Annotated in this window: 47 protein-coding genes (1 of these 47 running past the window's edge); 24 read left to right on the forward strand and 23 right to left on the reverse strand. The window is 66.5% G+C overall.

All coding sequences use genetic code 11. The annotated features are described in order from the left end of the window. The 7 genes from ilvC to apbC form a co-directional block, all read right to left on the reverse strand. Positions 1 to 869, reverse strand: partial view of a ketol-acid reductoisomerase gene (gene ilvC / locus C935_RS0112175; protein WP_018862774.1) — the 5' portion only. The gene continues 148 nt to the left of window position 1, outside the view; 869 of the gene's 1,017 nt are visible here — the first part of the coding sequence; it begins with the start codon at positions 867 to 869; its stop codon lies off the left edge, out of view. 92 nt (positions 870 to 961) lie between these two features. Then, complete coding sequence (gene ilvN / locus C935_RS0112180; protein WP_012983148.1) at positions 962 to 1,456, reverse strand: acetolactate synthase small subunit; 495 nt, start codon at positions 1,454 to 1,456, stop codon at positions 962 to 964. A 22-nt stretch (positions 1,457 to 1,478) separates the two neighbouring features. Continuing rightward, positions 1,479 to 3,197 carry a biosynthetic-type acetolactate synthase large subunit gene (ilvB, locus tag C935_RS0112185; protein WP_018862775.1) on the reverse strand — a complete coding sequence of 573 codons (1,719 nt, stop codon included), beginning with the start codon at positions 3,195 to 3,197 and terminating at the stop codon, positions 1,479 to 1,481. Between the two features lie 155 nt (positions 3,198 to 3,352). Further along, the gene (locus C935_RS0112190; RefSeq protein ID WP_018862776.1) at positions 3,353 to 3,562 is read right to left on the reverse strand and encodes a hypothetical protein; all 210 of its coding nucleotides are present in this window, start codon (positions 3,560 to 3,562) and stop codon (positions 3,353 to 3,355) included. A gap of 110 nt (positions 3,563 to 3,672) precedes the next feature. Beyond that, complete coding sequence (locus C935_RS0112195) at positions 3,673 to 4,578, reverse strand: carbamate kinase (protein WP_018862777.1); 906 nt, start codon at positions 4,576 to 4,578, stop codon at positions 3,673 to 3,675. A 39-nt stretch (positions 4,579 to 4,617) separates the two neighbouring features. Further along, positions 4,618 to 5,184 (reverse strand): dCTP deaminase, encoded by a 567-nt coding sequence (dcd, locus tag C935_RS0112200; RefSeq protein WP_012983152.1) that lies wholly within the window; start codon positions 5,182 to 5,184, stop codon positions 4,618 to 4,620. 28 nt (positions 5,185 to 5,212) lie between these two features. Then, positions 5,213 to 6,304, reverse strand: coding sequence for an iron-sulfur cluster carrier protein ApbC (gene apbC, locus C935_RS0112205; protein ID WP_018862778.1), 1,092 nt, complete (start codon positions 6,302 to 6,304; stop codon positions 5,213 to 5,215). Positions 6,305 to 6,765: 461 nt separating this feature from the next. Between apbC and metG the strand changes: the two genes are divergently transcribed. The 9 genes from metG (at position 6,766) to C935_RS0112250 (ending at position 15,663) form a co-directional block, all read left to right on the forward strand. Beyond that, complete coding sequence (metG, locus tag C935_RS0112210; protein ID WP_018862779.1) at positions 6,766 to 8,802, forward strand: methionine--tRNA ligase; 2,037 nt, start codon at positions 6,766 to 6,768, stop codon at positions 8,800 to 8,802. 69 nt (positions 8,803 to 8,871) lie between these two features. After that, positions 8,872 to 9,492 (forward strand): methylthioribulose 1-phosphate dehydratase, encoded by a 621-nt coding sequence (gene mtnB / locus C935_RS0112215; RefSeq protein ID WP_018862780.1) that lies wholly within the window; start codon positions 8,872 to 8,874, stop codon positions 9,490 to 9,492. Continuing rightward, positions 9,489 to 10,184 (forward strand): hypothetical protein, encoded by a 696-nt coding sequence (locus C935_RS0112220; RefSeq protein WP_018862781.1) that lies wholly within the window; start codon positions 9,489 to 9,491, stop codon positions 10,182 to 10,184. The genes mtnB and C935_RS0112220 overlap by 4 nt, the downstream gene beginning before the upstream one ends. A gap of 220 nt (positions 10,185 to 10,404) precedes the next feature. Further along, complete coding sequence (gene rsxA / locus C935_RS0112225) at positions 10,405 to 10,983, forward strand: electron transport complex subunit RsxA (RefSeq protein WP_018862782.1); 579 nt, start codon at positions 10,405 to 10,407, stop codon at positions 10,981 to 10,983. Continuing rightward, positions 10,980 to 11,564: an electron transport complex subunit RsxB gene (gene rsxB / locus C935_RS0112230; RefSeq protein WP_018862783.1), complete on the forward strand. Its 585-nt coding sequence runs from the start codon at positions 10,980 to 10,982 to the stop codon at positions 11,562 to 11,564. The genes rsxA and rsxB overlap by 4 nt, the downstream gene beginning before the upstream one ends. 32 nt (positions 11,565 to 11,596) lie before the next feature. After that, the gene (rsxC, locus tag C935_RS0112235; protein ID WP_018862784.1) at positions 11,597 to 13,222 is read left to right on the forward strand and encodes an electron transport complex subunit RsxC; all 1,626 of its coding nucleotides are present in this window, start codon (positions 11,597 to 11,599) and stop codon (positions 13,220 to 13,222) included. After that, positions 13,222 to 14,283 (forward strand): electron transport complex subunit RsxD, encoded by a 1,062-nt coding sequence (gene rsxD, locus C935_RS0112240; protein ID WP_018862785.1) that lies wholly within the window; start codon positions 13,222 to 13,224, stop codon positions 14,281 to 14,283. Before rsxC ends, rsxD begins: the two co-directional genes overlap by 1 nt. Beyond that, positions 14,276 to 14,974, forward strand: coding sequence for an electron transport complex subunit RsxG (gene rsxG, locus C935_RS0112245; protein WP_018862786.1), 699 nt, complete (start codon positions 14,276 to 14,278; stop codon positions 14,972 to 14,974). The genes rsxD and rsxG overlap by 8 nt, the downstream gene beginning before the upstream one ends. Next, on the forward strand, positions 14,971 to 15,663 hold the full coding sequence (locus C935_RS0112250) for an electron transport complex subunit E (protein WP_018862787.1): 693 nt from the start codon (positions 14,971 to 14,973) through the stop codon (positions 15,661 to 15,663). Before rsxG ends, C935_RS0112250 begins: the two co-directional genes overlap by 4 nt. 106 nt (positions 15,664 to 15,769) lie before the next feature. On the opposite strand, the gene C935_RS0112255 is transcribed toward C935_RS0112250, so the two are convergent. The 5 genes from C935_RS0112255 to C935_RS0112275 all read right to left on the reverse strand — a co-directional run bounded on the left by C935_RS0112255 (position 15,770) and on the right by C935_RS0112275 (position 19,170). Next, positions 15,770 to 15,982, reverse strand: coding sequence for a YjfB family protein (locus tag C935_RS0112255; protein WP_018862788.1), 213 nt, complete (start codon positions 15,980 to 15,982; stop codon positions 15,770 to 15,772). A gap of 92 nt (positions 15,983 to 16,074) precedes the next feature. Then, complete coding sequence (locus tag C935_RS0112260; protein WP_018862789.1) at positions 16,075 to 16,683, reverse strand: class I SAM-dependent methyltransferase; 609 nt, start codon at positions 16,681 to 16,683, stop codon at positions 16,075 to 16,077. Positions 16,684 to 16,956: 273 nt separating this feature from the next. Next, complete coding sequence (gene folE, locus C935_RS0112265) at positions 16,957 to 17,610, reverse strand: GTP cyclohydrolase I FolE (RefSeq protein ID WP_018862790.1); 654 nt, start codon at positions 17,608 to 17,610, stop codon at positions 16,957 to 16,959. Between the two features lie 283 nt (positions 17,611 to 17,893). Continuing rightward, the gene (locus C935_RS0112270) at positions 17,894 to 18,694 is read right to left on the reverse strand and encodes a DUF3429 domain-containing protein (RefSeq protein WP_196799775.1); all 801 of its coding nucleotides are present in this window, start codon (positions 18,692 to 18,694) and stop codon (positions 17,894 to 17,896) included. A gap of 17 nt (positions 18,695 to 18,711) precedes the next feature. Next, the gene (locus C935_RS0112275) at positions 18,712 to 19,170 is read right to left on the reverse strand and encodes a glutathione peroxidase (RefSeq protein WP_018868741.1); all 459 of its coding nucleotides are present in this window, start codon (positions 19,168 to 19,170) and stop codon (positions 18,712 to 18,714) included. 244 nt (positions 19,171 to 19,414) lie between these two features. On the opposite strand from C935_RS0112275, the gene C935_RS0112280 reads away from it, so the two are divergent. From C935_RS0112280 to C935_RS0112315, 7 genes are all read left to right on the forward strand, one after another. Next, the gene (locus tag C935_RS0112280) at positions 19,415 to 20,800 is read left to right on the forward strand and encodes an NAD(P)/FAD-dependent oxidoreductase (protein WP_018862793.1); all 1,386 of its coding nucleotides are present in this window, start codon (positions 19,415 to 19,417) and stop codon (positions 20,798 to 20,800) included. Positions 20,801 to 20,809: 9 nt separating this feature from the next. Continuing rightward, entirely contained in the window at positions 20,810 to 21,580 is a 771-nt protein-coding gene (locus tag C935_RS0112285) for a DUF1365 domain-containing protein (protein WP_018862794.1), read from the forward strand. Next, the gene (locus tag C935_RS0112290; RefSeq protein WP_018862795.1) at positions 21,580 to 22,803 is read left to right on the forward strand and encodes a cyclopropane-fatty-acyl-phospholipid synthase family protein; all 1,224 of its coding nucleotides are present in this window, start codon (positions 21,580 to 21,582) and stop codon (positions 22,801 to 22,803) included. The genes C935_RS0112285 and C935_RS0112290 overlap by 1 nt, the downstream gene beginning before the upstream one ends. 207 nt (positions 22,804 to 23,010) lie before the next feature. After that, positions 23,011 to 23,463, forward strand: coding sequence for a GNAT family N-acetyltransferase (locus C935_RS0112295; protein ID WP_018862796.1), 453 nt, complete (start codon positions 23,011 to 23,013; stop codon positions 23,461 to 23,463). 94 nt (positions 23,464 to 23,557) lie between these two features. Then, complete coding sequence (locus C935_RS0112300) at positions 23,558 to 23,860, forward strand: nucleotidyltransferase domain-containing protein (protein ID WP_018862797.1); 303 nt, start codon at positions 23,558 to 23,560, stop codon at positions 23,858 to 23,860. A gap of 860 nt (positions 23,861 to 24,720) precedes the next feature. Further along, on the forward strand, positions 24,721 to 25,203 hold the full coding sequence (locus C935_RS0112310; RefSeq protein ID WP_018862798.1) for a hypothetical protein: 483 nt from the start codon (positions 24,721 to 24,723) through the stop codon (positions 25,201 to 25,203). A 61-nt stretch (positions 25,204 to 25,264) separates the two neighbouring features. Next, positions 25,265 to 26,005 (forward strand): secretin N-terminal domain-containing protein, encoded by a 741-nt coding sequence (locus C935_RS0112315; RefSeq protein ID WP_026278792.1) that lies wholly within the window; start codon positions 25,265 to 25,267, stop codon positions 26,003 to 26,005. 340 nt (positions 26,006 to 26,345) lie between these two features. Here the strand turns inward: C935_RS0112315 and C935_RS0112320 are convergent, their stop codons facing one another. The 6 genes from C935_RS0112320 to C935_RS0112345 form a co-directional block, all read right to left on the reverse strand. Continuing rightward, positions 26,346 to 27,434 carry a porin gene (locus C935_RS0112320; RefSeq protein ID WP_018862800.1) on the reverse strand — a complete coding sequence of 363 codons (1,089 nt, stop codon included), beginning with the start codon at positions 27,432 to 27,434 and terminating at the stop codon, positions 26,346 to 26,348. A 556-nt stretch (positions 27,435 to 27,990) separates the two neighbouring features. Continuing rightward, positions 27,991 to 29,187, reverse strand: coding sequence for an FAD-dependent monooxygenase (locus C935_RS0112325; protein WP_018862801.1), 1,197 nt, complete (start codon positions 29,185 to 29,187; stop codon positions 27,991 to 27,993). Beyond that, positions 29,184 to 30,443, reverse strand: coding sequence for an FAD-dependent oxidoreductase (locus C935_RS0112330; RefSeq protein WP_018862802.1), 1,260 nt, complete (start codon positions 30,441 to 30,443; stop codon positions 29,184 to 29,186). Before C935_RS0112330 ends, C935_RS0112325 begins: the two co-directional genes overlap by 4 nt. Before the next feature lie 204 nt (positions 30,444 to 30,647). Next, positions 30,648 to 32,012: a Xaa-Pro aminopeptidase gene (gene pepP, locus C935_RS0112335; protein ID WP_018862803.1), complete on the reverse strand. Its 1,365-nt coding sequence runs from the start codon at positions 32,010 to 32,012 to the stop codon at positions 30,648 to 30,650. Continuing rightward, positions 32,009 to 32,611 carry a UPF0149 family protein gene (locus C935_RS0112340; protein WP_018138364.1) on the reverse strand — a complete coding sequence of 201 codons (603 nt, stop codon included), beginning with the start codon at positions 32,609 to 32,611 and terminating at the stop codon, positions 32,009 to 32,011. Before C935_RS0112340 ends, pepP begins: the two co-directional genes overlap by 4 nt. Next, positions 32,611 to 32,898 carry a hypothetical protein gene (locus C935_RS0112345; protein ID WP_018175511.1) on the reverse strand — a complete coding sequence of 96 codons (288 nt, stop codon included), beginning with the start codon at positions 32,896 to 32,898 and terminating at the stop codon, positions 32,611 to 32,613. Before C935_RS0112345 ends, C935_RS0112340 begins: the two co-directional genes overlap by 1 nt. Before the next feature lie 247 nt (positions 32,899 to 33,145). Between C935_RS0112345 and zapB the strand changes: the two genes are divergently transcribed. Together zapB and C935_RS0112355 are read left to right on the forward strand one after the other, a co-directional pair. Next, positions 33,146 to 33,370, forward strand: a complete 225-nt coding sequence (gene zapB / locus C935_RS0112350) for a cell division protein ZapB (protein WP_018862804.1) — start codon at positions 33,146 to 33,148, stop codon at positions 33,368 to 33,370. After that, the gene (locus tag C935_RS0112355) at positions 33,367 to 33,669 is read left to right on the forward strand and encodes a cell division protein ZapA (protein ID WP_012983191.1); all 303 of its coding nucleotides are present in this window, start codon (positions 33,367 to 33,369) and stop codon (positions 33,667 to 33,669) included. Before zapB ends, C935_RS0112355 begins: the two co-directional genes overlap by 4 nt. Positions 33,670 to 33,752: 83 nt before the next feature. Here the strand turns inward: C935_RS0112355 and lolA are convergent, their stop codons facing one another. The 3 genes from lolA to C935_RS0112370 form a co-directional block, all read right to left on the reverse strand. Further along, complete coding sequence (gene lolA, locus C935_RS0112360) at positions 33,753 to 34,412, reverse strand: outer membrane lipoprotein chaperone LolA (protein WP_018862805.1); 660 nt, start codon at positions 34,410 to 34,412, stop codon at positions 33,753 to 33,755. A 118-nt stretch (positions 34,413 to 34,530) separates the two neighbouring features. After that, a complete protein-coding gene (locus C935_RS0112365; protein WP_018862806.1) occupies positions 34,531 to 36,900 on the reverse strand; it encodes a DNA translocase FtsK in 2,370 nt (789 codons plus the stop codon). 147 nt (positions 36,901 to 37,047) lie between these two features. Continuing rightward, positions 37,048 to 38,286 (reverse strand): methyltransferase domain-containing protein, encoded by a 1,239-nt coding sequence (locus C935_RS0112370; protein WP_018862807.1) that lies wholly within the window; start codon positions 38,284 to 38,286, stop codon positions 37,048 to 37,050. Positions 38,287 to 38,349: 63 nt separating this feature from the next. Here C935_RS0112370 and C935_RS0112375 point away from each other — a divergent pair, with 63 nt between their 5' ends. Genes C935_RS0112375 through C935_RS0112385 form a run of 3 tightly spaced genes read left to right on the forward strand, consistent with a single transcriptional unit; the run spans position 38,350 to position 40,201 of the window. Next, positions 38,350 to 39,477, forward strand: coding sequence for a transporter substrate-binding domain-containing protein (locus tag C935_RS0112375; protein WP_018862808.1), 1,128 nt, complete (start codon positions 38,350 to 38,352; stop codon positions 39,475 to 39,477). Positions 39,478 to 39,503: 26 nt separating this feature from the next. Continuing rightward, positions 39,504 to 39,830 carry a hypothetical protein gene (locus tag C935_RS0112380; protein WP_018862809.1) on the forward strand — a complete coding sequence of 109 codons (327 nt, stop codon included), beginning with the start codon at positions 39,504 to 39,506 and terminating at the stop codon, positions 39,828 to 39,830. Between the two features lie 20 nt (positions 39,831 to 39,850). Then, positions 39,851 to 40,201 (forward strand): hypothetical protein, encoded by a 351-nt coding sequence (locus tag C935_RS0112385; RefSeq protein WP_018862810.1) that lies wholly within the window; start codon positions 39,851 to 39,853, stop codon positions 40,199 to 40,201. Between the two features lie 35 nt (positions 40,202 to 40,236). Here C935_RS0112385 and C935_RS0112390 read toward each other — a convergent pair whose 3' ends face one another. Beyond that, positions 40,237 to 42,030, reverse strand: coding sequence for a potassium/proton antiporter (locus C935_RS0112390; protein WP_018862811.1), 1,794 nt, complete (start codon positions 42,028 to 42,030; stop codon positions 40,237 to 40,239). 188 nt (positions 42,031 to 42,218) lie between these two features. On the opposite strand from C935_RS0112390, the gene lexA reads away from it, so the two are divergent. The 3 genes from lexA to C935_RS0112405 all read left to right on the forward strand — a co-directional run bounded on the left by lexA (position 42,219) and on the right by C935_RS0112405 (position 45,088). Continuing rightward, complete coding sequence (lexA, locus tag C935_RS0112395) at positions 42,219 to 42,836, forward strand: transcriptional repressor LexA (protein ID WP_018862812.1); 618 nt, start codon at positions 42,219 to 42,221, stop codon at positions 42,834 to 42,836. 4 nt (positions 42,837 to 42,840) lie between these two features. After that, entirely contained in the window at positions 42,841 to 43,464 is a 624-nt protein-coding gene (imuA, locus tag C935_RS0112400; protein WP_018862813.1) for a translesion DNA synthesis-associated protein ImuA, read from the forward strand. 157 nt (positions 43,465 to 43,621) lie between these two features. Further along, positions 43,622 to 45,088, forward strand: coding sequence for a DNA polymerase Y family protein (locus C935_RS0112405; protein WP_018862814.1), 1,467 nt, complete (start codon positions 43,622 to 43,624; stop codon positions 45,086 to 45,088). Positions 45,089 to 45,092: 4 nt separating this feature from the next. Here the strand turns inward: C935_RS0112405 and C935_RS0112410 are convergent. Continuing rightward, a partial coding sequence (locus C935_RS0112410) for an NAD-dependent epimerase/dehydratase family protein (RefSeq protein WP_018862815.1) occupies positions 45,093 to 45,908 on the reverse strand: 816 nt, incomplete at its 5' end.

Raw genomic sequence — 45,908 nt, forward strand, 5'->3', positions numbered from 1 at the left:
AACTGCTTGGCGTACTCGCCATTCTGGATATTCTTCAGCGCCTCGCGCATCGCCCAGCGCGACTCTTCGTTGATCACCTGCGGGCCGGTCACGTACTCGCCGTACTCGGCGTTGTTGGAGATCGAGTAGTTCATGTTGGCGATGCCGCCCTCGTACATCAGGTCGACGATCAGCTTGAGTTCGTGCAGGCACTCGAAGTAGGCCATCTCCGGGGCATAGCCGGCCTCGGTCAGGGTCTCGAAACCGGCCTTGACCAGTTCCACCGCCCCGCCACACAGCACGGCCTGCTCGCCAAACAGGTCGGTCTCGGTCTCGTCCTTGAAGGTCGTCTCGATGATGCCGGTGCGGCCGCCGCCGATCGCGGAGGCGTAGGACATTGCGATGTCGCGGGCCTTGCCGGAGGCGTCCTGCTGGATTGCGATCAGGTCGGGGATGCCGCCGCCACGCACGAACTCGGAGCGCACGGTGTGACCCGGGGCCTTGGGCGCGATCATGATCACGTCCAGGTCCTTGCGCGGCTCGATCTGGTTGTAGTGGATCGCGAAGCCGTGGGCGAAGGCCAGGGTCGCGCCCTGCTTCAGGTTGGGCTCCAGCACGTCACGGTACAGGGCCGCCTGGTACTCGTCCGGGGCCAACACCATGATCAGATCGGCACCGGCGGTCGCGGCATCGACATCGGCAACCTTCAGACCGGCCTCCTCGGCCTTGGCGCGCGAGCCGGAGCCCTCGCGCAGGCCCACGGTCACGTCCACACCGGAGTCCTTCAGGTTGTTCGCATGGGCGTGGCCCTGCGAGCCATAGCCGATGATCGCGACCTTCATGCCCTGGATGATGGAGAGGTCGGCGTCTTTGTCGTAGTACAGATTCATGGCAGTCATTTCCTTGGCAACAGGCCCCGCCAGGGGGCCGATGACGAATCAAAAAGCCCGTGCCTGGCCGGCACGAACAAAAGCGAAGGCGATTACAGTTGCAGCGCGACGTCGCCGCGGGCGATGCCCATCACACCCGAGCGCACGACCTCCAGCACCGGGAACGGCGAGACCGCCTCGAGGAAGGCATCCAGCTTGGAGCCTTCGCCGGTGATCTCGATCACGTAGGTCTGCTGGGTCACGTCGATGATGCGACCGCGGAAGATATCGGTCAGGCGCTTGACCTCTTCCCGATCGGCCGCCTCGCCGACACGCACCTTGATCAGGGCCATCTCGCGCTCGATGTGCGGGTGAGCGGTCATGTCCAGCAGCTTGATCACGTCGACCAGCTTGTTCAGCTGCTTGGTGATCTGCTCGACGATCTCGTCGGAACCACTGGTCACGATGGTCATGCGCGACAGCGACGGGTCGTCGGTCGGCGCGACGGTCAGCGATTCGATGTTGTAGCCACGCGCGGAGAACAGGCCGGCCACCCGCGAGAGGGCACCGGATTCGTTTTCCAGCAGGACACTGATGATATGACGCATACGGCTCTTCCCTGTACCCGGTTCAGACCAGGATCATTTCGTTCTGGCCGGCGCCGGCCGGGATCATCGGATAGACGTTCTCGGACTGGTCGGTGATGAAGTCCAAAAACACCAGGCGCTCCTTCTGCGCGAGGGCCTCCTTGATTGCGCCCTCGACATCGCCCGGCTGGTCGATGCGCATGCCCACATGGCCATACGCCTCGGCCAGCTTCACGAAATCGGGCAGCGCATCCATGTAGGACATCGCGTAGCGCCCCTGGTAGAAGAACTCCTGCCACTGCCGGACCATGCCCAGATAGCGGTTGTTCAGGTTCAGGATCTTGATCGGCAACTGGTACTGGTAGCAGGTCGACAGCTCCTGGATGCACATCTGGATGCTGGCCTCGCCGGTGATGCAGCCGACCGTCGCATCCGGATGGGCGAACTGCACGCCCATCGCGAACGGCAGGCCTACGCCCATCGTCCCCAGACCGCCCGAATTGATCCAGCGGTTGGGCTTGTCGAAGCCGTAGAACTGGGCGGCCCACATCTGGTGCTGGCCGACGTCCGAGGTCACAAAGGCTTCGCCCTGGGTCAGCTCCCAGAACTTCTGTACCACGTACTGCGGCTTGATCAGCTCGGAATCGCGGTCGTACTTCAGGCAGTCCTGCGACTGCCACTCGCGGATCTGCTTCCACCAGGCGTCCAGCGCCTCCGGGTCCGGCTTCGCGTTGGCGGCGTCCAGCGCCTTGATCAGCGCACGCAGCACCGGCTCCACCTCGCCGACGATGGGCACGTCGACCTTCACGTTCTTGGAGATCGAGGACGGGTCTACATCGACATGAACGATCTTCGCGTGCGGGCAGAACTTCTCGATGTTGCCGGTCACGCGGTCGTCAAAGCGCGCGCCGATCGCGATCAGCACGTCGGCGTGGTGCATGGCCATGTTGGCCTCGTAGGTCCCGTGCATGCCCAGCATGCCGAGGAACTGCTTGTCCGACGACGGATAGCCGCCAAGCCCCATCAACGTGTTGGTGATCGGGTAGCCGAGCTTGCGGGTAAATTCGGTCAGCGCCTCGGAGCCCTTGCCCAGGATCACGCCCCCGCCGGTGTAGATCATCGGCTGCTTCGCCGACAGGATCAGGTCCACCGCCTTGTCGATCTGGCCGGTATAGCCGCCAGAGGTCGGGTTGTACGAGCGCATGTGGATGGACTCGGGATACTCGAACTCGCAGCTCGCCGCCGTCACATCCTTCGGGATATCCACGACCACCGGTCCGGGGCGGCCGGTGGTCGCCACGTAGAAGGCCTTCTTGATCGTGGTCGCCAGGTCCTTCACGTCCTTGACCAGGAAGTTGTGCTTCACGCAGGGTCGGGTAATCCCCACGGTATCCACTTCCTGGAAAGCATCGTTGCCGATCAGGCTGGTCGGCACCTGGCCGGTGAAGACGACCAGCGGCACCGAGTCCATGTAGGCATCGGCGATCCCGGTAATCGCATTGGTCGCGCCGGGACCGGATGTGACCAGCGCGACACCCGGCTTGTCGGAGGACTTGGCATAGCCCTCGGCCGCGTGCACCGCGCCCTGCTCGTGTCGCACCAGTACGTGCGAAACCTTGTCCTGGCGATACAGCGCATCATAGATGTGCAGTACCGCCCCGCCGGGATACCCGAATACGACGTCGACACCCTCGGCCTGCAGGCTGCGGCAGAAGATTTCGGCGCCGGTGATGGCGGTGGAGGAGCTTGCGGTCTCGGACATGGTGGTCGACTTCCTTACCTTAAGGGCTCGCGCGTGATCGTCGCGGGATCACGCATCAGGAATCAAAATAGCCCAACATCCTAATATGAAATGACGATTTTTCCCAGCACGCAGCGAGCAGGAAATCGTCCAGGAGCAGGCGCAGACAGCCGGTTTCAGTCGTCCGACTTCTTCACGTCCGCCGCGGGCAGGCCGGGGTTGGTCGGGCGGCGGGCATCGTCACTGGACATGTCCTGCGGCGCCATCTGCTGTTCCAGACCCTGCGGCGGGTTCATCTCCTCTTCCTCGCCTCCGCAACCCACCAGCACAAACGTGGCGGCCATGGACAGAACGAGGAATCCAGTGATGCGGGTATGGCGATACATAGCATTCTTCCTTGCGAGACAGGGGCGTGAACGGGCGAGCTTGCCGCGAGACCAGTGGCTTGGCAACAATCCACCACGGCGAGACGCTGATTCCCGCGCGGGTCCGGACTCTACGACGCCCCCACCGGCAGGATCCGTGTCCCGGCCTGCCCCGCAACGATCGCGGCGGCGTCCTCGAGCGCCCCGATGCCGGCCCGGGCGCCCTGTCCGGCCACACGCCGGGCGGCCTCCATCTTCGGACCCATCGACCCGGCCGGAAACGTCGCGGGGTCGACCGCGCTCACCAGCAACGCCTTGAGTCGCGTAGCGTCGGGCTCGCCCCAATTCCAGTAGACACCATCAACATCCGTCAACATCAGGAGCCAGTCCGCCTCCAGCTCTACCGCCAGTCGCGCGGCGGTCAGGTCCTTGTCCACCACTGCCTCGATACCGTACAGGCGACCTTTGTCGTCACGCGCGACCGGCACGCCGCCGCCGCCCGCGCAGATCGCGAGGGATCCGCCGTCGACCAGGGTCCGCACCGCCTCGACGCCCAGCACCTTCTGCGGCTCCGGCGAAGCCACCACGCGCCGCCAGCCGTTACTGTCGCGGGCGATATCCCAACCGCGCTCCTCGGCCAGCGCATGCGCCCGGGATTCTTCCCAGGTCGGGCCGATGAACTTCTCGGGGCGGGCAAACGCCGGATCCTCCGGGTCGACTTCGGTCTGCGTCAGGAGGCTGGCGATCCGGTCATGGCCCAGGGCGTTGTGCAGTTCCTGCGCGAGGATGTAGCCGATCATCCCGTGGCTCTCGGCGCCGACCACATCCAGCGGCCAGTGGATGGAATCGGCCTCCGCCTGGCTGGCCAGCAACCCGACCTGCGGACCATTGCCGTGCGTTACCACGACCTCGTGCTCATTGGCTACATCGGCGATGGCCCGCGCCGCGGCACGGGCGTTGCGCCGCTGGCCCTCGGCCGACGGCGTCTCGCCGCGTTGCAGCAGGGCGTTTCCGCCCAGCGCGATCACGATGCGCATGGCGGCCTCCTCAGTAATGTCCTGGTGGAACGGTGGACGTCAGGTCCGGGGCAGGGTGACGCCACGCTGGCCCTGGTACTTGCCACCGCGGTCCTTGTATGAGGTCTCGCAGACCTCGTCGGACTGCAGGAACAGCATCTGCGCCACACCCTCATTGGCGTAGATCTTGGCTGGCAGCGGCGTGGTGTTGGAGAACTCCAGGGTCACGTGGCCTTCCCACTCGGGTTCCAGCGGGGTCACGTTCACGATGATGCCGCAGCGCGCGTAGGTCGATTTGCCGAGGCAGATGGTCAGCACGTCGCGCGGGATGCGGAAGTACTCGACGGTATGCGCCAGCGCAAAGGAGTTGGGCGGGATGATGCAGACATCGGAGTGCACGTCTACAAAGCTGCCCTCATCGAAGCCCTTGGGGTCGACGATGCTCGAGTTGATGTTGGTGAAGATCTTGAAATGGTCCGAGCAGCGCACGTCGTAGCCGTAGCTGGACGTGCCGTAGGAGACGATACGCTGCTCGTCGTGATAGCGGACCTGACCGGGCTCGAAGGGCTCGATCATGCCCTTCGTTTCGGCCATCTCCCGGATCCAGCGGTCCGACTTGATGCTCATCTGCCTGCCCCTGGTTGTGATCGCCGGATCAGTTGTTCTGGATGACGATGTTGGGGAACTTGCTGCTGTAGTCCTTCGCCTGCTCCGCGAGTTTGGCGCCCGTGCGACGCGCGATCTCGCGGTAAATCTCGGCAATCCGGCCGTCCGGATCCGCGATCACGGTCGGCTCGCCGCCATCAGCCTGCTCACGGATGTGAATGTCCAGCGGCAGGGCGCCGAGCATGTCCACGCCGTATTCCTCGGCCATGCCCTCGGCACCGCCCTGGCCGAAGATGTGCTCCTCGTGGCCACACTTCGAGCAGATGTGGATGCTCATGTTCTCGATGATGCCCAGTACCGGTACCTCGACCTTTTCGAACATGAGCAGGCCCTTGCGTGCATCCAGCAGGGCAATGTCCTGCGGGGTGGTGACAATCACCGCGCCGGAAACCGGGATCTTCTGCGACAGCGTCAGTTGCACGTCGCCGGTACCCGGCGGCAGGTCGATCACCAGATAGTCGAGGTCCTTCCAGTTGGTCTCGTTCAGCAGTTGTTCCAAGGCCTGGGTGACCATCGGGCCACGCCAGATCATCGGCGTGTCCTCGTCGATCAGGAAGCCAATGGACATCGCCTGCACGCCGTGGCGCTCCAGCGGCTCCATGGACTTGCCGTCCTTCGACTCGGGACGATCCTTGATGCCCAGCATGCGCGGCTGGCTGGGGCCATAGATGTCCGCATCCAGGATGCCGACCTGCGCCCCTTCGGCGGCCAGGCCCAAGGCCAGATTGACCGCGGTGGTGGACTTGCCCACCCCGCCCTTGCCGGAGGCCACGGCGATGATGTTCTTGATGCCGGGCATCGGCTTCAGGCTCTTCTGCACCGCGTGGGCGGTCACCTTCGTGCCGATGGTCACCTCGGACGATTCGAGACCGGGGACGCCCGCCAGCGCGCCCTGGATCGCAGCACGCAGTTCGTCGTGATAGCCATTGGCGGAGTAACCCATCTCGATGCTGATGACCGCACGCGCGCCCTCCACGCGGATATCCTTGACCGCTCCGGCGGCCACCAGGTCCTGCTCCAGGTACTTGTCCTGAACGGTCTTCAGGGCGTTTTCGATCTGCTCGCGCGAGAGTTCGGCCATGGCGTTCGTTCCATCCAGCGGTTGGGAGTAATCGCGCGATTCTACTGGGCGCAAATCGACACGCCAATGGCACCACCCGTCGCCAGTCCTTTGCTCAATGCCGGGGGAGGGGTCCTCACCGTCCTGTCAACCCCTTGCGGCGATCTTTATGCACATGAATTCAGATCGCCTTGAAAAAGGCCACAGATAGCAACCAAACGGCCGAAACCACTGGACAAAGAACTCTTATCTATATGTTTTATAATAATAAAAATGAATTGAACGTTTTTTGACCAATCTGTACAGGGTCCTTGCGTGACAAGGCCTGGCGATGAATTCCACCCTGTTGCCCACAGAGTTATCCACAGCTTCTGTGGAAAACGCCGTGGCGGATGCAATGTGCCTCGACAACCTGGCTGGCAGCCCCGACAATAGCGCCCCTGCATTCCGCCGCCCGCCGCTACCGAGGCACGAGCCCGACGATGACTGACACGCCGCGCAAGATCCTGGTCACCAGCGCCCTGCCCTACGCCAACGGGCCGATCCATCTGGGGCACCTCGTCGAGTACATCCAGACCGATATCTGGGTGCGCTTCCAGCGTGCGCGCGGTCACGAGGTCGTCTACGTCTGCGCCGATGATGCGCACGGCACCCCGATCATGCTGAAGGCCCGCGCGGAAGGCATCGAACCCGAGGAGCTGATTGCGCGCGTGCGTCAGGAGCACGAGGCCGACTTCAGCGAGTTTCTGGTCGATTTCGACCACTACCACTCGACCCACTCGGACGAGAACCGCGAGCTGGCCGGGCGCATCTACACCGCGCTGCGCGACGCCGGCCACATCGAAACCCGCACCATCGACCAGGCCTACGATCCCGAGGCCGGGATGTTCCTGCCCGATCGCTTCATCAAGGGCACCTGCCCGAACTGCGGCGCGGAGGAACAGTACGGCGACTCCTGCGAGGCCTGCGGCGCGACCTACAGCCCGCTGGACCTGAAAGACTCGGTCTCCGCGATCAGTGGTGCCCGCCCGGAATCGCGTCAGTCCGAGCATTACTTCTTCAAGCTCGGCGACTTCGAGACCTTCCTGCGCGAATGGACCGGCTCCGGCCGCCTGCAGGATGCGATCCGCAACAAGCTGGACGAGTGGTTCGACGCGGGCCTGACCGACTGGGACATCTCGCGCGACGCCCCCTACTTCGGCTTCGAGATCCCCAATGCCCCGGGCAAGTACTTCTACGTCTGGCTCGATGCGCCGATCGGCTACATGGCGAGCTTTCGTGCGCATGCCGACCAGCAGGGCCTGGATTTCGACGCCTGGTGGGGCGCGGACTCCGAGGCCGAGCTGTATCACTTCATCGGCAAGGATATCGCATACTTCCATACGCTCTTCTGGCCGGCCATGCTGCACGGCGCAGGCTTTCGTACGCCCAGCGCGGTCTTCTGCCACGGCTTTCTGACCGTCAACGGACAGAAGATGTCCAAGTCACGCGGCACGTTCATCCGCGCCCGCGACTACCTGGACCACCTGAACCCGGAATCCCTGCGCTACTACCTGGCCGCCAAGCTGGGCGCCGGGGTCGACGATCTCGACCTCAACCTGGACGACTTCGTCCAGCGCGTGAACTCCGATCTGGTCGGCAAGCTGGTGAACATCGCCAGCCGCTGCGCCGGCTTCATCACCAAGCGCTCGAACGGCGAGCTGGCGGCCGAGCTGCCGCGCCCGGACCTGCACGAGGCCTTCGTGGCCGAGGGCGAGGCCATCGCGGCCGCGTTCGAGAACCGCGAATACGCCCAGGCCATCCGCCGCATCATGGCGCTGGCCGACCAGGCGAACCAGTACATCGACGAGGCCCAGCCCTGGGTGCTGGCGAAGCAGGAAGGCCGCGAGGCCGAGGTGCAGGCCATCTCCACCCAGGGGCTGGACCTGTTCCGCATCCTGATCGTCTACCTCGCCCCGGTGCTGCCGCGACTGGCGGCCGACGCCGCGGCCTTTCTCCGGCTGGACAGCCTGGCCTGGGACACGCGCGAGCCGCTGGTCGGGCGCGCGATCGAGAAGTTCAAGCCGCTGATGACGCGCATCGAGGGCGAGACCGTCGACAAGCTGCTGGAGGCCTCGAAGGCCACCCTGGCCGCTGCCGAGCCCGAACCGGCCGCCAGCACCGAAGCAGAACCCGACGCGGACCCCATCGCCGAAACCATCGACTTCGACACCTTCGCAAAGGTCGACCTGCGCATCGCGCGCATCACCAGTGCCGAGCATGTTGAAGGCGCAGACAAGCTATTGAAGCTCACCCTCGATATCGGCTCGGAGACGCGCCAGGTGTTTGCCGGGATCAAGTCGGCTTATTCCCCGGAGGACCTCGTCGGCCGCCACACCGTGATGGTGGCCAACCTCGCGCCGCGCAAGATGCGCTTTGGCGTATCCGAGGGCATGGTCCTGGCGGCCGGCCCCGGCGGCTCGGAACTGTACATCCTGAACCCGGACGACGGCGCTCGACCCGGAATGCGGGTCAAATAGGCCGCCCGCGTCATGGATTTGCACCCACGGCTCGCGTAAGCTGCCGCTCTTTTGTCGATACCCGGACGCATGGACCAAAGCCCCGAATTCCTGGCACAGGTACGCCTGCTGGCCGAAGCAGGACGTGATCTCTCGGCGCGCGGCTGGCTGCCCGCGCGCACCGGCCACTTCTCGGCGCGCCTGGACGACCGGCATATCGCCGTCACCGCGCCCAATCGCGAGAAGAGCTTTCTCGACCGCCATGACTTCCTGGTGGTCGATCTCGACGGCCACGTGGTCGCCGGCAGCGAGGAGCCGGCCCCGGAGACCTTCCTGCACATCATCATGTACCGCCACGATGCCCAGCTGGGCGCCGTGCTGCATACGCATTCCGTGCACGCGACCGTCCTGTCGCGCCAGTTCCCCGGCGCGCTCGCCCTGCGCGACTACGAGGTCCTGCGCGAACTGCCCGGCGTCGAGAACCCTGCCCGGGGCCTGGACCTCCCCGTGTTCGCGAACGAACCCGACGTTCAGCAACTGGCCGCGCGGGTCGACGCCGCGATGACCCGCGAGCCGAACCTCGCCGGGTTCCTGATCGGCGGGCACGGCCTGTATACCTGGGGTGCGAGCGTGGAGCTGGCGCTGCACCGCGTCGAGGCCTTCGAATTCATGTTCCAGTGCGAGACGCTCGCACACCAGATGAGCCGATGAACATGTCACCGAATCCCGCGCCCCAGGCCCTGATCCTCGCGTTCGAGGGGGTCCTGGCACCGCCCGGCGTGCTGCGAGACACACTTGAGCCCTATTCGCTGGAGGCCTTGGCGGGCTTTCTCGAGCGCCATGCAGAGAGCACCGCCGTGCAGCGCGTGCTCGCGGACATCCTCGCCTATTCCGGGCGCGAACTGGACGTTGACGGGCTACTTGCGCAGATCCGTGCCTGGATCCGCGGTGGGCAGGACATCACCCCCCTGCGCCAGCTCCAGGGGCTGATCTGGGCCGATGCCCTGGAGGCATCGATGCTGCGCCCGGAGCTGTCGGACGAAACGGCCAATGCCCTGATCGCGCTGGACGATGCCGGCGTGGCCCTGTACAGCTTTGGCGCGAGCCCGGCCCCGGTCCAGCGCGACTGGCTGCGCCACGGCCCGTATCCGGAGGTGGAACAACGCCTGACCGGGCTGTTCGATACCCGCATCGGTGGGCGGCGCGATGCCGGCAGCTACCGCCGTCTGGCGGACGAAATCGGCATCGCGCCGGAGGCGATCATGCTGCTGTCGGTGCGCGGCGAGGAGCTGGACGCCGCGCACCAGGCCTGGCTGCAGACCGCCCGTCCGTTCGACGACCCGGCTGCCGCAGACAATCACCCGCGATACAGCCTGGACACGCTCGTCCCGGCAAGCGACTAGACTCGGACCTGGTAAGGGGCGGTCAGTGTCGGCCTGGCAGGGCCCCTTCCGGGAGCGGGCCTTGTGGGAGAGGGCCTGCCCGCGAATGATTCCACCAAGGTCCAACAGCTGAAGGGACCCGGGCCGGCCCGCTCCCACGCAAAACCCGCGCCCCGCAAGGGTTGAGTCGGGATAAGCGGTCCCTGATACTATTTTGTTGACCTGAAGACTCGGAATTAACGTGGAATACGTCCTGATCCTCATCAGTACGATCCTCGTGAACAACTTCGTACTGGTGAAGTTTCTGGGCCTGTGCCCGTTCATGGGGGTCTCGCGCAAGGTCGAGACGGCCACCGGCATGGGCCTGGCCACGACGTTCGTGCTGACGTTGTCCGCGGTCAGTTCCTACGTAATCAACGAGTACCTGCTGACCCCGCTGGGGCTCGAGTACCTGCGCACCATCGCGTTCATCCTGGTGATCGCGGCCGTGGTGCAGTTCACCGAGCTGGTCGTACGCAAGACCAGCCCCCTGCTCTATAACGTGCTGGGCATCTTCCTGCCGCTGATCACCACCAACTGCGCGGTGCTGGGCGTGGCCCTGCTGAACGTCCAGGAGGCGCACAACTTCGTCGAGTCCGCACTCTACGGCTTCGGCGCCGCGGTCGGCTTCTCCATCGTCCTGATCCTGTTCTCCGCCATTCGCGAACGCATCGCCGTCGCTGACGTGCCCGTGGTCTTTCGCGGAAGTGCGGTGGCCATGGTCACCGCAGGGCTGATGTCGCTGGCGTTCATGGGCTTCTCCGGGCTGGTGCGGCTGTGAGCGTCGTCTATGCCATCCTCGCGATCGGCGGCCTTGCCGCCGCGTTTGGCCTGATCCTGGGCTTTGCCGCGCAGCGTTTTCGCGTCGAGCAAGACCCGGTCGTCGACCAGATCGACGCCCTGCTACCCCAGACGCAGTGCGGCCAGTGCTCCTATCCCGGCTGCCGCCCTTACGCCGAAGCGATCGCCGCGGGCGAGGCCGACATCAACCGTTGCCCCCCCGGGGGCCAGGCCACGGTACAGGCCCTGGCGGACCTGCTGGACCGCGAGCCGACACCGCTGGAAGAAGAGGAGCAGGAAAAGGCTGTCGCGGTAATCGACGAGAACATCTGCATCGGCTGCACGCTGTGCATCCAGGCCTGTCCGGTGGATGCGATCCTCGGCGCGGCCAAACAGATGCACACCGTGATCGAGGAGGAGTGCACCGGCTGCGAACTATGCGTCGAACCCTGTCCGGTCGACTGCATCAGCATGGTCCCGGTGCAAACCGACATCACCGAATGGCGCTGGTCGGAACCGGAACCCTCGCCCATCGAACGGCCCATACACGCCCTCGCAGAAGGCTCGCGGAGCTCCCGCTAAGCCGGGATTCCGCGAAACGTTAGAATACGCCGATGCAGCTGCACCGCTTCCATGGAGGCCTGAAACTGGCCGACGAGACCGACGCCAGTACCGCCGAGCCGGTGCTGGTGATGGGCGTGCCCGCGAAACTGACCGTTCCGCTCGGCCAGCATATCGGCGAGGCGACCGAGGCCTGTGTCCAGGTCGGCGATCACGTGACCAAAGGCCAGCGTATCGGCCAGTCCAAGGGCTACATCGCCGCGCACGTGCACGCCCCCACCTCGGGCGAAGTGGTGGACATCGACCTCCACCCCGTACCCCACCCCTCGGGCCTCAATGCCCCCTGCGTGGTGATCGAGCCCGACGGGCACGACGAGTGGGGCGATGCCCGCATGGAGCCCTGGCTGGACTGGGATACCCGCGATCTGCGCGCCCTGCGCCAGCGCCTGCGTGCCGGGGGGATCGTCGGGCTGGGTGGCGCGGCCTTCCCCACGGCAGTCAAGCTGAACCCGCGCACCGGCCAGCGCATCCACACACTGATCGTCAACGGGGCAGAATGCGAGCCCTACATCAGCGCCGATGACATGCTGCTGCGCACCGCCCCCGAGGCGGTATTCGAAGGCATCCGCATCACCGCCCGCCTGCTGGGGGTGGAGCGGGTCCTGTTCGCGGTCGAGGACAACATGCCCGAGGCCATGCGCTCCCTGACCGAGACCCTGCCACCCGAGCTGCGCGACCTGATCGAGCTGGTGTCGGTCCCCTCGCTCTATCCCACCGGAGGCGAGCGCCAGCTGATCAAGGTGCTGACCGGCCTGGAGGTGCCTAGCGGCGGACTGCCCGCGGACATCGGGATGGTCTGCCACAACCCGGGCACCTTCAAGGCGATCTGCGACACGGTCATCCAGGGCCGCCCGCTGCTGTCGCGCATCGTCACGGTCACCGGCCCCGGCGTAAAACACCCGCGCAACGTGGAGGCCCTGCTCGGCACCCCGTTCGCCGACGTGATCGAGGCGGCCGGGGGCTATGCCGAAGGCGTGGACCGGCTGGTGATGGGCGGACCGATGATGGGCTTCGCCGTCCACGACGACTCCATCCCGGTGATCAAGGCCACCAACTGCCTGCTCGCCACGCGGCCCCAGGACACGCCCTCGCCCGGCCCGCTCATGCCCTGCATCCGCTGCGCCGAGTGCGCAGCCGTGTGTCCGGCCCAGTTGCTGCCACAGCAGCTCTACTGGCAGGCGAAGGCAAAAGACTTCGACGCGATCCAGGACTACGGGCTGTTCGACTGCATCGAATGCGGCTGCTGCGCCTATGTCTGCCCCAGCAACATCCCGCTGGTGCAGTACTACCGCTATGCCAAGAACGAGATCTGGGCGCGGGAAAAGGAGCGCCACAAGTCGGATATCGCGCGCGAGCGCTACGAGTTCCGCCAGGAACGCATCGAGCGCGAGGAGCGCGAGAAGGCCGAACGCCTGGCGAAAAAGAAGGCCGCGGTGAAGAACAAGGAAAACGACGGCGACAAGCAGGCCGCGATCCAGGCGGCACTGGAACGCGCGCAGAAGAAAAAGGCCGCTCGCGCGGACGAATCCGCGAAGGGTCCGGACGAGGCGTCCGATTCGGACCAATCCGGCGAGGAAACCTCCTCGACCAGCGACAGCCGCGACGGAGACGATCGCTAATGCGCTTTCGCACGGAATCGTCCCCGCATGTAATCCCCGCTCACTCGGTGGGCGGCGTGATGCAGCAGGTCCTGATGGCGCTGGTGCCCGGCACCCTGGCGATGACCTGGTTCTTCGGCTGGGGGGTGCTGGTCAACGTGCTGCTGGGCGTACTGTTCGCGGTGGCCTTCGAAGCGGCGATGGTTGCCGCCCGCAAGCGGCCGGTCATGGCCACGCTGGCGGACAACTCCGCGATCGTTACCGGCTGGCTGTTCGCGCTGGCGATCCCGCCACTGGCCCCGTTCTGGGTCACGCTGATCGGTATCGCTTTCGCGATCATCGTCGCCAAGCACCTCTACGGCGGGCTGGGCTACAACCCGTTCAATCCCGCCATGGTCGGCTATGTCGTGGTGCTGGTCTCGTTCCCGCGCGAGATGGCGCTCTGGCCAGCCGCCACCACGCTGCCGGAATCCCCGCTCACCCTGCTGCAGAGCCTGCAGACGGTCCTGACCGGCAGCCTGCCCGGCACCCAGGAGTGGGACGCGGTCACGCGCGCCACACCACTCGACGCCATGCGCGAGGGACTGGTTTCCGGGCGCACCGTGGGCGAGATCACCGCCAGCCCGCTGTTTGGCACCTTCACGGAGACCGGCTGGGAGTGGGTGGGCAACTTCTTCCTGCTCGGCGGTCTGTATCTGCTGTTCCGTCGCGTCATCCACTGGCACATCCCGGTCGCGGTGATCCTGGGGGTGGCCATCCCGGCCGGCTTCTTCTGGTTGCTGGACCCGGACTCGTTCGCCTCCCCGGCCTTCCACGTGTTCTCCGGGGCGGTGATCATCGGGGCCTTCTTCATCGCCACCGATCCGGTCTCCGCGTCCACCACTCCACTTGGCCGTATCCTCTACGGGGCTGGGATCGGCGTGCTGATCTTCGTAATCCGTACCTGGGGCGGCTATCCGGACGCGGTGGCCTTCGCCGTACTGTTGATGAACATGGTCGCCCCCACGCTCGACCATCTGACGCGACCGCGTATCTTCGGCCGCACCCGCGGCGGACCACCGCCTGGGGACGGTCATGCTTGACCTGAAACCCCGCGACATCCTGATCGCCACTGTCCTGCTGGCCGGCTTCGCTGCCGCGGGCGCGGGGCTGGTTGCGCTGGTACAGGAAGGCACGGAGGCGCGCATCGCGGACAACCGCATGGAGGTCAACCGCAGCCGCATCGCGGAGCTGACCGGCGACCTCGATTATGCAAACGACCCGGTGCACGACACGATGGCGCTAAGCAGCGATCGACTGGGGGGAACCGACCTGCCCGCCTGGTTTGCTCGCGACGCCGACGACAATGTCATGGGTATCGTGTTTTCGGCCGTGGCACGCGACGGCTACAGCGGTGACATCCATCTGCTGATCGGCGTGAACCGCGACGGCGAGCTACTGGGCGTGCGCATCTCCAGCCACCGCGAGACGCCGGGTCTGGGCGATGCGATCGAGGCGGAGCGCTCCGACTGGATTCACGGCTTCGAGGGCCGCTCCCTGGGCGACCCCGAGCCCGGCGACTGGGCGGTGCGGCGTGATGGCGGCGTCTTCGACCAGTTCACCGGCGCCACCATTACCCCGCGTGCGGTGGTTCGCGCCGTGCGCCGCACACTGGAATACTTCGACGACTACCGCGACGATCTGCTCGCGAGCGCGCCGGGGGAAGATGAAGGCGCCATGGTCGAACCGATCGGGAAAGACTCATCTATGGATACGGAACAGGAAGCCCGATGAATCCGACCCTGACCGATATCATTCGCGACGGCCTGTGGAACAACAACCCGGGCCTGGTCCAGTTGCTCGGCCTGTGCCCGCTCCTGGCGATCTCCGGGACGATGGTCAACGCCATCGGCCTGGGCATCGCGACCACGCTGACACTGCTACTGTCGAACGTGCTGGTCTCGATGATCCGCCGCCACGCGCGCCCGGAGATCCGCATCCCGGTCTACGTGCTGATCATCGCCTCCATCGTGACCGCGATCGAACTGGCGATGAATGCCTGGTTCCACGGCCTGTTCCTGATCCTCGGCATCTTCATCCCGCTGATCGTGACCAACTGCGCGATCATCGGCCGCGCCGAGGCCTTCGCCTCGCGCAACTCCGTCCCGCGCGCCGCGCTGGACGGGCTGATGATGGGCCTGGGCTTTACCGGTGTACTGATCGCGCTGGGCGCGCTGCGCGAGATCCTCGGCCAGGGTACGCTGATGGACAACGCCCACCTGCTGTTCGGCGAGTGGGGCCATAACCTGACCATCCAGATCTACCCGTCCGAGCACGGCTTCCTGCTTGCCCTGCTACCGCCGGGCGCGTTCATGGCCATGGGCCTGCTGATCGCCGCCAAGAACTGGATCGACCAGCACACGGCGACCGAGCCGGAGCCCACCGCGGAGGAATCCCGCGCCGAGGCCTCCGAAACCTCCTGATCCCAGGTATTACACAGAACCCATAACGAAAAACGCCCCACCGGGGCGCTCCGGCGGGGCGTAACGGGAAGCACTGATCAGTGCTTCCCCAAGACCGTATGGGCAATCAGGCGGTCGTATCGACGTTATTGCCCACGTGGTCGGGCAGGCCCTGGGAGGTCGCCTGCATCTCGCTGATGTTCGGCATGGCCTGCAACAGGCCCTGTGCCGCCATCTCTTCCGATTCCATCGCCTTTTTCTGCACCGCCACATCCTTTTGTACGGCGATATTCTGCTGACTCATCTGCGTGGCCTGGCTGGCAATCGCACTGGCATCCATCGTTCGCTCCTGATTCGAATGTATAGCCGGCCCGCCGGGCGTCTCAAACGCGGATTCGGGCCCGGCTCATATCCGGTGACGGCCGCGCATGCTCAGACTTTAGGGCTCGCATCAAGATTTTTTTGACGGGCGGCGAAGCGCCGCATGACCCCGCGCGCCTCACGGTCCTCCGCCTCGATCACGAAGCCGGCGCGTTCCACCGCAGTCTCGGTGTCTCGGTTCGGGTGGCAGCCCCCGGTCACACAGGTCCAGGCCGGCTGCACCTGATCCTGCACCCAGGCCAGGCTCGGGCGTCTGTGCCGCACGTGCTCGAGCATGCGCAACTGCCCCCCGGCGCGCAGCACGCGGCGGATCTCCCCCAGGCCTCGGTCCGGATCCTGCACCGAGCAAAACACCAGTCCCGACACCACGGTGTCGAACTGCGTATCCGCGAATGGCAGGGCCTCGGCCCGCGCGACCACAAACAGCGCCCCCGGGGCGCGCTTACGTGCCCGGCTCAGGGCTTCACGATCCGGGTCCAGCGCGACGACCTGCGCCGCGTCCGGATAAAGCGGGAGGTTGCGTCCAGTACCGCAGCCGATCTCAAGCACACATCCGCGTGCACCTTCGACGAGACGACGGCGCCAGCCACGAAATCCAAGCCCGTCCGCCAGCCCCATCAGGGCGTCATAAAGCCAGGGAATCTGTTCCACTCCGCGCATAAGAACCATTGTACGCGGCACAAAATGTGAACGCGTTGGCGCGATACTCCGAGCGGAATGGAACCTGCGCGCCATACCTGTGTCCACGGGGGCAAGAGCGGAAAAAATCGGCTCTGGCAACGGCAGCTGTAGTTCCGCCGTTCAGACTCTTAGACTCCATCACACGGTTGTCTGAACGTTCGGCCCGGACTCCCACCGGGCCTTTTTTTTGCCCGCCATCCGCTGCCCTGAGGGCCTCGGCCACCTGGCTAGCCAGCAAAACCGCCAGCGAACTCAGTCGCGGCTGCCGTGGATCAGGTTCAGGAACTCGCGGCGGGTGCGCGCATCCTGGCGAAAGGCACCCAGCATCACCGAGGTGGCCATCGAAGAATGCTGCTTCTCCACCCCACGCATGGTCATGCACATGTGCTTGGCATCCACGACCACGCCCACCCCCTTGGCCTGGGTGACATCCCTCAGCGCCTCGGCGATCTGCCGGGTCAGGTTCTCCTGGATCTGCAGGCGGGCGGCGAACATGTCGACAATGCGCGCAATCTTGGAGAGGCCAATCACCTTGCCATTCGGCAGGTAGGCGACATGCACCTTGCCAATGATCGGCAGCAGATGGTGCTCGCACAGCGAGTACAGCTCGATATCGCGCAGCAACACCATCTCGTCGTTGTCGGAGCTGAACAATGCCCCGTTGACGATGGTGTCGAGATCCTGGTGATAGCCACGGGTCAGGTACTGCATCGCCTTGGCCGCCCGCATCGGCGTATCCAGCAGACCTTCACGGTTGGGATCTTCATTCAGGCCGGCGAGAATCTCGCGATAATGGCGGGCCAGGGCCTCGGGGGCCGGCAACGGCCGCCCATCGGCTGCGCTGGTCACGGGCTCGTCCGCGGTACGGGCATCTGCTTGCATCGATAGGTCCTTGTTCCGTGCCATGTTGGGCATTCCTTGGGGCATCAGCGCGCCATGGGAAGCACTGATTGATGTACGCGCTCGCACTCGAGTCGCTTTTGCGTGCGAACAAGGCGCGGTGACCGCCGTGCAGTCATTCTGCACAAGGGAGGCGCAACGCCGTTCCCACGCAAAAGCGGCCGAGCCCCTTGGGGTTGGTACCCCAGGTCCCCCGATCCTGCGTTGCGGTCCTTGCCGGTAGAACCACTACCGGCTGCGCACCGCGCCTTGTCTCGGAAAACCTGGGGTACCAACGCGAGCGTGTACATCAATCAGTGCTTCCCATGATAACGGCCAGCCCGGAAGCCAGCGACACAATCGCTCCCGCGGTCAGCACCAGACGCAGGCTCATATAGCCGCGCGGCAGTGGCCGTTCCCGCAGGCTGAAGCGATCCACCCAGAGCACGCCCAGGAACAGTGCCGCGAGCGTCATCAGCGCCTCGGGCAGGGGCTGCAACAGTGCTAGCCACGCCAGGATCGCCGGGACAACCGCCCAGACCGGGGCCGCCAGCGGGCCTACGCGATGGCTGCGATCGGCCAGATACAGCCCCCAGTGGATCGCGCCGAGAAACGACAGTATCACCGCACCATAGAACGCCAGGGCCTCGAGTGCGAAAGCCTGCCATTCGGGCTGGGCCATCCAGGCACCCACCCCCAGTACGAGGAAGGGGACCAGGCCGGCATATCCGAGCACCTGCAGGATCGGGGCCGAGCCATCCGGGACCGGACGCGACAGGGAGGACGACTCGACATCGCCACGCGATCCCCGGTGGGCGCCAGCCGCCACGGCGCGCGCACCGAGATACTCGCGCAACTCCGGGAGACCACCGATGGCCCGATCCCGGGCGACAAAGAACGGCAACACATCGGCCCCGGTCGCCTCCCTCAGCGCATGAAACTGCGCACGGTTGTGCGCGGATGCCATCCCCCATTCCAGGCACACCCACCGCCCCGGGACCATCGCATCGAGCAAGGCTCGGGCATCGCGCATGTCGGACAGCCCGGAGGTAACCGCCACGATCTCGTGTTCCACGAGCGCATCGCGCACGTCCTGGGGCCAGTCTTCCATGTTGGTCACGTTGTCGTTCACAGCGCGGCCTCAATCGCCGCACGCAGGCGCCGATCATCTGGCGGGACCCGCGTACCAAAAGAGCCACGCACCTCGCCGTCGCGACCAATCAGGTACTTGTGAAAGTTCCAGGACGGGAACTCGCCGGTTGCCGTGCCAAGGTGGTGATAAAGCGTCCCGGAGGCCGCATGGCGTCGGGATGCGTGCACCTTCTCGTACATCGGGAACTGGATGCCGTAATTGGAGCGGCAGAACTCGGCGATGTCGGTCTCGTCTTCGTATTCCTGCCCCGCAAAATCACCCGAGGGGAAGCCCAGCACATGGAATCCCCGGTCCTGAAACTCCGCGTTCAGTGCCTCCAGTCCTTCGTACTGGGGAGTAAAGCCACATTGACTGGCCGTATTGACTACCAGCAGTACCTGCCCGGCATGCCGGTCGCACAGGCGCACAGGCTCGGAAGCCGCCAGCGGACGCATTTCAAAATCGAGACTCGCGGGGCACGACGCACCAGCCTCCCCCGCCGCCACGTCAAACACCAGACCTGCCCAGGCCAGCAACACCACACCCAGGAACCGATTACCTGACCGCATCGCACACCCTCCACGCCCGGACTCGTTGGAACCCACCTTACGCCGTGTCCTGGTCGGTCACCATTTACAGACATTGTACAGGTGCTGTATAAGATGTACATCACCCTGTGACCGAGCCGGAGTCGCCGCCATGAGTACCTCTCGTATCGCCGTAATCGGCGGCGGTATTGCCGGGCTGGCAAGCAGCTGGATCCTGCAGTCGCGGCACCAGGTACGCCTGTTCGAGGCGGCGCCCGAGCTGGGAGGGCATGCCCACACCATCGAGGTAACGGACCCGGAGGGCCCGACTCACCTCGACACCGGATTCGTGGTGTACAACGAGCGCAACTATCGGCTGCTGACCCGGCTCTTCCGCGAACTGGACGTGCCAACCCAGCCCACCGACATGTCGTTTTCCTGTTCCCGCCAGCCCCATGGGGTGGAATACGCCGGGAGCGATCTGAACACCCTGTTCGCGCAGCGACGCAACCTGCTCAGCCCGCGCTTTCTGCGCATGAGCGCCGACATCCTTCGTTTCAACCACTTGGGCCACCGGCTGTTCGAGCGCGACGAGATCCCACAGGACACGCTGGGGTCCTTTCTCTCGCGGCACCGTTTTGGCCGCGGTTTCACCGAGGATTATCTGCTGCCAATGGCCGGCGCGATCTGGTCATCGCCCACGGATTCCATCCGCGAATTTCCAACGGCGAGCTTCCTGCGGTTTTTCCGCAACCATGGCCTGCTCGACCTGCGCGACCGCCCGCAGTGGCGCACGGTACGCGGTGGCAGCCGGGAGTACGTGCAACGCCTGGCGGCAAGGCTTGAACCGGGCAGCGTGATCCACCAGGCGGTGCGCGCCGTGATCCCCGAAGAAGGCCAGTGGCGCGTACTGACCGCCGACTGTTCCGAGGGCTTCGACCAGATCGTGTTCGCCTGTCATGCCAACGAAGCCCGCCGACTTCTGGGGCGGGCCATGCCCACCCTCGACCATCTGCTGGCCGACTTCCGGTTTCAGGAGAACCGTGCTGTCGTCCACACCGACCCGGCCCTGATGCCACGGTCACGCCGCGTCTGGTCCTCCTGGAACTACCTGAGCGGATGCACCACAGAGCCTGGTGCACGGGTCTCGGTCTCCTACTGGATGAACCGCCTGCATGGCCTGAAGCGACACCGCAACTACGTCACCAGCCTGAACCCCTGGCGCGAACCGCAGCCGGCCACCGTGCTTGGCGAACATCTCTGGGAGCACCCGGTCATGGATGGGCCCGCCGAAAAGGCGCGGCAGCGACTGATGGGCCTCCAGGGCCAGGACGGGCTGTATTTCGCCGGGGCCTGGACGGGCGACGGCTTTCACGAGGACGGCCTGCGCTCCGCCGTCTCCATCGGCGAGGCGATGGGCATCGTTCCCCCATGGCATTCCGTGCCGAGCACCCCGCCAACTGCTGCACCCGAACCCGTGTCTGAAGAACCAGAACCGGTTAACGGTGGCGGCGCGACACCCGCTGCGGCGCCGGCTGCCCGATCGGAGGATGCCTGAGGCACCACCATGGACGCGGCTCTGGCCTACACGTCGGTCATGCACCAACGCATCGCGGCGCCGGCGTACCGCTTTCGCTATCCGGTGATCGCCGCGCTCTTCGACATCGACCACCTTGAGACCACTGCGGCGCACTGCCGCACCTTCTCCCTGAACCGCTTCAATCTGTTCAGCCTGCATACCCGCGACCACGGCCCGCGCGACGGACGGCCCTGGCGGCCCTGGGTCGAGTCCCGACTGGCCGAATGCGGCATCGATCTCGCTGGGGGACCGATTCACCTGCTCGCCATGCCGCGCGTACTTGGACACGCCTTCAATCCGCTCAGTGTCTGGTTTGCCTATCACGCGGATGGCCGGCTGCGTGGCGTACTGCTGGAAGTCCGCAACACGTTCGGCGAGCACCACCACTACCTGCTGCACGATCGTGGTCGTGCACTGCCCGTTCCGGTGCGCCAGGAAAAGGACAAGGCCTTTCACGTGTCGCCGTTTATCGACATGAACGCACGCTATCGCTTCACGGTCGTGCCCGCACCAATGGAAGAAGGAGCGACCCTTCACATCGCGGTTCACGAGTCCCGGGAAGGTGCGCCGCTAATGGTGGCCACCCAGCACGGGCGCCTGCATGCCTTTACCGACCGCAGCCTGCTGGCCGCACTGCTGCGCCAGCCCTGGATGACCCTCAAGGTCCTGCCACTGATCCACTGGCAGGCACTGAAGATCTGGCTGCGCGGCGGGCGCTACCACCCGCGCCCCGCTCCGCCGCAAAAGGAGATGCACTGATGTCCGTCGAACAAGGAAGCGCGACCACCGGGTTCGCGACCCGCCGGCACTGGGCCCTGCAACTGATCGCCCGGACCCTGCGCGGGCTCGAACAGGGACAATTGACGCTGGTCGGCCCTCGCGGTGAACGGGAGGTCGTACAGGGCATACAACCCGGACGCGAAGTGATCTGGCACCTCAAGCGGCCCTGGCGGACGCTGCTGCGCATCCTGCGCCACGGAGATCTCGGCTTTGCCGAGGGCTATGTCGCGGGGGACTGGAACACCCCGGACCTGAAAGCCTTGCTGCATCTGGCCACCGACAACGAGGCAGCACTGGCCGATCTCGCGGCCCGGCCCATGGTCCAGCGCCAGTTCGACGCCCTGCGGCACTGGTGGCACCGCAACAGCCGACGCGGCAGCCGAGCCAACATCCGCTTCCACTACGATCTCGGCAATGACTTCTACCGGCTCTGGCTGGATCCGGGCATGAGCTACTCCGCGGCCCTGTTCACTCGCGGGGACGAGGCACTGGAGAGCGCTCAGCAGCGCAAGTACGAGCGGCTACTCGAGCAACTCGACGGCGCCCCGGACGCCCACATCCTCGAGATCGGCTGCGGCTGGGGCGGTTTTGCCGAGCTGGCCGCACGACGCGGCCACCGGGTCACGGCCATCACCCTCTCGCAGGAACAGCTCGACTACGCGCGCGAGCGGATCGAGCGCGCCGGCCTGTCCGACCGTGTCGAACTGCGCCTGCAGGACTACCGCGAGCTGCAAGGGCAGTTCGACCACGTGGTCTCCATCGAAATGTTCGAGGCGGTCGGGAAGCAGTGGTGGCCCACCTTCTTCGAAACCGTCCGCAACTGCCTGCGCCCCGGCGGGCGTGCCGCACTACAGGTCATCACCATCGACGAGGGCGCTTTCGACTACTACCGGCAGAACGCCGATTTCATCCAGCTGTATGTCTTCCCGGGCGGGATGCTGCCCTCCGTCCCCCGCTTCAACGAGGCTGCCCGGAAGGCGGGCCTCGCGATCGGCGACCAGCGCTTCTTCGGCCTGGACTATGCCGAAACCCTGCGCCACTGGGAACGCGAGGTACGCCAGGCGGAACCGGTCATCGAGGCCCTAGGGCACTCTCCCACATTCCTGCGCATGTGGCGCTACTACCTCGCCTACTGTGAAGTGGGTTTCGAGCACCGTCGAGTCGACCTGATGCAGGTGGTACTCGAGCATGACAGCCACTGAAGACCCGCATCCCACTCAAGCCTCCAATGATCCAAGAATCTCAGGATTTATTCCCACTGATGAGCGGAATCTAGTACCCAATCACCAGTTTATTGGGACGCCATTCACAGGACGATCCTGCAACCGTCGTCTAGAATGCAAATTTCCGGTTTCGTGGAAAACGGGACGCGTTCACAGATGGTCCCGAATGGTCGAGGAGGTCCCCCCATGCAACATCGCATCCAGTTCCGCGAGGCCAGCTGGCCCGCCGACGCCGAAGCCATCTCCGCGGTTCGTCGCGAGGTCTTCATTGAAGAACAAGGCGTCCCCGAATCCATGGAATTCGACGGTCTGGATGCGACTGCCCTGCACTGGCTGGCCATCGGCCCCGGCGGGGAACCGATCGGCACCCTGCGCATGCTGCCCTCCGGTCAGATCGGGCGTATGGCCGTGCGCGAACCCTGGCGCGGCCACGGCATCGGCTCGCGCCTGCTCGACTACGCCGTCGAGGCCGCCATCCGCCACGGCTGGCGCGAGGTCTGGCTGAACGCCCAGAACACCCGTCTGGGCTTCTACGCCCAGCACGACTTCTTCATCATCTCCGACACCTTCGAGGACGCCGGCATCCCCCACCGTCGCATGCTCCGCCGCATCCGCCAGCCCCTCGCGCAGGCCGGTTGAGGAAACATTGATTTAGTCGCGCGCACACTCCTTACGCAAGCACATCCATGAATTAGCACCGCCGGCGGCCTACAATGGTCCTGGAGGTGCCCTCATGCGACTTAGCGAACATCAGCGCCATACGATCGAGACCATCGCCCACGAGCTTTTTGGCGACTGTACCGTTTATCTGTTCGGCTCACGCGTAGATGATTCAGCGCGCGGTGGTGACATCGACCTGCTCGTTGAGACGCCGCATCGCGTGTCAAACCGGGCTGCGATGGCCGCTCGCTTCTCGGCGCGCTTGCAGATGGCTCTGGCCGATCAGCGCATCGACGTCCTGATTCTCGACCCCGATACCCGGCACCAGCCCATTCATGACAAGGCGCGCGAACAGGGAGTCGCACTGTGGCATTGAACCCCGGCAAGGACCGCCTCCAGTTCCTGCTTGAAGCCACGCGAAAAGAAGCACGCCATCTGAGACAGACCGTTGATCGGCTTTCAGAGGAGCCGATATCGGCCCAGTGGGTTAGCCAACTCGAACACGAACCCGAACTGTCCGAAAGGCTCGATGCATTCGTCGCTCGCTTCGGCCGCCTTCAGGACACACTCGCGGACAAACTGATCCCCGAATTACTCGGAATCTCCTGGAAGACGTCGGCGCCACCCTCGATAACCTCGCCCGGATGGAACGGCTCGGCTACCTTCCTTCGGTAACCGACTGGGTTGAAGCACGGAATCTGCGTGATCGCCTGATCCATGAATACATGCGGGACCCCGAAGAGTTTGCGCAGGCGCTTCGTAGAGCGATGGACCTCACTCCAATGCTAGGGAAACACTGGTCAATGTACACACTCGCGTTGGCACCCCAGGTTTCCCGAGACAAGGCGCGGTGTGCAGCCGGTAGTGGTTCTACCGGCAAGGACCGCAACGCAGGATCGGGGAACCTGGGGTACCAACCCCACAAACCATTCAATGCAGGGGCTCGGCCGCCCGTTGTTATCAAAAACGGGCGCGCGCACGGCGTTGCGGCTCCCTTGTGCAGAATGACTGCACGGCGGTCACCGCGCCTTGTTCGCACGCAAAAGCGACTCGAGCGCGAGCGTGTACATTGATCAGTGTTTCCCTATAGCAGACCCGAGAGAAACTGGACAAAGCCGCGAAGCGTTTCACCAACGGCTGATCCCTGAGTGTGCTCGATGGCTGCCCCCTCAAAGCAGGTGCGCAATACGCGCTAGTTGCCTATGCTGAGTAGAGACCCTGCCCGGAGGCGACTGCATGGCCGACCCGACCACCGACCCCGTGATAGAAGATGCGGCCGCCCTGCTCGGGGAACTGCTCGAGGAGACGCGCAGGCGTTTCTGGCTGCATGCGCGGGTGGAACTGCTGGCGGAATTTCGCGGGCTGGAGCTGGGGTCGCAACTGGCGAACATCGCCCGGCGCCACCGCCATACCGATATCCGTATTCTGGTGGATGACGACCTGGCGCTGCGGGAGCGCATCCCGGGTCTGGTGGAAAGCATCAAGCGCCTGCCCACCGCCGTGACCGTGCGACGGCTCGATGCCGCCGAGGAAAGCCCCCTAACGCTGACTGCAATCGCCGATCACAGTGGATGGATGCAGCTTACACAGGCCGGCGGGCAACGGGTTCTGCGCGGGGATGTCGAAGATCGGGGGGGAACCCAGCGGGCCGCCCTCGATTTCGAGGCAAACTGGAGTCTAAGCGATGAAGCGATCGAACTACGCCGCCTCATGGTCTAGGCGCCACGCCCTGCGCATCCTTGCGGGGTCCCTCCTGTTTGGCGGGACCACGGCGGTCGGCATCGCCCGCGATCCGCAAACGGAGGTCGCCGTTCTCCCTCTCCAGAATCGCCCGGCCGCCGAGATCCTCCCCGAGCTACAGGGCCTTTTTGGCGATGCGGCCACGCTACGGGCCGACGGCTTCCGCCTCCTGGTGCGCGCCGACGCCCAGACCCTCGAACAGATCCGCGACGTCATAACCGAGCTCGACCACGCCTCCCAAGACCTGATCCTCTCGGTACGCCGCAGCAGCGAGCGCCCCCGCCGGGAGACCGGGACGGGTATCGACATCGAATCCGGCCCGGATGGAACCCGCGCCCGGGGTACTGCGCGGCGCTGGACCACCACCCGCCACGACGACCAGACCCAACAGGTCCGCCTGCGCGAAGGCACCGAGGCCGTCATCCTGGTCGGCGAGACCGAGGCCCACGGCTTCCGCGTATTCGCCGGACGCGCCGGCTTCGGCATGGAACCGCTCTTTCGCGACACCGCCCGCGGGTTCCGCGTACAGCCCCATGCCCAGCCCGACGGCCGCATACGCGTGGACATCTCCCAGCTCCACGAACAACCACCCGCCGCCACCATGGGCCGCGTGGAACGTCAGTCCGTCGAATCGTCTATCACCATCGAGCCCGGCGCGTGGAACGATCTCGCCGCAGTGGGCCGCACTATCGACCTCGACGAACGCGGCATTGCCTCCCGTCGCACCACCCGCGAACGCAACGCCCTGCACCTCGAAATTCGCGTCGACCACGTCGAGTAAACCCAACGACCACTGACTACCCATCCGAGGCGGCTTTACCAATCTGGTTCGCCACCTTGACGCACTATCCACGCAACGAAGCCGTCCAGCACGCCTGCGCCAACGGCGGGTACACCCTCAAACATATCGGCCACCAGTTCGGCCGGCACCCCTCCCGCATCAGCCGCTCGTAGCGGAAAGGCAAAAACAAGGTCTGCCCCCTTTGCACAAGACCCAAGAACGGCGGGCACAAAAAAGCCCCAAACGGGGCCGGATTTCGTGCATAAAAAACGGGGCCCCTGGGGGCCCCGTAAAACAAGCTAGTGCTTGTTGTTATACCGCTTTTAAGCAGTGCTCGGGCTTAGAAGGACACCCGCATGCCGGCACCCACACCCGTGAAGGAAGTGGAGCTGCCCATCCCGCCGGAGAAGTTATCAGAATCAACGCTGCGGCTGACCGCCGGGGTGTCATTGTCGTAATCGGAATACGACACGCCCGCGAAAGCCATCACACGGTTGCTGAAGTTGTGCTTAACAGCGATGGCGGCGTAGTCCACATTGCCGCTGTCACCATCGTTCTTGTTGCGGGTGTGCCCCAGGTTCAGCACGAAGTCGTTACGACCCATGGTGTAAGTACCGGACAGGAAGTAGGTATTGCCGTCCGCATAGTTGTTTCCGTCGACATCATCAGCCTTGAAGTCACTCACTTCGCCGACCAGGCGGAACGGACCGGCACGCCAGTCGACCCCGATCTTGGTGGCCCGGAAATCGCCACCTTCCAACTCGTTGCCTTGACCACCATAGTCATTCGCGTGGTTATGAGCGATGTAAAGTTCGACCGGATCCAAATCAAAGTTCAGGCGACCAGCAAAGGCGCTGTCGCTGTCGTCGGCGTTATCGACAAATGCAGCAACGTTCAGGCTGACAATGCCGAAGCTGTTGCTGTAGGAAAGACCTTGGTCCAGGTAGGAACCTTCACCCAAGCCACCGAAGGTCTGCGGGTTCAGACGACCACCGTTGGTACGAGCCTGCATAAAGGTCCCGTTCAGCGGGTCCTTGCCGGCGGTCACGTACGGGGAGGCCATGCGACCAGCCTGAATGCGACCGAAGTTGCCTTCGAGGCCAACGAATTGGTCACGGGCGCCACGGTTCAGGCCCTGTCGGGTATCGACATCCTGCTCGACCTTCAGGAAGGCCTTCAGGCCGTTACCCAGGTCATGGTTGGCCATGATGCCAATGCGGTTCGGGTTGCCGCCGTACAGGCGACCGTCCGTCGATCCGCCGGCGAAACCGCCGTCGTGCATACGGAAGCCGCTGTCGAGATCACCACCACTGTGGTGGACGATCTGCGTCTGCAGCTGACCGAACAGGGTCACGTTGGAGTCCGCGGCGGCGAAGGCCGGGACCGCGAAGGCGCCGGCAACGGCGACTGCGAGAATCTGTTTTTTCATGTTGCGTATCTCCCAGGAGAATTGGTGTGTTTCTACGCCTGCATTCGCTGGGCGTATCCCGCGAATGACAGGTGTTTTATATACACCACGGTGTCGCATTTCAACCCCTTGTGGCGAAAAAATGTCGATTGCGTTGGAAGTTTGCCCTGCCGCAACCGGGAAAAGGTGGTGGATACCGGCTGAAGGCAAAGCAAGAGGTGCTCCCAACCTATTGAATAACGTAGGGAATGGATGGCCTTGGCAACGCCGATAAATTGTTACGCAAGGCGCATATAAGGGCTTAGTTATATTGCAGAAATATAGGCCGTCAGGCGGTCTCGAGCATGACATTGGCCACCCGAAACGCTGTTGCATATGCGCGACAAGGGGTTGGCACGGATGCATCTCGGCAAGTTTGTTGCGGAAAGCCGACAGCTGAGGGAGAGCCGACGCCTGGGTTCACGAGGTCGGTGGCGTTGGCCGTAGGAGGCCAGCCCTCTGGCCGATATAGGGCGTCAGGTCAGGCCCAATCGGCCAGAGGGCTGGCCTCCTACGGGGGTCCGGCCAGCGCCGGGGGCTAATCGAGGCCGAAGGCGCGCAGGGCGAGGCGGCGCTTGATGGGGGTGGCCTGGTCGACCAGGCGCAGGCCGAGGCCGCGCAGCTCGGGAAGGCCGGCGGCCTGGGTGCCGAACAGGAGCTTGAAGCCGTCCATGGCGCGTTGCATGAAGGCGTTTTCCGGGCGGCGGGCGCGGGTGTAGGCGCGCAGGACGGTCTCCGCGCCCGGGTCGTGGCGGGCGGGGCCGCGCAACCCGTCGACCAGTGTGCGGGCGTCGGCCAGGCCCAGGTTCAAGCCCTGCCCCGCCAGCGGGTGGATGGTGTGGGCGGCGTCGCCAGCCAGTACCACGCGGCCCGCATGGTAGGTCTTGGCGTGGCGCGCGGTGAGCGGGAAGCTGGCGCGCGGGGACGTTGCGGTAATCGCGCCCAGGCAGCCATCGGTCTCCTGCTCCAGCGCCGCACAAAAGGCAGCGTCGTCCAGTGCCAGGGTGTCCTCGGCCGCCGGCCATTCGGGCTGCGACCAGACGATGGAGCAGCGCCCGTCCGCCAGTGGCAGGAGCGCGATGATCCGGTCCTCGACGAAGCGCTGCCAGGCGGTGTCCTGGTGCGGGTGCTCGGTGGTGATGGTCGCGACAACGCCGCTCGCGTCGTAGTCATGTCCGGTAAACGGGATACCGACGTAGTCTCGAACATGGGAACGCGCCCCGTCGGCCGCGACCAGCAGACGGGCCGAGGCGATCGGCTGTCGGTGGTCACCGTACACATCGACCCGGTCCGGGCGGCGGTCGAGGGTTTTCCATTCGGTCTGCGGGTACAGGGCAACGCCCGCGGCCTCGAGTTCGCCCCATAGCACGGATTCAAGCGCGGCGAGCTCGACCGTCCAGCCAAGAGCCGGGACACCCAGCGCGTCCGCCTCGAAGCGGATATGGCCGGGGCCGTTCGCATCCCAGACATACATCCCCGAAAAGGCATGGGCGCGGCGCTGCTCCAGCGCCTCGCGCACGCCCAGTTCGGCGAGAAAGGCCATGGACGCGGAGTTGAGTGTGGCAACCCGCGTAACTGGCGTCGTCTCGGGATCGAACTGGGGCGCAGCGTTGCGTTCCAGTACGCCGACCCGCAGGCCCTGCCGTGCGGCGCCCAGGGCAATCGCCCCGCCGACGGCGCCCGCGCCCACGACCAGCACGTCCAGCGTTTCGTTGTGGGCGTCTTTTTTCGTCATGGCGTGCCCTGCCCGGCTGCGGGTAGATGGGCGAGCGTATGGCGCGGCAGCGGACCCAACCCCATTGCGGATCGGGCCAGCATATCGCGCGCCGGGCGCAGGCGATCGACCGCCATCATGCCGGCCCCCAGCCCGTGGCCGCGCAAGCCGGCGGCGTGCAACAGGCCCCGGGCGAGGAAATCGGTGGCGGCGACGACGCTACCCACATCCTGTCGCCGCGCTTTCGCATAGGCCTCCAGCACGGCCGCCGCACCCGGGTCGGCGGCAAACGTCGGGGTTCCATCCGCCTGCCGCCCCGTGCGCAGCGACCCAAGCAGGCCCGCCACGTCGCGCAGCGACAGGTTAAGCCCCTGCCCCGCAACCGGGTGCACAGAGTGCGCGGCATTGCCGAGCAGCAACGCACGCTCGGCGACCGGCTCCGGGGCGTGGACGCGCTCCAGCGGGAAGCGCACGACCGGCCCCGCCGGACGCAGACGCCCGAGCGTCCAGCCAAAGCGGGCCTGCAGCTCGCGCAGACGGTCGGCCTCGACCTGCTCCAGGCGCTGTTCGCAGGTCTGCGGCGGTGCCACCCAGACGACATTCATGCGGCCATCGGCCTGCGGCAGCAGGGCCAGCGGCCCCTCGTCGGTGAAGCGCTCGAAGGCCTGGCCGTTGTGCGGGCGGTCCGGGCGCACGTCGAACACCAAAGCATCGGCGTCGTAGCGCAGACGCTGCACCGGCAGGCCCAGGGCCTTGCGGGTCGGGGAGCTCACGCCGTCCGCCGCGAGGATCAGACGGGCAGACCAGGCCGCCTCGCCCTTTGCTCCCTGGATGTGCAGCGTCCGTCGGTCGCCCTCGGCCGGATCGAGGCCGGCCAGGGTCGAGTCGTAGTGCAGGTCCACGCCGGCCGCGCGGCAGGCCTCGTTCAGCATCGGGTCCAGGGCGGCGGCCGGAACGACCTGGCCGAGCGCGGCGCGGTCATGGTCGCGCGCGTTCAGGTGGACCCGCCCCAGCCCGCCGCGGCGGCTGACGACGATGGAACGGATGGGGGTGGCCTGTTCGGCCACGGAGGACCAGTAGCCGAGATCGTCCAGCAGCTGAACGGAGCCGGCGGCCAGGGCGTAGCCGCGGGTGTCGGGGCGCGTGGTACCGGCGTTCGGTGCGGAACCCCGTTCGAACAGGGCCACAGAGTAGCCAGCCCGCGAGAGCATAGCGGCAGCCAGGCTGCCGACCGGGCCGCCGCCGATGATGGCGATGTCGCAGGCTTGGGTGCTCATGTCAGACCGGCAAGCCGTCTTGGGCGGGAGTTCGCGGGCAAGCCCGCTCCCACAAGGGCCGTTCCCGCAGCGCCTTCGTAGGATGCCGATGAGCGCAGCGAATCGCATCAAAGGTGTGGCCACGCCCCAGCGATCGGTGCGTTTCGCGGAGCTCAACGCACCCTACGGTTTTGGGGTTGGCCGGGTTTGGGCGGGAGCGCATGGTCAGGTCCAGCCCGGGAGGTCACCGGCCATGCAGGCTTCGATGTCGTCGGGGGTTTTGGGGCAGGCGGCGGTGAGGACTTCGTGTCCGTCGCGGGTGACGGCGACGTCGTCCTCGATGCGGACTCCGATGCCGCGCAGGGCCTTCGGGGCCTCGGAGTACGGGCCGAAGTAGAGGCCCGGCTCCACGGTGGTCACCATGCCCGGCTCCAGCAGGCGCCAGGCGTCGCCGACGCGGTAGTCGCCGACGTCGTGCACGTCCAGCCCCAGCCAGTGGCCAGTGCGGTGCATATAGAAGGGCCGATAGGCGTGGTCCTTGAGCAGCTTGTCGAGCCGGCCCTTGAGCACGCCCAGGTCCTTGAGCCCGCGGGTCAGCTCGCGCACGGCGGCGTCGTGCGGGTCGTTCCAGTGGTTGCCGGGGCGGGTCTGCCCGATGGCCGCGCGCTGGGCAGCCATCACGCACTCGTAGACCTCGCGCTGGGTGTCGCTGAAGCGCCCGGAGATCGGGAAGGTGCGGGTGATGTCGGAGGCGTAGCCCTGCACCTCGCAGCCGGCGTCGATCAGCAGCAGGTCGCCGTCGTTCAGGACATCGCGGTTCTCGATGTAGTGCAGGATGCAGCCGTTCTCGCCACCGCCGACGATGGAGGGATACGCCGGTTCGGTGCCATGGCGGTAGAACTCGTGCAGCAGTTCGGCCTCGACCATGAATTCGGTCACGCCCGGGCGGGCCGCCTGCATCGCGCGGATATGGGCCTGGCAGGAGATCGCCGCCGCGTGGCGCATCATGCGCAGTTCCGGTGCCTTCTTGAACAGGCGCTGCTCGTGCACGTAGTGCTCGATCGCGACGTATTCATGCGGGGCCCGCACGCCGTTGCGCGCCTTCGCGCGGACCCGATTGACCCAGCCGAACAGCCGCTGGTCCAGCGCCTCGTCGCGCCCGAACGGGGCACACAGCACGCGCCGGTTCTCCATCAGGCCAGGCAGGATCTCGTCGATGTCCTCGATCGGGAACGCACATTCGGCGCCGTATTGCTCCATCGCCCCGTCCGGTCCGGCGCGCCGCCCCTGCCAGGTCTCCTGCGTGGGGTCGCGGTCGCGGCAGAACAGGATGTACTCCCCGGCCTCACGACCGGGGACCAACACAGCAACCGCATCCGGCTCGGGAAAGCCCGTTAGATAGAGAAAGTCGCTGTTCTGGCGAAACGGGTAGTCGACATCGCGATTGCGCACCTGCTCGTGCGCCGCGGGCACCACGATGATCGAGTCGCCCCCCACGCCGCGCATCAGGCGCTGGCGCCGCCGGGCGAACTCGGCCAGGGTGATGGTCGGGGTCTTGCCGGGCAGCGGGGGGCGCGTGGGGGCATTCATTGCATCGGGATCCGTTTCGGGTCGTCCGGGGCGAGCTCGTCGGCGATCAGCAGTACACCGACGCGTACATATTCGTTGAGTTCCTCGAAGGCGGCGGCGTTGTCTTCGTCGTCCTCCGGCTCCAGCTCGATGCGCGCGATCTCGGCGAAGTCGCGCAGGATCTCGCTGGCCTCGGCCGAGGGCTTCATCTGCTGCAGCCGGGGCATCTGCCCGAAGCCGGAGATAAAGCCGTCGACCCACTCCGACAGCGCCTGGGCGCGCGCCTCGATCGGCTCGTCCTCCGGCAGCAGGGGCCCGAAGCCGAGCTCGACGTCGTACAGCTGCGCCAGCAGTGCCCGGCGGATCGCCTCCACCGTCGCGCGGAAGTCGTCCGGCGCGGCATCGGTCAGCGGCAGCGCCTCGCCCAGGCTTTGTTCCAGCGCCTCGACATCCGCGCCGGGGTCCGCGACCACACAGCCGGTGAACAGCCCGTGGGCGGAGGCCGGCGTTTGCGCGAAGCCCATGCGGCGCAGGCCATGCGCGAGCTGCTCGGCCAGCGCGGTCGGGTCGGATTCAAGGCCGCCGCGCGCCTTGGTCGATTCGCCGGTCGGAGCAGCCATCAGAAGGACTCCAGACGGGCTTCGTACGGAAACAGCAGGAAGCGGTAGAGGTCGTCACCGACCTGCAGATGGGTGAACTGCGGCTCGCCCAGCTTGATCGCGCTGGACCCGGTGGCCGACAGCGCATTCAGACCAAAGCGCTTCTCCGCGATCAGGTCCGCCAGCAGCTGCTCCAGATCCGCGCGCGGGATCGCCCCGGTATTGTCCACGATGCGGCAGGGCTTGCCGTTGTGGGCGGTGCCCTCGATTACGGTGGCCTGCGGGTCGGGTTCGGGGGGCTGGGTCATGGGCGCGGCAGTTCCTGAGAAATGATATGCCGCCTATTGTGACCAGCCCGCCATAGGAGTCGCAACAAAGCGCCGTGTCCGCGCGCGTTTGGCCCTGTCGCCGCCGGCAGTCGCAGATAGCAAAAGTGAAGGCGCTCTCGCAAAAAGGTCACACAAGTTGACGATTTGCGGGGGGGACTCCTAGACTCCATGAATTGCCAGCCGCGCGCCGTGTGCGGCCGCCTTCACCGAACCGGGGCCTGTCGCCATGTCGTCCGAGGATTCCAGCCACGATCCCGTCGAGCGCCTTGAGGCCGCGATTACGCGACTGCTCGATGAACATGCCGCCCTGCGCGAGGAGAACGATCTGCTGCACGAGCAGATTCGTCAGCTCAAAAGCGAGCGCGCGGCCTTCAAGGAACGCAACGAACAGGCCCGCCACCGGGTCGAGACGATGATCGCCCGCCTGCGGTCGATGGAGCACAGCGAATGAGCCAGTCCGAACCCGTACGCGTGTCGATCCTGGGCAAGGAATACCAGATCGCCTGCCCGCCCGAGGAACGCGCCGACCTGTTCGCCTCCGCCTCCCTGGTCGACGAACGCATGCGCGAACTGCGCGACACCGGCCGCGTGGTCGGCGCCGAGCGCATCGCCGTGATGGTGGCGCTGAACCTCGCCCACGAGATGCTCGAATGCCAGGAGCAGCTCAAGCGCGCCGAGCAGACCGGCCCGGCCCGCATCACCGCCATCGCCGACCGCATCGAACAGTCGCTGGGCACGCCCCGCTCCTGAAGTTCGCGGCCAAGGCCGCTCCCACAGGGGGCAGCTTGCCCGCTATGCGCAAAGGGCCCGATCTGTGCCCCCCCGAAGGCACATTACGGCCGGTAGATATCCACCCCGGATGGCGGATCAAAGGTGAACACGGACTCGTCGACCGGCGCGTTGCGCTCGCTTCGCTCGAAGTGAATCTCGGTCTCCTGACCAAAGATGTCGCGGAAGGCCATGCGGGTCAGGTCGCCATCCGGCGTCAGATCCAGCTCGAGGTGCGTAAAGTCCGCCTGCTCGTTGCGCGGGATCAGCAGCAAGCGCAGGGCCGAGGCATCCCGTACCGGCAGCACATCCATGCGGAAGTGCTCGTCCAGCCGCTCGGGCTGGGTGATCGCCGCGATCGGTGTCGCATCGAACGCATCCCCCAGCGGGCGCACAGTCGCCTGCGACAGGTCCGGGTCATAGGTCCACAGATCCTCGCCATCGGAGACAATCGTCTGCGGGAAGGGCTCGGTCACCTCCCAGCGCAGGCGGTTGGGCATGCCCAGTTGCATCGAACCATCGGACTCCTGCAGCACGTACCCAGTCTCGTCGCGCACCGTCTGCGTGAATTCGGCGGTAAAGGTCTCCAGTCCCTCGACAAAACGGTCCAGCGCCGCGCGCGCATCCGGTGCCGGGCCACGCTCGGCCGCCAGCGGTCCGGCGAACAGGAACATCGTCGTCGCGGCCAGGGCGAGCAGCAGACGGGAAACAAGTCGGACAGTCATGCGGGCTCCAGTTGCATGTTTACGATGATCCTGCGCCCGGTCGCTTAACCGGGCGTGAATGCCACAACAGAAAGGGCGAGCAGGATCACAGGATCCGGTACATGGACCAGTCCGGGCGTCAGTCGTTCGGCCCCGGGACCAGGACCTCGCGATTGCCATTGGACTGCACCGGGCTGACCAGTCCGGCGGCCTCCATGTCCTCGACCATGCGAGCGGCGCGGTTGTAGCCGATCTTCAAGCGGCGCTGGATGAACGAGATCGAGGCCTTGCGCGTCTCGATCACGATCTGCACGGCCTGATCGTAAAGCGGATCGGCCTCCGCCTCGCCATCGCCCGGCGCCTCCAGCCCCGGGATCGCGGCAGCCCCGGCCTCCGGCTCGTCGAGGATCGCCTCGTTGTAGTCCGGCTCGCCGGTGGATTTCAGGTACTCCACCACCTGGTGGACCTCGTTGTCCCCGACGAAGGCACCATGCACGCGCTCCGGCATCGCCTTGCCCGGCGGCAGGTAGAGCATGTCGCCGTGGCCCAGCAGGTGCTCGGCCCCCATCTGGTCGAGGATGGTGCGCGAGTCCACGCGCGAGGAGACCTGGAACGCGATACGGCTGGGGATGTTCGCCTTGATCAGGCCGGTGATCACGTCCACCGACGGGCGCTGGGTGGCCAGGATCAGGTGGATGCCGGCGGCGCGCGCCTTCTGCGCCAGGCGTGCGATCAGCTCCTCCACCTTCTTGCCCACCACCATCATCATGTCGGCGAACTCGTCGACCACGATCACGATGAACGGCAACGGCTCCAGATCCGGCGCCTCGGTCTCGGTCAGCGCCTCTTCCGGCTTGAACAGCGGGTCCTTCAGCGGCTCGCCGGCGGCCTCGGCATCGCGCACCTTCTTGTTGAAGCCGCCGATGTTGCGCACGCCCATCGCGGACATCAGCTTGTAGCGCCGCTCCATCTCCGCCACCGCCCAGCGCAGGGCGTTGGAGGCATCCTTCATGTCGGTGACCACCGGGCACAGCAGGTGCGGGATGCCCTCGTACACCGACAGTTCCAGCATCTTCGGGTCGATCAGGATCAGGCGCACGTCGTCCGGCGTGGACTTGTACAGCAGCGACAGCAGCATCGCGTTCACGCCGACCGACTTCCCCGAGCCGGTCGTCCCGGCCACCAGCAGGTGCGGCATCTTCGCCAGATCCGCCATCACCGGGCCGCCGCCGATGTCCTTGCCGAGCGCCATGGTCAACGGCGACTTGTTCGTATCGAACAGTTCCGAGCGCAGGATCTCGGAGAGCGCCACGATCTCGCGGTTCTCGTTGGGGATCTCCAGGCCCACGGTGGACTTGCCCGGGATCACCTCGACGATGCGCACCGCCATCACCGACAGCGAGCGCGCCAGATCGGTGGACAGCCCGGAGATACGCGAGGCCTTGACCCCGGCCGCCGGCTGCAGCTCGAAGCGCGTGATCACCGGCCCCGGCTGCACCGCGACCACCTCGACCTCGACGCCAAAGTCCTTCAGCTTCAGTTCGACCAGGCGCGAGAGTGCCTGTAGCGACTCGTCCGAGAAACCATCCGGCGGGGGCGGCGCCTCGTCCAGCAGGGACAGCGGCGGACGCGGGTCAGCGCCGGACCCTTCGGTAAACAGCGGGACCTGTTTTTCCTTCTGCACGCGCGGGCTGGGCGCGGGCGCCTCGATGCGCGGCTCCACACGCGAGGGGGGGCGCTTCTCGGTGCGCTTGCGCTCCTTTTCCACCCGCGTCTCGCGCTCGGCGCGTTCGCGCGCGCCGATGCGGCGATCCCGGGCCGAATCCAGCTGGGCGCGCAGCCGCTCGAAACCACGAATGGTCAACTGACCCAGTCGGTCCATCAGCAGGAACCAGGACAGCCCGGTGAACAGCGTCACCCCGGCCAGAAACAGCGCCAGCAGCACCAGCGTCGCCCCGACCAGACTCAGCCCGGCCACGGCCCAGCCGCCGAACAGGTCCCCGAGGATGCCACCCGCGTGCACCGGCATCCCGCCCGGGAGCAGGTGCAGCGCGGCCAGCGCCGCACCCGAGATCAACGCCACGATCAGCGCGACCCCGCGCACGGTCAGCTCCATCGGGCTGGCGATCCGCGCCTCGCGGCGATGCCGGAACAGCCACCAGCCGATGCCGCCGACCGCCAGCGGAATGAGGTAGGCCAGATAGCCCAGCAGGTGAAACGCGATGTCCGCAAACCAGGCGCCGGTGGTGCCACCCAGGTTGCGCAGGCTCTCGCCGTCGCCGGTAGTGGACCAAGCGGCATCGCCCGGGTGATAGCTCACCAGGGCGACCAGCAGATAAAGCGCCAGCATGCCGAAGATCAGCAGCGCACCCTCGCGCAGCCCGCGCAGCAACTGCCCGCTCAGGCTCGGTGCCGCGGCCGGCTCCGCCGTCTTCCTGCCCTTGCCCCCGGATTTGGCCTTGCTTGCGGCCATGCGCTCCCCATCGTGTTCGGCCCGCGACGCGGGCATTGCGAATCATCGCGCAGTTTACCGGTTAAAACAGCGTTCGTGGTGCCAGGCCAGCCAAGCCTGAGAACCGAGTCCGGTCCAGTTGCCTGTTTGCCCCCACACAGTGAGCCCTGCCATTGTGGGAGCGGGCTTGCCCGCGAAGCTCCCTCAGTCCCGCCGCCACCCCCAGACCGCGAACACCGGATCGGCATGCTCCAGCCGCCCGGCATACGGGTCATCCGGCGGGCGCGGCAGGCCGCGCAGTGAGAGCGTGGAAAGATCGTCGAATCCTGCACGCAGAAACAAATCGAGTACCAGCCCCATACGCTCGAAGTCGTACAACGGCTCCCAGACCGCGATCGCCTTGGTCGGAAAGCAGCGATCAGAGAAGGTCACCACGAACACCCCACCCGGGCGCAGAAGCTCGCGCACCGAGGCGAATACCGCCTGTGGGCGCGTCAGGTATTCCACCGAGGCGGTGCACACCACCGCATCGAAGCTCGCGGACGGCAGCGGAATCGCCGGCTGCCGGTTCAGGTCGTGCACCAGGCCCTGATCCAGGGCTTCGTTAGCGGCCAACTCGTCGTGGTTCATACCCAGTCCAGTGACCAAGTCGGGCTCTCGAACTTGATCGAGGTGCGATGCCCAGCTGCTCATCAGGTCCAGCACCCGCGCGCCCTGCGGGATCAGCGTGGCGTACAGCGCCGCGATCCGGGCACGGGCCGTGGCATCCAGGTGATGCACCATGCGCGGCCCGGCGTAGAAGTCGCGATCGGGCGCGGAATCCTCGCGCTCGCAGGCATCTCCCGACCAGAAGTCCGTCGGCCGCCCGTGCCAGCGCGCCTGCATCCCCGGCCCACGCGCCGTCAGAAGCCGTGCCACGTCCACCGCCCGATCGTCGTCGCGTCCCTGCTCGTGAAACGCAATTACTCGGGCGCGCAGTTGCAGGTCCACGCCCGCCAGCGGATGGTTCAGGTCCGCGACGAGCCGCGCGTCCTCCAGCGCACCGATGCGGAACAGTTCGCGGTCACCGGCCTCGACGCCGGCGTGGCCGGCGATGAACGCGCGCGGATAAAAACGCCCGGCACGGGGTTCCAGCACCCGATGCCGCCGCAGACGTCTGTTGAACGCTGTCGACGGCAGTTCGACTTCCCCTGCCAGGTCCCGCCCTGGGGCCAAAGGTGCCCCCGGAACGTCTACTGCCTCGCCGACATCCGCGCCGGCCAGCTGCGACCCGATGGCGCCCGGCCAGACGTCGTGCGCCGGCATTAGCCACGGCAGGAAGAGACACTCGCGGTGCCGCGCCTCGGCACTGCTCCAGTCCAGGGTAAAGCCGACATCCAGCGCCGGGCGCGGCGTACCCATGGCCGCTGGCGCGCGTTCCGGGCAGGCAAAGGGGTCGTACATCCGTTGGTGTTTACCTGTGAGCATTCCCGGTATGGTACGGCGAATCACCTTGAGGATATGCCCATGCCCCGTAGCGGTCGGCCCGTTGGCGCCCTGTTGTACCTGATCGTTCTGACTGTGCTCGCAGGGCTGCTGGCTGCCCCTGCCGCGGCCCAAGTCCCCGGGGCCGCGGCCGACTCCGATCTCAATGGGACTGAAACGCTGCGAGTCGGCACCCGCTTCGTACCGCCGTTCGTGATCCCGCCGGACAATGCCGAGGGCCACCCCACCGGCATCGCGATCGAACTGTGGGAGCGGGTCGCGGAACGCCTGGAACTGAACTACGAGTACCGCGAGACCAGCCTCAAGGGGCTGATCGACGGGCTGGGGGACGGACGTATCGATGTCTCGGTCGCCGCCCTGACCGCCACCGCGGACCGCGCCGAGCGGGTCGACTTCACCCATCCCTACTACACCACCGGGCTGTCCATTGCCGTGCCCCAGCAGGGCAACCCGGTGGCCGGGGCGGTGCGGGCCTTCATCTCCGTCCCCTTCCTGATGGTGGTGCTGGCCCTGGCCGGACTGCTCCTGCTGGTGGGCGCGCTGCTGTGGCTGTTCGAGCGCCGGCGCAACGCCGACGAGTTCGGCGGCAACGCCGCCCAGGGGCTCGGCTCCGCGTTCTGGTGGGCTGCGGTCACCATGACCACGGTCGGCTATGGCGACAAGGCCCCGCGCACCCTGCCGGGGCGCATGATCGCGCTGGTCTGGATGTTCGCCGCGCTGATCCTCGTGTCCACCTTTACCGCCGCGATCGCGACCACGCTGACGGTCAGCTCGCTGGATACCGGCATCCAGAACGTCTCCGACCTGGAGGGCCAGCGCATCGCCACCATCGGCGGCTCCAGCGCCGCCGCCTGGCTGAATGAACAGGGCTTTGCCTACCGGGACCACCAGGACCTGACGTCCGCCCTCACGGCGGTGGCCGAGGGACGCGCCGACGCGATGGTCTACGACGCCCCACTGCTGCGCTACCAGACACGCGAACACTTCGCCGGCGAACTGGAGGTCCTGCCGGTGGAGTTCCTGCGCCAGGACTACGCCCTCGCCCTGCCCCAGGGCTCGCCCCTGCGCGCCCCGATGAACGTCGCTATCCTCGAGATTCTGGAATCCGACGACTGGCAGCGCGTGCTGCGCCGCTATCTGGGCAACTGACCGGTCTGGCAGGGAGTTAATACATCATGGCCGAAACATTTCTGGTAGCCATCGTTGACCAGGACCGCGAGGACCTGGCGCTGGCGATCGCCGCCGAGGAAGGCGGCGCGGACGGCACGGTGATGCACGGCGCGGGGCTCGGCTTTCCGGATCATATGACCTTTCTCGGCGTGACCTACCAGGGCCGGGAGTCGGTCTGCATCTGGGAGCTGGACGAGAAACGCGCCGAGCGCATCGCCCGCCGCCTGAACCTGGAACTGGACCTCCTGCAGCCGTACAACGGTCTGGCCTTCACGCTGGATGCCCAGGCCCTGACAGGCATGCAGTTCGTCGGTGCCCCTGCCCAATCCTAATCTCCTGCGCGAGGAACGCCATGCGATTCGTACTGCTCGCCGCCGTGGTCCCGCGCAACCGGGCCGACCGTGCCATCGAGACCGTCCGCCGCGAGGGCGCGGCCGGCCTGACGCTGTTGGAGGGCCAGGGCATTGCCCAGCTGCGCCGCGCACCGATCATGGACCTGAAGGACTCCGCGGCCCGCAACGTGCTGCTGATGGTCCTGGAGGCCAGCCTCGCCGAACGGCTGCTGAAGCGCCTGGATGAAGAACTCGCGCTTAGCGAGGTGGGGAACGGCTTCGCGTTCACCCTGCCGATCAAGGACATCGCCGGCATCAAGCCGGAGCAGATCGAACACCTGCGCAAGACACTGGAGCAGGGTTCACCGTAGAGGCCACTGCTCGGTACACAGGATTCCGAGTAGAGCTACCTCTTCTTCGGGTCACGCCGACCGCGCAACGCCCGCCACCAGCCGTACCACGGCAGGGTGAGCCCGTCGCCCCCGGCCCCGTGGCGCAGAAAGGCCAGACCCGCCTGTTTGACCTGCCCGGCCTCGTCGACCTCGCGCACGATCAGGTCCGCAGAACCGAAGCTCACCCGGTCGCCCACGATCGGCTCCCCCGGGAGTTCCTGCGCCAGGTATTCGGCGATGGTCCGCTTCGCGTCCACGCCATCGCAGGACACCCCGTACATCTCGCACAGATCGGCCAGCGGTTTCTCCGGGTGTAGCGGCAGTTCGCCGAAGAACTCCGAGTCTTCGTGGTCGGGGATGCGCGGGCTGGCGAACAGGCGGTCCAGCAACGGCACGTACTCCGGCACCACGAAGATGTAGACATAGTCCCCCGGCGTCAGATGCCCGGCCTGCTGATAGCGCACCGAACGCCCCTCGCGCACCACCAGCGACGGGCGCGCCCAGCGTGGCAGGCGGGCGCCGCGCAGCACCGGGCTGTCCTCGATCACGCGGTACACCGCCAGTTCATGCCGCGGGCTGCCGGGCAGTTCCAGTTGCACACGCTCGACGGGGCCCATCTCCGGCGGCACCACCAGCCCGAGCCGCTCGGCCACCGGGCGAATCGTCCAGCCCTGCACCAGCAGCGAGACCAGCACCATCATGAACACGATGTTGAAGAACACCTCGCCGCCCTCGACCCCGGCCACCATCGGCAGGATCGCCAGCAGGATCGACACCGCCCCGCGCAGGCCCACCCAGGAGACGAACGCGGTGCTGCGCCAGTCCTGGCGAAAGGGCAGCAGGCACAGCCAGACCGCCAGCGGCCGGGCAACCAGGATCAGCACCAGGCCCAGCGCCAGGGCCGGCAACGCCAGCGACGGAAACTCCGAGGGTGTGGCCAGCAGCCCCAGGATCAGGAACATGCTGATCTGCGCCAGCCAGGTCAGTCCCTGCTGCTGTCGGTGCAGCTTCGCCGCGCCCCGCATCTTGCGATTGCCCGCCACGATGCCCGCCACATAGGCGGCCAGGAACCCGCTGCCGCCCAGCCAGCCGGCCAGCGCGAACAGGCTGACCGCACCGGCCATTACCGCGATGGGATAAAGCCCCTCCTCCAGCGGCAGGCGGTTGACCAGTTCCACCAGCAGATAGCCACCCACCACGCCCAGCAGGAGGCCCAGCCCCATCTGCCACAGGAATTCCGTAGCAAACAGTGTGGCCAGGCCACCAACCGTGGTGCCGGACAGGATCCACTCGATGAAGACCACGGTCAGGAAGATCGCCATCGGGTCGTTGGAGCCCGACTCCACCTCCAGGATGGAGCGCACGCGGCGGTTGATCTTCACCCCGCCCACCCGCAGCAGGAAGAACACCGCCGCGGCATCCGTGGAACTGATCAACGCCCCCAGCAACAGCGCATAGCCCCAGGGCAGATCCAGCAACCAGTGGGCGGCCGCGCCCAGCAACAGCGTGGTCAGGGCGACCCCGACCGTGGCCAGCACGATGGCCGGGCCCGCCGCCCGGCGCAGGGTTCGCAGCCGAGTGCCAAAGCCGGAGTCGAACAGGATCACGGCCAGCGCAAGGCTGCCGATCAGGAACGCGGTATTGGGGTCATCGAACTCGAGCCCGAGGCCGTCTTCGCCGGCGAGCAGGCCGATCCCCAGGAACACAAGCAACAGCGGTGCACCCAGCCGGAACGACAACGCCGACGTCAGCACCGAGACCACGATCAGCCCGGCACCAATCAGGATCAGCTGGAAAATCCAGTCCATCGAAGCCCTTTATGTCCTTCGGACCCACGTGCGGCCCATCATCGCATGATCACCCCAGAACCGGCCTCCAGGGGACGCCCCCGGACAAGAATCAGCCGCTCTCAATGCGCTCGACAAGTCCTTGCACTTGCCTCGGCCCCGGCCACGGAATACTGTATTTATGAACAGTTACCCGTGGAGTATTCGCCGTGTCCCTGACCGCGCGCCAGCAGGCCATCCTCGACTACATCATCGAGACCGTCGCCACCCAGGGCACGGCCCCGACGCGCAGCGAGATCGCCCGTGCCTTTGGTTTCCGCTCGCCCTACGCGGCCGAATGCCACCTGAAGGCCCTGGAGAAAAAGGGCGCGATCGAACTGGTGGGCGGGGCCGCGCGCGGCATCCGCCTGGCCGGTGCGCATGCGGCCCGACCCGCCGAGCTGCCTCTGGTCGGGCGCGTGGCGGCCGGCTCGCCCATCCTCGCCACCGAGCACATCGAACGCCACTACCGAATCGACGAAAGCCTGTTCCGGACCCGCCCGGACTACCTGCTGCGCGTGCACGGCGAGAGCATGCGCGACGCCGGCATCCTCGATGGCGACCTGCTGGCCGTCCGCCAGACCCCGGAGGCCCGCGCCGGCCAGATCGTCGTGGCCCGCATCGAGGACGAGGTGACGGTCAAGCGTTTCGAGCAGGACGGTGCCCGCGTGCGCCTGCTGCCGGAGAACCCCGACTTCGCCCCGATCGAGATCAACCTGGAGCGTCAGGAGCTGGCGATCGAAGGCATCGGGGTCGGCGTACTGCGCGATCTTGAAGCGCAGGGCTAAGCCCGTGCCTTCCATTGATGCCCTGCTCGATCATCCGGCGCTGTGGCGCGGGCGCAGCGCCGCCCCTGCCGCGAATGCCCCGGTCTGGCCGAGCGGCCACCCGGCGCTGGACCGGGCCCTGGGGGGCGGCTGGCCGCGCGGCCAGCTGATCGAACTCCTGGGCACCCCCTTTGGCTGCGGCGAGACCCGCCTGCTGGTCCCCATGCTCGCCGCCTGCGGCCGCGAAGGCTACTGGATCGCGCTGCTGGCGCCGCCCGCCACGCCCTGGCTGCCCGGCTGGCAGCCGCTCGGCATCCCGCCGGAACGGGTGCTGATGATCCGCACCGAACACGACCGCGACACCCTCTGGGCCAGCGAGCAGTGCCTGCGTGACCCGGCCTTCGGCGTCCTGCTGGCCTGGCTGGGCGGCCCGGTGGAAACGGCACTTTTGCGCCGACTGCGCCTGGCCGCAGCCGAAAGCCAGGCCTGCACCATCCTGTACCGCCCGCCACGTGCCACGGAGCAGCCCTCCCCGGCCCACCAGCGCCTGCGCTGGAAGCCCGACACCGACGGCCTCGAGCTGCACTGCCTGAAGGGCGTCGGCGACTGGGCCCGTTCCGGCCAGCCCCTGCACATCCCGATGCCCTGAGATGGGCCATCCGGAGCGACCACAAGCCGTCCCGCACCCGCGTGCCTCGCGCCCGGCCCGCGCATGGCGCCAGCCAACCCTGATTCCGCCCTCGGAGCACCCAGCGGAGCCCGGTCCTGCCCCACGGGTCAAACCACGCTCGGCAAACGAACAGTGGATGGCAGTCGAGCTGCCGCACCTGGCGCTGGAGACCCTGGCGCGTGCCGAGGCGGACCGTTCACGGCTGACCGAGCGCCCCCTGCTGGTGGTCGAGGCCGGCGCTGCGCCGCGCGTGCATGCCGCCAATCGCGCCGCGCGCCGCGCCGGGGCCGGACCGGGCATGGCGCTGGCCGATGCCCTCGCCGTCCTCGACACCCCGGAACTCGTCGAGCACGACCCGCAGGCCCAGACCGCGCAGATCGCCATGCTGGCCGGCGTGCTGCTGCAGTTCTCCGATCACGTGCACCCGGAGCCGGACGCCCGGCGCATCCTGCTGGAGGTCGGCCGCAGCCGGCGCCTGTTCGGCGGGCTCGCCGCCCTGCGGGAACGGGTGCGGGACGCCCTGAAGGGGCTGGGCTTCCACCCGCGCATTGGCGTGGCGCGCAGCCCGGCCGCCGCGCGCCTGCTGGCCACCCTGCGTAATCCCGCGATCCCCGAAGATAGCGAGGCCCTGCGCCGCACCCTGTCACCGGTGCCGCTGGAGGCCCTGCCACTGTCCGCCGCGACCCGGGAGGGCCTGCAGGCCATCGGCCTGCGTCGGCTCGGTGACCTGCTGCGCCTGGCGCGCCCCGAACTCGCGCGGCGCCACGGCCCGAAGTTGCTGGCACTGCTGGATCGGCTGCTGGGGCGGCGCACGGAGACCCTGCCGCGCTTCGACCCGCCCCCGGAGCTGTACCTGACACTACGCCTGGAACACGAGATTCACGCGACCGGGGCCCTGGCCTTCCCGCTCAAGCGCCTGCTGCGCCGGGCCGAGGCCCAGCTGCGCGGCCTGAACCGCAGCCTGCAGGGGATGACGCTGGAGCTGAAACACCGCGAGGAACATACCCGGATTACCTCTACCCGAATCGCCCCTACCCGAATAACGCTGGAGCGCGGCCACCCCGGTATCCGCGCCGAGGACTGGCTGCCCCTGTGGCAGACCCGACTGGAACGCGAGGCCCTTCCCGCCCCGGTCATCGGCCTGCGCCTGCGGGCCACGCGGCTGCTCGATCCGCCCACGCAGGGCGCCAGCCTGCTGGCCGAGACCCCGGGCCATCCGCCGCCGGACTCGCAGTTGCCGGCCGTGCTGGCCCGTCTGAGCGCGCGTCTGGGCGAGCAGGCGATCGTCCGGCTCACCGCAAGCGGCATCCCGCGCCCCGAAGCTGCTCAGGGCACGCGACACGATCTCGACGCGGCGGCCTCGCCTCCGCCGCCGACACCCGCGCAAATGATTTGCGGCACAGCGCTGTGGCTACAGGACCCGCAACCGATCCCGCCCCCACTGCAGGCGCACGGGCTGGGTCGACTGGAGGATGGCTGGTGGGACCGCGGGCAGGATGTGCGCCGCGATTACGCGGTCACGCGCGACCGGCAGGGTCGCAGACTGTGGCTGTACCGCTGCCTGCGCAGCGGCCAGTGGTTCCGGCAAGGCTACTGGGGGTGACCCGTCAGACGCGGTAGTACTCGCGATACCACTCGACGAACCGGGCGATACCGTCTTCCACCGCGGTCGCGGGGGCATAGCCCACGTCCTCGCGCAGGGCCTCGACATCGGCGTAGGTGTCCGGCACATCGCCCGGCTGCAACGGCAGGAGATTCTTCTCCGCCTTCTTGCCCAGACAGTCTTCCAGCACCTCGATGTAGCGCATCAGCTCCACCGGCTCGTGGTTGCCAATGTTGTACAACCGGTAGGGCGCTGCACTGGTGGCCGAGTCCGGTGTCTCGCCACTCCAGTCCGGATTGGGCTGTGCCGGGCGATCCAGCGTGCGGATCACGCCCTCGACGATGTCGTCGATGTAGGTGAAGTCGCGCCGGTGGTGGCCGTAGTTGAAGACGTCGATCGGCTCGCCCGCCAGGATCTTCCGGGTGAACAGGAACAGCGCCATGTCCGGGCGACCCCAGGGGCCATAGACGGTAAAGAAGCGCAGGCCCGTGACCGGCAGGTTGTAGAGATGGCTGTAGGTGTGCGCCATCAATTCGTTGGCCTTCTTGCTCGCGGCGTAGAGGCTCAGCGGGTGGTCGACGTTGTCGTGCACCGAGAACGGCATCGTGGTGTTGGCGCCGTAGACGGAGCTGGAACTGGCATAGACCAGGTGCTCCACGCCGTTGTGCCGGCAGCCCTCCAGGATGTTGCCAAAACCGACCAGGTTGGTGTCGACATAGGCCGCCGGGTTCTCCAGCGAGTAACGCACCCCGGCCTGGGCCGCCAGGTTCACCACCCGCTCCGGGCGGTGCTCGCGAAACACCCGGTCCATCGCCGCGCG

Origin of the sequence: Thioalkalivibrio sp. ALJ3 (genome assembly GCF_000377205.1) — a bacterium.
In the GTDB taxonomy this organism is placed as follows: Bacteria; Pseudomonadota; Gammaproteobacteria; order Ectothiorhodospirales; family Ectothiorhodospiraceae; genus Thioalkalivibrio.

Bases quoted from the DNA above. Each gene is read 5' to 3' on its own strand.
- C935_RS0112345 (WP_018175511.1), bottom strand. From the start codon at position 32,898: ATGACCCAGCCCCCCGAACCCGACCCGCAGGCCACCGTAATCGAGGGC.
- rsxD (WP_018862785.1), top strand. From the start codon at position 13,222: ATGCGCTTTCGCACGGAATCGTCCCCGCATGTAATCCCCGCTCACTCG.
- C935_RS0112260 (WP_018862789.1), bottom strand. From the start codon at position 16,683: ATGCGCGGAGTGGAACAGATTCCCTGGCTTTATGACGCCCTGATGGGG.
- folE (WP_018862790.1), bottom strand. From the start codon at position 17,610: ATGGCACGGAACAAGGACCTATCGATGCAAGCAGATGCCCGTACCGCG.
- C935_RS0112255 (WP_018862788.1), bottom strand. From the start codon at position 15,982: ATGGATGCCAGTGCGATTGCCAGCCAGGCCACGCAGATGAGTCAGCAG.
- rsxG (WP_018862786.1), top strand. From the start codon at position 14,276: ATGCTTGACCTGAAACCCCGCGACATCCTGATCGCCACTGTCCTGCTG.
- C935_RS0112295 (WP_018862796.1), top strand. From the start codon at position 23,011: ATGCAACATCGCATCCAGTTCCGCGAGGCCAGCTGGCCCGCCGACGCC.
- C935_RS0112300 (WP_018862797.1), top strand. From the start codon at position 23,558: ATGCGACTTAGCGAACATCAGCGCCATACGATCGAGACCATCGCCCAC.
- C935_RS0112375 (WP_018862808.1), top strand. From the start codon at position 38,350: ATGCCCCGTAGCGGTCGGCCCGTTGGCGCCCTGTTGTACCTGATCGTT.
- ilvB (WP_018862775.1), bottom strand. From the start codon at position 3,197: ATGTCCGAGACCGCAAGCTCCTCCACCGCCATCACCGGCGCCGAAATC.
- C935_RS0112275 (WP_018868741.1), bottom strand. From the start codon at position 19,170: ATGCGTCCGCTGGCGGCTTCCGAGCCTGTGCGCCTGTGCGACCGGCAT.
- mtnB (WP_018862780.1), top strand. From the start codon at position 8,872: ATGGACCAAAGCCCCGAATTCCTGGCACAGGTACGCCTGCTGGCCGAA.
- C935_RS0112355 (WP_012983191.1), top strand. From the start codon at position 33,367: ATGAGCCAGTCCGAACCCGTACGCGTGTCGATCCTGGGCAAGGAATAC.
- C935_RS0112380 (WP_018862809.1), top strand. From the start codon at position 39,504: ATGGCCGAAACATTTCTGGTAGCCATCGTTGACCAGGACCGCGAGGAC.
- C935_RS0112405 (WP_018862814.1), top strand. From the start codon at position 43,622: ATGGCAGTCGAGCTGCCGCACCTGGCGCTGGAGACCCTGGCGCGTGCC.
- zapB (WP_018862804.1), top strand. From the start codon at position 33,146: ATGTCGTCCGAGGATTCCAGCCACGATCCCGTCGAGCGCCTTGAGGCC.
- C935_RS0112290 (WP_018862795.1), top strand. From the start codon at position 21,580: ATGTCCGTCGAACAAGGAAGCGCGACCACCGGGTTCGCGACCCGCCGG.
- apbC (WP_018862778.1), bottom strand. From the start codon at position 6,304: ATGGCCGAACTCTCGCGCGAGCAGATCGAAAACGCCCTGAAGACCGTT.
- rsxC (WP_018862784.1), top strand. From the start codon at position 11,597: ATGCAGCTGCACCGCTTCCATGGAGGCCTGAAACTGGCCGACGAGACC.
- C935_RS0112190 (WP_018862776.1), bottom strand. From the start codon at position 3,562: ATGTATCGCCATACCCGCATCACTGGATTCCTCGTTCTGTCCATGGCC.
- ilvN (WP_012983148.1), bottom strand. From the start codon at position 1,456: ATGCGTCATATCATCAGTGTCCTGCTGGAAAACGAATCCGGTGCCCTC.
- C935_RS0112310 (WP_018862798.1), top strand. From the start codon at position 24,721: ATGGCCGACCCGACCACCGACCCCGTGATAGAAGATGCGGCCGCCCTG.
- C935_RS0112365 (WP_018862806.1), bottom strand. From the start codon at position 36,900: ATGCCCGCGTCGCGGGCCGAACACGATGGGGAGCGCATGGCCGCAAGC.
- C935_RS0112390 (WP_018862811.1), bottom strand. From the start codon at position 42,030: ATGGACTGGATTTTCCAGCTGATCCTGATTGGTGCCGGGCTGATCGTG.
- C935_RS0112385 (WP_018862810.1), top strand. From the start codon at position 39,851: ATGCGATTCGTACTGCTCGCCGCCGTGGTCCCGCGCAACCGGGCCGAC.
- C935_RS0112370 (WP_018862807.1), bottom strand. From the start codon at position 38,286: ATGTACGACCCCTTTGCCTGCCCGGAACGCGCGCCAGCGGCCATGGGT.
- metG (WP_018862779.1), top strand. From the start codon at position 6,766: ATGACTGACACGCCGCGCAAGATCCTGGTCACCAGCGCCCTGCCCTAC.
- C935_RS0112195 (WP_018862777.1), bottom strand. From the start codon at position 4,578: ATGCGCATCGTGATCGCGCTGGGCGGAAACGCCCTGCTGCAACGCGGC.
- dcd (WP_012983152.1), bottom strand. From the start codon at position 5,184: ATGAGCATCAAGTCGGACCGCTGGATCCGGGAGATGGCCGAAACGAAG.
- C935_RS0112285 (WP_018862794.1), top strand. From the start codon at position 20,810: ATGGACGCGGCTCTGGCCTACACGTCGGTCATGCACCAACGCATCGCG.
- C935_RS0112270 (WP_196799775.1), bottom strand. From the start codon at position 18,694: ATGGAAGACTGGCCCCAGGACGTGCGCGATGCGCTCGTGGAACACGAG.
- C935_RS0112280 (WP_018862793.1), top strand. From the start codon at position 19,415: ATGAGTACCTCTCGTATCGCCGTAATCGGCGGCGGTATTGCCGGGCTG.
- C935_RS0112340 (WP_018138364.1), bottom strand. From the start codon at position 32,611: ATGGCTGCTCCGACCGGCGAATCGACCAAGGCGCGCGGCGGCCTTGAA.
- C935_RS0112250 (WP_018862787.1), top strand. From the start codon at position 14,971: ATGAATCCGACCCTGACCGATATCATTCGCGACGGCCTGTGGAACAAC.
- C935_RS0112325 (WP_018862801.1), bottom strand. From the start codon at position 29,187: ATGACGAAAAAAGACGCCCACAACGAAACGCTGGACGTGCTGGTCGTG.
- C935_RS0112220 (WP_018862781.1), top strand. From the start codon at position 9,489: ATGAACATGTCACCGAATCCCGCGCCCCAGGCCCTGATCCTCGCGTTC.
- C935_RS0112320 (WP_018862800.1), bottom strand. From the start codon at position 27,434: ATGAAAAAACAGATTCTCGCAGTCGCCGTTGCCGGCGCCTTCGCGGTC.
- C935_RS0112330 (WP_018862802.1), bottom strand. From the start codon at position 30,443: ATGAGCACCCAAGCCTGCGACATCGCCATCATCGGCGGCGGCCCGGTC.
- pepP (WP_018862803.1), bottom strand. From the start codon at position 32,012: ATGAATGCCCCCACGCGCCCCCCGCTGCCCGGCAAGACCCCGACCATC.
- lolA (WP_018862805.1), bottom strand. From the start codon at position 34,412: ATGACTGTCCGACTTGTTTCCCGTCTGCTGCTCGCCCTGGCCGCGACG.